This is a genomic window from Euzebya sp. (assembly GCF_964222135.1).
GTDB lineage: Bacteria > Actinomycetota > Nitriliruptoria > Euzebyales > Euzebyaceae > Euzebya.
Genome location: NZ_CAXQBR010000004.1, coordinates 1 through 56095, shown reverse-complemented (window position 1 = coordinate 56095; position 56095 = coordinate 1). Strand labels below are relative to the sequence as shown.

The following is a 56095-nucleotide window of genomic DNA, read 5'->3' as shown; positions in this document are numbered from 1 at the left end:
GACCGCGGACCTCGAAGCTGATCTCGTCGCCGGAGTACCGCTCCACGGTGTCCGGCCAGTCCTCGAGGAGGCGGCGGGTCTCCTCGTGCAGGCCGTCCGCCAGGTCGTCGGCGAGCGAATCCACGGTGTCCGCCGCCTCTCCGGCCTCGAGCATCCGCGCGGTGGTCCGGACGGCTTGCAGCTGGCCGGCGAGGTCGGCCTGGTCGAGGGTCTCGGCGTGGTAGTCGCGGACCGTCCGGGCGATCTCGGCGAGGTAGCGCTCGCGCTCGGCGGGGATCAGCGACGTGAGGCCCGAGGAGGCGCGCACGTCGACGCGGGGCAGGGCCCCGCCGCCGTCGGCCAGACCCTTCGGGACCAGCGCCTCGCGGAGGTGCTGGTAGAGGGCCGTCACACCGTCGTCGTCGAAGCGGGCGGCGGACGTGCCGAAGACGGGCATCTCCTGCCACGGCGTGCCGAACGCCTCGCGGTTGCGGACCATCTGGCGGGCGACGTCGCGCATCGCGTCCTCCGCGCCGCGCCGCTCGAACTTGTTGATGGCCACGACGTCGGCGAAGTCCAGCATGTCGATCTTCTCGAGCTGGCTGGCCGCACCGAACTCCGGCGTCATCACGTAGACGTTGACGTCTGCGTGGTCGATGATCGCCGCGTCGCCCTGGCCGATCCCGGGGGTCTCGATGATCACCAGGTCGTACCCGGCGGCCTTGACCGCGGTGACGATGCCGTCCAGGTCCTCGGGGACCTCCGCGCCCGGCTCCCGGGTGGCGAGGGACCGGAAGAACACCCGGCCCGGCTCGATCGAGTTGGCGCGGATCCGGTCGCCGAGCAGCGCGCCACCGCGGCGGCGCGTCGGGTCGATCGCCAGCACGGCGATGCGCAGCTTGTCCTCGTAGTCGCGGCGGAAGCGGCGCACGATCTCGTCGGTCAGCGACGACTTCCCCGCCCCACCGGTCCCGGTGAGCCCGAGGACCGGCACGTCCCGGCCGGGAGCGGCGAGCCAATCGGGGCGCCGGCCGGACTGGATCCGCGTGATGGTGCGGGCCAGCGCCACCTCGTCGCCGGACATCAGCGCATCGGCGTCCGGGCCGTCGCCGTCGGCGAGGGACACGTCGCACTCGCGGATGATCGTGTTGATCATTCCCGGCAGCCCGAGCGTCTGGCCGTCCTCGGGGCTGAAGATCCTGGCGCCGCGCTCGGCGAGCAGCGCGATCTCCTCGCGGACGATCACGCCGCCGCCGCCGCCGAAGACCTTGACATGCCCGACGCCGCGCTCGCGGAGGGACTCGGCGAGGTAGCTGAAGTACTCGACGTGACCGCCCTGGTAGCTCGAGATGGCGACGCCCTGGACGTCTTCCTGCACCGCTGCGGTGACCACCTCGGCGACCGACCGGTCGTGGCCGAGGTGGATGACCTCGGCCCCCTGGCTCTGCAGCAGGCGCCGCATGATGTTGATCGCGGCGTCGTGGCCGTCGAACAGGCTGGCGGCGGTGACGATCCGCACCGGGTTCGCCGGGACGTGCAGGTCCGACTTCTCGACCACGAGCAGCTCCTAGGACATCAAATAGTAGGAAGTCCTATGATCTGTGTCCCGGTGTGGTCTGTCAACCGCACCGCTGCCTACGGGCTGGTGACCTTCAACCCCACGACGCACCCGACGATGCCGGCCAGCAGGAGCAGCCGGACGGCGGAGAGCGCCTCCTGGCCCGTGGCCAGCGCGTAGACGGTCGTGAGCACCGCGCCGGTGCCGACCCACACGGTGTAGGCGGTCGCGAGCGGCAGGCCGCGCATCGCGTAGGCCAGTCCGCCCATGCTGGCCGTCAGGGCGACCAGGAAGACCACGGAGGGGGCGAGGCGGGTGAACCCCTCGGCGCGCGAGAGGGCGGCGGCCCACACGGCTTCGAGCACGCCGGAGGCGATCAGGACGATCCAGTGCACGGTGAACTCCCTGACGCCGTCTTGTCGCGGTCCGGGTACGGCGCTGCTCGTCCGGGGGTCCCAGCTCCGGACCCGCTGCCAGCCTGCCACGCCGGTGGGGTGCGTCAGGCCTGGCGGGCGATGCGGGCCATCAGGCTCCGGGCGGCCGCGACGACCGCGCTGCGGTCGTGGGTGAGGACGAACTCGAAGCGGCGGCGGCTGTCGTCACCGCGGTCGCCCAGGTCGCGGCTGATCAGGGCGGCGGAGTAGTGCGGGCCGATGCAGATGACGGTCCACTCCCGGGCGAGCGGGTCGTCGGAGCTGAGCGGCACCCCGACGGTGGCGCCGCCCGGTCGGGTCGGGACCCCGACGCCGAAGATGCCGGTCAGGGCGCAGGCGGCCGCATGGCGGGCGTACCGGGCGCGGGTGCGGATCGTGAAGTTCCGGACGTGCTGGAACGTCGACAGCAGGATGTAGCGGTGGTCGGACAGGTCGGACTGGCCCTCGATGAACTTCGACAGGCCGAGCAGCGTCGACTTGGTGGCGATCCGCACGTCCGACCGGCCCGCGGCGACCAGGTCGAACGGGGTGGAGGGCTGCTGGGCGGTCGGGGCGACGATGAGCGGGACGGTGCCGGTGGGGCGGGGCACCTCGGTCGGGAGGACGTCTGGCCGACCGAAGAGCCACCCCTGGCCGAGGGTGGCGCCCAGGGTGAGGGCGCGCTCCAGGTGCGCTTCGGTCTCGACACCCATGGCCACGATCTCGCCGCCGTTGAGCTCGACGTGCTCGGCGACGGCCGCGACGACCCGGCCGATGTCGCGGGTCGACTTCCGCTGGATCAGGCCGAGGTCGAGCTTGATCACGTCGGGCCGCACGAACGGCAGCAGCGCCAGGGCGGCGGCGTTGTCGGTGCCGACGTGATCGAGGGCGACCCCCCAGTAGCGCTCGCGGTAGCTCTCGACGGCGGCGAGCAGCCCGGCGGGGTCCTCGAGCAGGGTGCGCTCGACGAACTCCCAGACGAGCCGCAGCCGGTTCCCCGCGCGCTCGATGACCGCGTCGTCGCGCAGGCGGGTGGTGAGGGTCTTCGCCCGGATGTTCAGGAAGACGGTGTGGGTGGCGCCGAGCCCGGCCTCGCTGGCGCCGTCGATCGCCGCGGCGACAGCCGCTCGGCCGAGCTCCTCGGTCAGGCCCTCCGCCTCGGCGGCCTCCATGAGCGCGCGCGCCGACTCGAGCGGCGACCCCTCGGGTCCGCGCATGAGCGCCTCGTAGCCCACCACGGACCGGTCGTCCAGGCGCACGACGGGTTGGTACACCGCCCGGATCCTCCCCTTGGAGAGCAGCCTGGCGACGGTGACCGGCGCGGTGATCGCGTGGGGTGCCGTCTGCACCCCCTCCACATCGGCACGCCCACCTCGATCTTTACCCCCGGTCGGGCGTCACCCCCCGCCCAGGATCGCCGTCGCGGCCTCGAGCACCGCGTCGGACACCGCGGCCGTCCCGCCCGCGACGAGCACGCGGGCGACCTCGTCGGCGTGCGCGGCGCGGAACGCCGCGGCGGGTGCCTCCGGCGGCAGCGAGATCGGGTCGACGAGCAGCAGGACCCCGTCCGTGGCCGCGGCGGCGGCGCCGGCGACCAGGCCGTCGGGGAACGCCGCGCCGGTCGCGAGCCACACCGCCTCGGGCGTCGCGCCGCGGTCGAGGGCCTCCTCGGCCACCGCCCGGGCGGTCTCGAAGCGGGTCAGCCCCGCGATCCGGGTCGGCGAGACGCCGGCGGCGTCCCCGGCCGCATCGGCGACCGCCGGCGCGACGGCGACCTCGCCGCCGATGATCGTCACCGCCGCCCGGCCGGTGAGCGCCTCGGCGGTCACGTCCGGCAGGGCGTCGGCGGCGGTCAGCAGGATCGGCACGTCGGCGATTCCGCCCAGGGCGGAGGCGGCCAGGGCGTCGGGCCAGCCACGCGCCGGGTCGGCGTGGATCCCCTCGACGAGGAGCGCCTCGCCTGCGGGGTCGAACGCCTCGGCGATCGCCGCGGCGGTGTGGAACCGGGTGGGGCCGGCGACCCGCTCGACGGTGATGCCCCGCGCGGTCAGGTCGTCCGCCACCTCGCCGGACAGGGCCGCCTCGCCGCCGAGCAGGACCGCGGTGCCCGCGCCCAGCCGGTCGAGCTCGGAGGCGGTGGCCGCCGGCAGGACGTCGGGGTGGCTGAGCAGGAGCGGCGCCTCTTCGCGGACGGCGAGCGGCGCGCCGGCGAGGGCGTCGGCGTACACGTCGGCGCGGGCGATCACGACGGTGTCGGCGGACTCGTACGTCGCCTGTGACACCGCCACGGCCGTCTCGATCCGGTCGTCGCCGGCGAGGCGGGTCACCTCGGCGACACCCGTGGCGGCGATGGTCGAGGCGTTGCCGGCGTCGTCCCGGGCGACCACCGCGACGTGGGCGACGTCGGCGGGCACCGCCACGCCGGCCCCCGCATCACCTGCGGCGACGTCCGTGGCGACCACGTCGGCGGCCTGCCAGTCCGCGAAGGTGCGTATCGGCCGGTCGGCCGCGCGGACCTCGTAGGTGGCGGCCTCGCCCAACCGCCCGTCGTCGCCGGTCGGCGTCCACGTCACCGCCCCGTCCTCGAGCGACAGGTCGGTCACCCGCGCCGGCGGGGTGCAGTCGGTGCCGGCGTTGGCGGTGTGGCAGGCGTCGTGGGACTCGGTGGTCCAGTCGAGCTGCTCGGCCGGCGTGTCGGTGTCCCACATCAGCCGCCAGCCCTCGCGGGTGCCGACGGCGATCTCGACCAACCCGTCGCCGTCGGGGTCCCCGACGGCGGGGGTCCCGATGGTCCAGCCCCCGGTCAGCTTGGGGAACCCGGCGACCTCGGCACCCGAGGCGTCGTAGGCGCGCAGCAGGTACAGCCCCGAGGTGGCCAGCACCTCGGCGCCGGCCTCACCGTCGACGTCGGCGATCGCGGGGGCGCTCAGCAGCTGGTAGTCGTCGATCGCCGCGGGGAACCCGGGGCGGTAGGGGGCGGCGTCCATCGACCAGGCCTGGACCAGGTGCTCGTACGGCAGGTTCTGGCCGGTGAGGACCAGGTTGACCGCCTGGGTCGCCCCGACCCCTCCCTTGACGATGTCGTGCCCGCCGTCGCCGTCGAGGTCGCCGATCGAGGGGTACTCGACCAGGTTCAGCGTCACCGGAAGGGTCGCGCCCTCCGGGCGCGCAGGCGGTACCGCCGATGCGGGCAGCTCGTCTGAGTAGCTGCGGATCACCGAGCCGTCGCCGTCGTACAGCGACAGGTCCCCGGCGGTCACCGAGTAGGCGATCTCGTCGTCGCCGTCGCCGTCGACGTCGGCCAGTGCGGGGACGTGCTGCGGGCCGACGAGCGGGAGGATGTCTGGCAGGATCGCGTTGACGGCGACGGGCCAGCCGTCGGCGAACGTGCCGTCGTCCTCGACGACGTACAGCCGCGTGGAGCCGCCCGCCAGTCCGGCGACCAGGTTGGTCACCAGCCCGGTGACGGCCTCCTCGATCCCCCCGGGGGCGCCGGTGGTGGCGCCGTAGACCTCTGAGGACCCGGACACGATCTCGAGGTCGCCATCGCCGTCGACGTCGCCGACGGCGGGCGTGGCGATCAGCTCGCCGCCGGAGAACTCGGGCTCGTCCGGGTCCGCCAGCCGCACCGGGAAGCCGTCCCGCGGGGTGCCGTCGGCCTGCCACGCGTAGAGGTGCCCGTCGAGGGCGGCCGCGACGACCTCGCGGGCGCCGTCGCCGTCGAGGTCGGCGATGGTCGGGGCGGCGAGGAAGCCGCGCTTGCGGTGGTCCGCCTCGGTCGGGTCGGCCGACAGGTCGGGATCCACCGACACCGGGAAGCCGTCGAGCACCCGCCCGCGGGCATCGATGGCGTACAGCCGCCCATCCCAGGTCGTCGCGACGATGTCGGGTGACAGGTCACCGTCCAGGTCCGCGACAGCCGGGGTGCGCCAGCCGCTCGTCACGGCGGGCACCGCGCCGCTCGCGAAGGCCGGGACCTCGGGGTGGTGGTAGAACGCCGGTGGCAGCTGGAACGGCCGACCGCCGTTGAACCGCGCGTGCGGCTGGCCGGTGTGGCTCGTGACCGTCAGCCAGCCCGAGGAGTCGGCGTCGATGACCTCCTGGGTGCCGTCGCCGTCGAGGTCGGCGAACACGAGCGACGTCTCGCCGCCGGTGTCGGTGAACCGCGGCCACCCCTCGTGGGTCGAGGGGTCGTGGTGGGCGAAGTAGGCCTTGCGGTCCTCACCGCGGTTGCCGTCGGCATCCGTGGCGACCAGCCGCACGGTGAACAGGCGGTCGGTGGGGCTGGCCGGCGGGGTGCCGTCGGCCGACCCCGGCGTCGCGGCGGCGACGTCGGCCATGTCGATGGTGCCGAGGACCCCGTCGTGGGCGGCATCGCCGTCCAGGGTGGCGACGGTGGTGAAGTCCCCCTCCGCCGGCTCGTTGCCGGGCGCCCACTGCAGCTCGGCGGTCCAGCCGTCGGCTCGGTCCGCGGCGACGTGCCCGGCGACCTCGAGGGTCGGGGTCGCGACCGGGTCGACGAGGGTCCACCACGCCGGGTCGTCGATCCACGCCTCGGGCGGGACCTGGCCCGCCGCGACGCGGGCGACGGCGGCGGCGAGGTCGGCGCGGCCGTAGCCGAAGTGGACGTCGAACCCCTCCTGAGCCGGATCGGCGGTCCCGATGCCGAGGGTGTTCGCCGCCAGCACGTCCTCGGCCGTCATCGTGAGCAGCTGCTTGACCTCGTCGGAGGTCAGCGGCTCGCCGAAGACCTCGATCGCCCTCGAGTGCAGCAGGCCCGCCGCGCCGCCGGCCTGCCCGGTGGCCTCGGACCCGGTGACGGCCATGAAGCACACCGCCGCGTGCTCGCCGTGCTGGGTCAGGTTCGACTGGCGGAAGAACGTCGTGGGCGGGACCTGGGAGTCGATGACCCCCAGCCCGTCGACGATCGGCTGCAGACCGGGGATCTCGGTGCCCAGCCCGACGGTGTCGGGGACGCACCCGTTGATGAAGATGCTCTCGCGGTAGTTCGTCGGGTAGTTGTGGTTGGAGGTGTTGAGGTCGCTCGAGACGTGCATCAGCGCCATCCCGCGGTCCGCGGCGTAGCTGGCCGCCTCGCGGGCGGACGCGGAGTTGGTCAGCACGCCGTTGGCGACGACCTGGACGAGGGCGTCGTTGTCGGCGGCGTAGACCGTCGCCGCGGCGTAGTTGTCGCCGGGGACGACGAAGGAGTCCCACTCGCGCAGCATCATCACCCGGCACTCGGGGCAGACTCCGGCGCTGGCGATGCCGTCGTCGGTCTGCTCGGCCGCCTCCCGCGCCCGGCCGGTCCCGTGCCCGCCCGCGGCTGAGTAGGACGAGTCGTCGGAGGGGTCGTTGTCGTCGTCGAAGAAGTCCCAGCCGGCGATGTCGTCGACGTAGCCGTTGGCGTCGTCGTCGACGCCGTCGCTGAACGCGCGGATGAGGTCCTGGCCGTCGAGCAGGCCGTTGTCGTTGGCATCCGCGACCCGGCTGTCGTCCGCCCAGTCGTCGACGGTCACCACGCCGTCGCCGTCGGCGTCGTGGGTACCGCTGCCCTGGGGCCGGGGCAGCTCGGCCGCGTTGAGCCAGATCTTGGTGCGGATCCGCTCGTCGCCCCAGCGGACGCCGGTGTCGAGGATCGCGATGGTCACGAGGGGGTCCCCGGTCGTGGTCTTCCAGGCAAGGTCCGCCGACACGCCGGACACCATCGGCTGGCCGGCATCCGGGCCGGTGCGGTAGCGCGCGGTCAGCTGCGTCGAGGCCGGCGCGAAGCCGAACAGCCCGTACTGCTCGTCGTAGATCGACGGGCAGGGGTCGACGTCATCCTCGTCGTCCGGCTCGGAGCAGTCGAACTCCGGGTCGTCGGGCGTGCCAACCCGCGGGTCGGGGTCGTCCGAGGGGAACCGTCCACCCCCCTGCGCGGTGGCGGGGAGCACCCCGGCGACGAGCAGGACGAGCAGGACGAGGGAGAGCTGACTGCGGTGGCTCATGCCCCAGTATGCACAGCTCCTCCAGTCCGGTCCGCCTCGGGGCGCCGACCGGGCACGCATGCGCCGGCGGCGGGCGCGGTAGAACCGGTTGGGACACCTGCCTGTGAAGGAGTGCCACCGTCGTGACCGCCATCGAGACCACCCCGCAGTGGGCGGTAGTCGCCGCCCACCACGCCCAGCTCGCCGACATCCACCTGCGCGAGCTGTTCGGGGACCCCGACCGGGCCGAGGACCTGACCGTCACCGCCGGCGACCTGGTGCTGGACCTGTCGAAGCACCGGGCGACCGCCGAGACCCTCGACGTGCTGGTCGAGCTGGCGGACGCCGCCGGCGTGGAGGACCGGATCCGCGCGATGCTCGCCGGGGAGCCGATCAACACCACCGAAGGCCGCGCTGTGCTGCACACCGCCCTGCGGGCTCCGCGGGACGCGTCGATCACGGTCGACGGCGAGGACGTGGTCCCGGGCGTCCACGAGGTCCTCGACCGCATGGCCGCCTTCGCCGACCGGGTGCGGTCGGGCGAGTGGACCGGTCACACCGGCGAGGCGATCCGCACGATCGTCAACATCGGCATCGGCGGCTCCGACCTCGGCCCGGCGATGGCGTACCGGGCGCTGGCCGCCCACCGCCAGGACGGTCTCGAGTGCCGCTACGTCTCGAACGTGGACGGGGCGGACCTGGCCCGGACCCTCGCCGACCTGGACCCCGCGACCACGCTGTTCGTGGTCGCGTCGAAGACGTTCACCACGATCGAGACCCTCACGAACGCCCGGTCCGCCCGCGGCTGGTTGGTGGACGCGCTCGGATCGGACGACGCGGTCGCGTCGCACTTCGTCGCCCTGTCTACGAACGCCGAGGGGGTCCGCGACTTCGGGATCGACCCCGACAACATGTTCGGGTTCTGGGACTGGGTCGGCGGGCGGTACTCGGTCGGGTCGGCGATCGGCCTGTCGCTGATGATCGCGATCGGCCCCGACGCGTTCCGCGAGTTCCTCGCGGGGTTCCGGACGATCGACGAGCACCTGCGGGACACCCCGCTGCGCGAGAGCGCCCCGGTGCTGATGGCCCTGCTCGGGATCTGGTACCGCAACTTCTTCGACCTCCCCACCCACGCGGTGCTGCCGTACAGCCACGACCTGGCGCGCTTCCCGGCGTACCTGCAGCAGCTCGACATGGAGTCGAACGGCAAGCACGTCCGCCTCGACGGCACCCGGGTGGGGATCGAGACCGGCCCGATCGTGTGGGGCGAGCCGGGCACCAACGGCCAGCACGCCTTCTACCAGCTGATCCACCAGGGGACGACGACCGTGCCGTGCGACCTGATCGGCTTCCTGCGCCCCGGCTACGACCTGCCCGACGCCCAGGTCCACCACGACCAGCTGATCGCGAACCTGTTCGCCCAGGGCGAGGCGCTGGCGTTCGGCAAGACCGCCGAGGAGGTCACGGCGGAGGGCGTCGAGGCGGGCCTCGTCCCCCACCGGACCTTCGAGGGGAACGTGCCGACGACCACGATCCTCGCGCCGGAGCTCACCCCGTCGGTCCTCGGCCAGCTCATCGCGCTGTACGAGCACAAGGTGTTCGTGCAGGGCGCGATCTGGGGGGTCAACAGCTTCGACCAGTGGGGCGTCGAGCTCGGCAAGGTCCTGGCCAAGGCCATCACCCCGGAGCTGGCCGACCCCTCGGCCGACCTCGACCACGACCCCTCGACCAACGCCCTGATCCAGCGCTACCGCGACGCCCGGGGAGCGTGAGGTGGAGGGGGACGCCCGGGGGCGGCCAGGGTTCGCCCGGGCGGTGATCGACCGCCTCGAGCCGGTCTTCGCCCCGCAGGGGTTCCCGGTCCAGCGGTCTAACGCCGACGACCGCTCGGTGCTGTTCCACTGCGACGGACCGCTGGTGGGCGTGGTCCGGCGCCGCTGCCCGACGTGGTTCGGTGACGTGGCGGCGCGCAGCGGCGACGATCCCGGCCTCTGCCTCGACCTGTGGGTGCAGGTCGGCGACGACGGGTGGTACGCGGACCTCGAAGGGGTGCAGGACGGCGAGCTGGCCGCGGCCGTCGGCGTGGGCGCGGTGGCGCGGCTGCAGGCGCTGCGCACCGGCGGGCTGCACCCGTGGCTGGACCAGGTCGCGGTCGTCTACGGCGGCTTTCTCGACGCCCAGGTCGAGCACCCGGAGGTCACCGTCGACCGGCCGTGACCGCGCCCAACTGCACGGTCTCACGTTCCCCTCGCCGCCGAACCGCACATCGTCCGGCCCCCTCCCGGACGACGTGCAGATGGCTCGGCGCCGCCACCGGACGACGTGCAGATGGTCCCGCCGACGCCGGCGCCCCCGCCCCTCCAACCGGTGGAGGGGAGGGCCGCTACGTCGGCAGCGTGATCGGGGCGCCGTCCAGGCTGGTGGTGTTCTTCTGCTGCCAGTAGGCGGCGAGGCCGTCGGCGCCCTTGGCCTCCGCCCAGCGGTCGAGGTCGTCGCGGTCGCCGACGTGGTCGAAGTAGGGCACGGCCATGCCGCAGGAGGTCTGGACCAGGTCGATGGCGCAGTCGACGATCTGGCGGGTGCCCGGCCGCTCGTCGAAGTGGCCGATGAGGTCGTCCCACCCCTCGTCGTGGCGGTGCAGGACCCGCCCGGTGCCGTACGCCCGCAGGATGCGCGGGTGCCCCTCGAAGGCGCACCACATCAGCGTGATCCGGGGCGCGACGGCGAGGTGGGCGGCGGTCTCGTTGCCGCTGCCGGTGACCTGCAGCCAGGCGATCCGGTTCGGTCCGAGGACCCGGAGGGTGTCCATGCCCTTCGGGGAGGTGTTGACCCGGCCCTCCGGCGCGGCCGTGGCCACGAAGAAGATGTGCTGGTCGGCGATGAAGCGCTCGAACGCGGGGGTGATCTGGTCGTACCGCTTGCCCATCCGCGGAACGGTACCGGGGGACGGGATCAGCTCGTGAAGGTGTCGCACCGGTTCGGGTCGCCGGACTCGAAGCCGGTGCGGAACCAGCGGGTGCGCTGCTCGGCGGACCCGTGGGTCCACGTCTCGGGGTTGACGTCCGCGCCCGCGCCCGACTGGATCGTGTCGTCCCCGACCGCGGTGGCGGCGCCGAGGGCCTCCTCGAGGTCGCCCGGCTCGAGCAGGTCGGCGTCGAGGGCGGCGTACCCCCACACCCCGGCGAGGCAGTCGGCCTGCAGCTCGAGGGCCACCGACAGCTCGTTCGCGCCGTCGGGGTCGGCCTGCTGCTCGGCGCGGACCCGGTCGGAGATGCCGAGCTCGTTCTGGACGTGGTGGGCCACCTCGTGGGCGAGGACGTAGGCCTGCGCGAAGTCGCCCGGCGCGTCGAAGCGGTCGGCGAGCTGGCGGAAGAACGACTGGTCCAGGTAGATCTTCCGATCCGCGGGGCAGTAGAACGGCCCGGCCGTCGCGGACCCGTAGCCGCACCCGGCGGTGCCGGTGCCGCCCTCGTACAGCACGAGCACCGCCTCGTCGTAGCGCTGGCCGGACGCGGCGAACTGCTCGTCCCAGAACGCCTGGACGTCGTCGAGGACGAAGGACACGAACTCGTCCAGGTCGCTGGTGGCCTCGCCGCCGGTGGGGATGGACTCCCCCTGCCCCGCGGGTGCCGGCGCCTCCAGCTGGGACAGGACCCCGCCGAGGTCGACGTCACCGCCGCTCAGGAGGTTGACGAGCAGGAACGCGACCACGGCCACGATGCCGAGGCCCCCGCCACCGACCGCTGCGGCCCGGCCACGCCCCCGCCGGTCCTCGATGTTCGACGACAGGCGGCCACGACGCTGGAAGCGCATGGCTCGCACCCTCCCCCCGCGAGGCGCTCGTCGAACCGTGCCCTACAGCCCCAGGTCCTTCGCGATGATCGTCTTCATGATCTCCGTCGTCCCCCCGTAGATCGTGGTGATGCGGGCGTCGGCGTACGCCCTCGCGATGGGGTACTCGCGCATGTAGCCGTAGCCGCCGAACAGCTGCAGGCAGCGGTCGATCGTCCGCTTCTGCAGCTCGGTGCACCACCACTTGGCCCGGCTCGCGTCCGCCGCCGACAGCGACCCGGCGTTCAGCGCCAGCACGCAGGTGTCGGTGAAGACCTCGGCCATGGTGACCTCGGTGTCGCACTCGGCCAGCACGAACTTGGTGTGCTGGAAGTCCCCGATCGGCCGGCCGAACGCGGTCCGCTCCTTCACGTAGGCGAGCGCCCAGTCGACGGCCGCCCGGGCCGCCGCGACGCCGCTGATCGCGATGGCCAGCCGCTCCTGGGGCAGGTTCGCGGTGAGGATGGTGAACCCCTCCCCCTCCTCCCCCAGCCGGTTCTCGATCGGCACCCGGACGTCGGAGAAGTGCAACTCGGCGGTGTCCTGGGCGTGCATGCCGATCTTATCGAGGTTGCGGCCCCGCTCGAACCCCTCCATCCCGCGCTCGACGACCACGAGCGACATCCCTGCGTGCCGCTTCGAGGGATCGGTCTTGACCGCCGTGACGACCAGGTCGGCGTTGATCCCGTTCGAGATGAACGTCTTCGACCCGTTGACCACGTAGTGGTCGCCGTCGCGCCGTGCCGTCGTGGCGACCGACGCCAGGTCCGACCCGGTCCCCGGTTCGGTCATCGCCACCGCGGTGATCGTCTCGCCGGTGCAGATGCCGGGCAGCCACCGCGCCTGCTGGTCCTCGGACGCCTGCTCGGTGAAGTACGGCAGGACGATGTCGTTGTGCAGGGACAGCGACAACCCCGCCGGGGCCACACCGGCGTAGTGGAACTCCTCGAGCAGCACCTGGTTGAAGCGGAAGTCGGCCATCCCCCCGCCGCCGAACCGCTCGGGGGCCTGCAGGGCCAGCATCCCGAGCGCCCCGGCGCCGGTGAACAGCTCGCGGGGCACGATCCCGGCGTCGTCCCAGTCGTCGTGGGACGGGACCACCCGGTCGGCGACGAAGCCCCGCACGGTGTCGCGGAACAGGTCGTGCTCCTCGGTGAACAGGCTGCGCTGCATCGCGGTCCTCCGGTCTGGTCGGATGCGGGCACAGCATGCCAGCCGTGCGATCATCGTCGGCTGGCGCCCGCCCGGGCGTCGGGACAGAGGGGAGCGCGGTGGCTGCTGGTCGTTCGTCGTTCACCCCGCGCGACGCGGGGTTGCTGGTGCTGCTGGCGCTGCTGTGGGGCAACTCGTTCCTCTTCATCAAGACCGCGGTGGAGGAGATCCCGCCCGGCTGGGTCGTCGCGGGCCGGCTGAGCATCGGTGGCGCCCTGCTCGTGGTGATCGTCGTGCTGCGCGGGCTGCGCATCCCCGCCGGACGGCGGACCCTCGCAGCGCTGGCGCTGATCGGGGTGGCGGGCACCGCCGCCGGCTGGTTCGGGCAGGCGTGGGCGCAGCAGTCCCTCGACTCCGGGCTGGTCGCCGTGCTGAACGCCACCACGCCGGCGGCGACGCTCGTCCTCGCCGTGTTGACCGGCATCGAGCGCCTCTACGCCGCACGGGTCGTGGGCCTGCTGGTGGCCGCCGTCGGCTCGATCGTGATCATCGGCGGGGAGGTCTCGGCCGGCGGGCCGCTGCTCGCCCTGGTCATCGCCGCGGTCGCGCCGTTCGCCTACGGGCTCGGCAGCGTGATCACCCGGAAGGAGATCTCCGGTCGGGTCAAGACGCTGCCCGCGGTCGGCACCCAGCTGGTCGCGGGTGCGGTGGTGATGACGGTGCTGTCGCTGGCGCTGGAGGGGCCGCCGCCCGCGCCGCTCGACCTCTCGCTGTGGCCCGCCCTGGCCCTGTTCGCGCTCGGGCTGCTCGGGACCGGTGTCGCGTTCATCATCTACTTCACGCTGATCGGCAGCGTCGGGGCGACGAACGCGTCGATGGTCACCTACCTGGTCCCGATCGTCGGGCTCATCGCCGGCGCGCTGGTGCGCGGCGAGCGGTTCGGCCCCAACGTCTTCGCCGGCGCAGCCATCCTGGTCGTCGGGGTCTACCTGGCCCAGCGCCGACCGGCCGAGGTCGTCTCGGCGTCGGAGGAGACGGCCGTTGAGGACGAGCTGGGCGTCCCTCCCCCGGTCTAGATCCACTACGGTGCCGCCATGGACCTGACCCGCCTGCGCTACGAGCTGGCCGACGGGGTGGCGCACGTCACCTTCAACCGGCCCGACCGCCACAACGCCCTCGACCTCGACCAGGGCCGCGAGCTCGAGGCGGTCTCCGCCGAGATCGCCCACGACCCGGCCGTCCGCGCCGTGCTGATCGACGCCGAGGGGCCGACGTTCCACGTCGGCGGCGACCTGAAGTACTTCGCGGGCGCAGCAGAGGAGGGTGCCGAGGCGATGGGTCGGGCGCTGCGGACCCTGACCGCCTACGCGCACGCGGCCGCCGAGCGGCTGTCCCGCGGACCCGCCCCGGTCGTCATCGCCGTGCAGGGCATGGCCGCCGGCGGCGGCATGAGCATCATGCTCGGCGGTGACCTGGTCATCGCGGCCGAGTCCGCCGCGTTCACGATGGCCTACACCGCGGCCGGGCTGACGCCGGACATGTCGAGCTCCTGGTACCTGCCCCGCCTCGTCGGGCTGCGCCGCGCCCAGGAGCTCGTCTTCACCAACCGGCGGCTGAGCGCCACCGAGGCCCTCGAGTGGGGGCTCGTCACCGAGGTCGTGCCCGACGGGGAGCTGGCCGACCGCGCGATGGCCCTCGCCCAGCAGCTGGCGGCCGGCCCGACCCGGGCGTACGCCGGCGCGAAGGCGCTCCTGCGGACCGCCTACCACCAGCCGCTCGAGGCGCAGATGGCCGACGAGTCGGAGTCGATCGCGTCGCTGACCGCGACCGAGGACACCCGCGCGGGCGTGGCGGCGTTCGTCGCGAAGGAGCGCCCGACCTACGTGGGCCGGTAGTGACCACGCGAACCGCACCGCGCGTCGCCGTCATCGGCGCCGGGATCGTCGGCGCGTCCTGCGCCTACCACCTGGCATCCCGCGGTGCGGAGGTCACCGTCATCGAGCGGGAGGAGGGCGTGGCGATGGGCTCGACGGGCCGCAGCGCCGCCGGGTTCCGCACCCAGTTCGCCACGCCGCACAACGTCCGCCTGTCGCTCCTGGCCCTCGACTGGTACCGCGCCAACGACTCGGGCTACACCCCCCACGGCTACCTGTTCCTGGTCCCGCCGGAGCAGTGGGACGAGCGGCTCGACCAGGTGGCGATGCAGCGCGAGCAGGGCGCCTCGGTCGACGTGCTCGACGTCGAGGAGGCCCGGCGGATCGTCGACTTCGACCCCGAGGGCATCGCCGGGGCCACCTTCGGCCCCGAGGACGGGTTCGTCGACCCCGACCGGTCGACGCAGCTGCTGATGCAGCACGCGCGGGAGGAGGGGACGGTCTTCCACCGCCTCGAGACCGTGGTCGGCGCCGAGCCGCGGGGGGAGGGGTGGCGCCTCACCACGACGGAGGGGACCGTCGACGTCGACGTGGTCGTCAACGCCGCCGGGGCGTGGGCTCAGCAGGTCGCGGGCTACGCCGGCCTGGAGGTGCCCGTCGAGCCGTTCCGCAACGACGTGTTCGTCACCGCCCCCCGGTCGCGGGCGCGTCCCCTCCCCCTGACGATCGACGTGCCGTCCGGCGTGTACTTCCGCTCCGAGGGCGACCGCCTGCTGATCGGCCACCACGACCACGACGCCCCCACCGGGTTCCTCGAGGGCGTCAACTGGGACCACCTCGACCCCATCGTCGAGGCGCTGTCGGACCGCTACCCGTGGTTCGCCGACGAGGAGCTCGACGCGAAGGCCTCCTGGTGGGGCTACTACGAGGTGACGCCCGACTACAGCCCGGTGCTGGGCCGCGACCCCGCGGCGCCGACGTGGGTCAACGCCTGCGGGTTCAGCGGCCACGGGGTGATGCACGCACCCGGGTGCGGGCGGCTGATCGCCGAGGAGGTCCTCGACGGCCGGGCCCACACCCTCGACATCGCGCCGTTCCGCATCGAGCGCTTCCGGGGCCGGGACCTGACCGTCGAGACCGCCGTCATCTGACGGCGCGCCGTCATCTGACGGCCCGGTCGGCCTCCTCGGCCTCCTCCTCGGCGTGCGGGTGGGTGGCGTCGGTGCCGAGGCTCGGGTACTCGCCCTCGAGCAGCGTCTCGTGCCGCGAGGCGTACCGGCGGGCGTCGTAGTGCCCCTCGAGCAGGTCGAGCTCCTCGTCGAAGGCGCGCCGCATGCTCCACAGCATGAACAGCAGCACCAGGGCGAAGGGCAGGCCGGTCGAGATGGCCGCGGTCTGCAGGGCCTCGAGCCCACCGCCGATCAGCAGCACCGCCGCGATGACCCCCTCCATGACCGCCCAGAAGACGCGCTGGGGGCGGGGCGAATCGAGCTTCCCGCCGCTCGTCAGGTGGTCGACGACCAGCGACCCGGAGTCCGACGAGGTGACGAAGAACGACGTCACGAGCAGGATCGCGATGATCGACGCCACCTCGGTCAGCGGGAAGGCCTGGAGCATCTCGAACATCGCCGTGGCCGCGTCCTCGTCGACGGCGCCGGCCAGGTCGCGGATGCCGTTCAGCTGCACGTCGAGGGCCGCACCGCCGAACACCGCCATCCAGATGAACGACAGGATCGCCGGGACGACGACGACGGAGCTGATGAAGTCCCGGACCGACCGGCCCTTCGACACGCGGGCGATGAACATGCCGACGAAGGGTGACCAGGAGATCCACCAGCCCCAGTAGAAGACCGTCCAGGTGCCCTGCCAGTCGGAGTCGGCGAACGCCTGGGCGTAGAAGGCCTGCTCGGGCAGCACCTGGATGTAGAAGCCGAGGGACTGGGTCAGGGCGCTCAGCAGGAAGAGGGTCGGTCCGACCAGCACGATGAAGGCGAGGAACCCGCCGGCGAGGATCAGGTTCAGCTGGGACAGCCGCTTCACGCCCTGGTCCAGTCCGGCCACGACCGACAGGGTCGCGAGGGCGGTGATCCCGCCGATCATCAGCACCTGGGTGGAGGTGCCGCTCTCCCAGCCGAACAGGAACTCGAGGCCGGCGGCGGCCTGCCCGACGCCGAGGCCGAGGGACGTCGCCAGCCCGAAGAGGGTCGCGAGGACCGTGAGGATGTCGATCGCGTTGCCCCACCCGCCGTAGATCCGACGGCCGAGCACCGGGTAGAAGACCGAGCGGAAGGTGAGCGGCAGCCCGCGGTTGTAGGCGAAGAACGCGAGGGCCAGACCGACGATCGCGTAGATCGCCCACGGGTGCAGGCCCCAGTGGAAGAAGGTGGTGGACAACGCCGCCTCGCCCGCGGCCTCCGTCCCGGGCTGGACGTCGAAGGCAGGTGAGGGCTCCCCCAGGTGGCTGATCGGCTCGGCGACCGACCAGAACATCAGGCCGATCCCCATGCCGGCGCTGAGGAGCATCGCGTACCAGGCGGGCCGGGTGAACTCCGGTTGGGCGTCGGGGCCACCGATGCGGATCTTGCCGTAGCGGCTGAGCGCGAAGTAGATCGCGGCGACGACCAGGATGTTGGCGGTGACGATGAGGAACCAGCCGAAGCGCTCGGTCGTGAAGCTCAGGGTGGCCTCGTACGCCGAGGACGTCTGCTCGGGGAAGGCGAGCGTCAGCCCGACGAAGACGGCCAGCAGCCCCGCGGAGACGAACGTGACCCACGGGTGCAGGTCGAAGCCCTTGGCGACGATGTTCGTGTCGCCCGGCTCGCGGTCGCGGACCTCCGGGTAGAAGTCGACCTCGGGATCGACCTGGAGGCCGTGGAAGCGGGGTCGGTCGTGGATCGCGTGGAACCGGGACTCCCGGTCGGCGTCCACCTGCTCGCGGTAGGTCTGTGCCTGGTCGGTCCGGTCGGTCTGCCTCGCCATGTGCTGTCGCCTCCGCCGCTGGTCGTGGACAGCTGCGGCGCGCGGGATCAGCAGCCCGGCCCGTCAGCCGTCCCCGTCCGTACCCGACCTGCCGGCCGCCCATGCCTCGACGTTGTCGGCCAGCACCCCGAGCGGGACGCTGCCCTGGCCGAGGACGACGTCGTGGAAGGCCCGCAGGTCGAACGCCGGGCCGAGCCGCCGTTCGGCGTCGGCGCGCAGCCGCTGGATCTCGAGGCGCCCGAGCGCGTAGGCGCAGGCCTGTCCGGGGTAGACGACGTAGCGGTCGATCTCGGCGCGGACCGAGCCGGCCGGCAGGGGGGAGTTGGCCCGCATGTAGTCGATGGCCTGCTGGCGGGACCAGCCGAGGTGGTGCAGTCCGGTGTCGACGACCAGCCGGCAGGCGCGCATCGAGTCGGTCGCGAGCATGCCGAGCAGGGCGACGTCGCCGGAGTACATGCCCATCTCGGCGGCCAGCCGCTCGGTGTACAGGCCCCACCCCTCGGCGTAGCCGCTGAGGAGGGTTCCGAAGCGCCGGAACGTCGGCAGGTCCAGCTCGCGTTGCAGCCCGAGCTGGGTGTGGTGCCCTGGGGACGCCTCGTGGAAGGCGGTCGCCTCCGCCTTCCAGCGGGCGAGGACCGGGTCGGTGGTGTTGACCCAGTACGTCCCGTGCGGGCGGGTGTCCGCCGGCACCTGGTAGAACGCGGCCGCCGCGCCGCGAGCCTCCACCTCGGGGATCGCCCGCACCACGCAGGGGGTCGAGGGCAGGCGGCCGACGACCTCCCCCACGCGGTCGGCGGCCATGTCCACGAGCTGCTGGGCGTGCGCGACGATCTCGTCGGGGTGGGCGTAGTCGAGGTCGGGGTCGGTGTGCAGCCGGTGGGTGATGGCGGCGAGGTCGTCCAGCCCGAGGGCGCGGCTGCCGATCTCGGCGTACTCCGCGGCGAGGGCGGCGACGAGGCGCAGGCCGGTGGCGTGGATCTCGTCAGGGTCGGGGTCTCCCAGGGTGGTGTAGCGCCGCAGCGCGGCGGCGTACAGCTCGTCGCCGCCCGGCAGCCAGCACAGCCCCGCCCGGTCGTCGGGTCGGGCGTGCGGCTCGACGTCGGCGGCCAACCCGTCGGCGTAGCGGGTGAACGCCGGGGCGACCACGTGGGTCCACAGCCGCTCGGCCCGGGCGCGTCGGGTCGGGTCGAGGCCCTCCCATGCGCGCAGCGGCGCCAGGAGGTGCGCGTCGCCGGCGGGCTGCGCGGCGGTCGCGCGGCACTGCGCGATGGCGGCGCTCACGCCCCGGTGGACCGGGGACCTGCCGCCGTCCAGGCCGTCGCGGTGGCGGGTGAGCGCCGCGTCGAGGTGGGTGCCGACCTGGGCGAGGCGGGTGAGGAGGTCGTCGGCCGCGGCGGCGTCATCGACGTCGACGCGGGAGAGGACGAACAGCAGCTCGACCTGCGGCCCGTGGTCGAAGGCGTCGACGCTGAACTCCACCCACCCCTGGTCCAGCTCCGCGATCTCCCAGCCGAGGAGCTCGAGGAGCATCGACCGGGTCGTGCGCTCGGTGGCGTCGAGGCCATGGGCGGGGACGTGCGCGACGGCGGTGCGGAGCGCCTCCGCCCGACGGCGGATGCCCGCCTGCCCCTCGGCGGTCACGTCGGGGAGGGCGTCGCGGTGCGCGACCAGCCCGTGGTAGGTCGCGGCCAGCGGGTCGGCGGCCATCTGGTGTGTGTGGTACGCCTCGGCGAGCTCCGCCAGCGTCGCGCTGGCCGGCTGGTCGGCCGTCGGGGAGGGGGGCAGGGCCATCGGATCCGAACGATATCCCCGCCGGCGGTTCGCACGGTTCTGCCGGGACGCCGGGCGCGTTGCCACCGTTGTCACTGCCTCGGCGACCGGGGACGTGGTTACAGTCGCGCCGAGCCCGCTGTGACGACGACCGCACGCGCGTGCGGAGGGAGCAGGACACCACATGCCAACCAACCCTGATGCGCTGGTCAGCACCGACTGGGTCGCCGAGCACCTGGACGACCCGCAGGTCCGCGTCGTGGACGTCGACGAGGACATCGAGGCGTACAGCCGCAGCCACATCCCCGGTGCGGTCGGGCTGGACTGGAAGGCGGACCTGCAGGACCCGCTGCGCCGGACCTTCCTCGACGCCGAGGGGTTCGCACGGCTGATGGACGAGCGCGGCATCACCCGCGACACCCACGTCGTGCTCTACGGCGGCAACAACAACTGGTTCGCCGCCTACGCCTACTGGTACTTCAAGGTCTACGGGCACGACGCGGTCGCCCTGATGGACGGCGGCCGGAAGAAGTGGGAGCTCGAGGGCCGCGAGCTGACCTCGGACCCCACCGAGGTGACGCCGACGTCGGGCTACACCCCGTCCGAGGCGGACCCCGCGATCCGGGCGCGGCGCGAGCAGGTCCTCGCCCAGTTCGTCGGCGCGCCCGAGGGGACCGCCCTGATCGACGTCCGCTCTCCCGCGGAGTTCAGCGGCGAGACGACCGCGCCGCCGCACCTGCCGGGCGAGGCCGCCATGGTCCCCGGCCACATCCCGGGCGCCGCGAACGTGCCGTGGGGCACCGCGGTCAACCCCGACACCGGGGAGTTCCTGCCCGCCGACCAGCTGCGGGAGATCTACGAGGGCAAGGGCCTCACCGGCGACGATGAGATCGTCGCGTACTGCCGCATCGGCGAGCGGTCGGCGCACACCTGGTTCGTGCTGCACGAGATCCTCGGCTACGACCGGGTGCGGAACTACGACGGGTCCTGGACCGAGTACGGCTCCCTGGTCGACGTCCCCGTCGAGCGGTAGCGCAGCCCGCCACGCCTCAGCTCCCGCGGCGGCGTCGGTAGCGGTCCTGGCGGACCGCGTGGCTGCAGCCGGGGTGGCAGAACCGCCGCCGGCCGTGCTGGGCGACGAACACCATCGGGCACGGCGGGTTGGCGCAGCGGCGCAGCCGCAGGCGGTCCTCGCCGGTGAGGAGCGCGATCGCGTCCCCGGCCAGCGCGCAGCGCAGCACCGCCGGGCCCGCGCCGGTGACCGCCGCCGTCGCCCGGGGTGTGCCGCCGGAGGGCCAGTCCAGGGCGACCACCCGCGTGGCGGCCGCCGCGTCGTCGTTGAGGGTCCTGACCGCCGCGGCGTGCGCGGCCGGATCGGGCGGCCGTCCGTGGACGACGGCGAGGAGGAGGACGCGGACGGCGTCGCGCAGGCCGCGGAGCGCTGCCACGTCGGGGGGTGAGTGGGGCGCGGGTGGGTCCCACCCCTCCCCCGCCGCCACCGCCTCGACCCACGCCTGCGCGATCGCGGGGTCGGCCAGGGCATCCGCGACCTCCTCACCCTCGTACAGGGAGTTGGCGAGCTCGACCGCGGGCCGCTCGCCCAGCAGGGGGAGGTCGTGGGCCTCGACGTCGACCGGCATCAGGTGGGGTCCAGATCCGGGGTCGGCGAGGGCATCCCCTTGGGCGAGGGGGCGGCCACCGGCGGGTGCGGCTCGTGGGGCACGCCCGCGGGTCGATCGCGGTCCAGCCGCGCGGCACGGCCGAGGACCCACGGCGCACCGATCAGGGCGATGCTCGCCGAGGCCATCAGCACCCCCTGCACCCCGAGGGCGGCAGCCAGCGCGGGGGCGACGACGAGCGGCATGATCGCGAGACCGGAGGCCACCATGCCGATCGCCCCCATGACCCGCCCGGTGTAGGCCGGATCGGCGTGCTGCTGGGCGAGGGTCCGCACCAGGGGCAGGGCGGCCCCGAGCGGGACCGACCACACGACCGCGCCGATCAGCACCGTGACCAGCGACGGGGTGGCCACGTAGAGGACCCCGCCGATGCCGGAGAGGCCGACCAGCCCGGTCAGCGTCCGGAAGCCGGACCAGCGGCCCGCCAGCCGCTCGAGGCCGAGCGACCCCGCCAGCAGGCCGGCGCCGAAGACCGCGTTGACGTAGCCGATCGCCTCCACCCCCACCCCCACCACGTCGCGGAAGAACAGCGGCTCGAGCGCGACGAACATGCCGAAGGCCACCTCGATCAGCGCGCCGAGGTACAGCGCCAACCGGATGGGCGGTGATCCGACGGCGTAGGCCAGCCCGTCCAGGGTCTGGCGCAGCGACGAGGCGTGCTCGCGCCCGCCGGCCGTCGGCGACTCCTCCCGCTCGGGCAGGTGGATCCTGGCGATCAGCGCCAGCGCGACCACCGACGTCAGCGCGTCGAACAGGAAGACGCTGTCGACCCCGAAGGCGGTCACGAGCGGCGCGGCGACGGCAGGACCGATGATCAGGGCGGTCCAGTTCGCCGACTCGAGCCGCGCGTTGGCCTGCTCCAGTCGCTCCGGCGTCGTCAGCACCGGTGGGAGGGACACGATCGCGGTCTCGAGCACCGCGCCGGCCAGCCACGACACGATGCCGAAGGCGAGGAGCGTCGGCATGTCGCGCGCGACGATCAGCAGCAGCGTGGCGGGGACGAAGACCCCCTCGGCCGCGAGCACGACGCGACGGGCGTCGAAGCGGTCGACGGCGACGCCGCCGATGACGCTGCCGGCCATCGCGCCGAGCGCCACGAGCGCGCTCATCAGCGCGAGCTCACCCGGCGTGCCGTCGAAGGCGTAGGCGGCCTTGCCCCACAGACCGAGGAAGAACGCCCCCTCGGCCCCGGTGGAGGAGATGAGCCGCGCCAGCACCACGTCCCGGACCTCGGGACCGAGGGCCGGGCGGCGGCCGTCGCGGGTCGATCGCATCGGGTGACGGTAAATCAGTCTGTTTACCGTCGTCAAGGCGCGAGGTTGCGAGGGGCGGAGAAGATGGGATCGATGACGCCGGAGCAGTACGCGAAGTTCGCCCTGGACCGGGGGCGCCTCGGGGTGCTCGGCCTCCTCGCGGTCGCCGACCGCACCACCGGGGAGCTGGTGGAGGAGACCGGCGCGGCCCGTCGCGACGTGCTCGAGTGGATCGGCCTGCTGGCCGTCGACGGGCTGGTGGAGAAGGTGTCCGGGGCCCGGTGGCACCTGCGCGACGAGGGGCTGGTCGCCGTCGCGGACCAGCTGCCGTCCCCGCCGGCCCCCGCCGCCCGGGTGTTCTTCGGCCTGACCGCGGACGAGCGGGACGTCATCGCCCGGTACGCGAGCGGCAACCGGCTGACCGAGATCCCCGCCAAGCGGTCCCACCGGCTGGTCGTGCTGGAGCGGCTCGCGCTCGAGTTCGAGCCGGGCCGCCGCTACCCCGAGGCCGAGGTGAACGGGGTGCTGTCGCTGTGGCACCCCGACTACGCGGCGCTGCGGCGCGCGCTCGTCGACGAGGGCTTCATGGACCGCGCGGGCGGCGAGTACTGGCGGGCGGGCGGACGAGTCGACGTCTGACCCGGCCCGCTGACCTAGTCTGCGGGGTCGATGGAGCACACCGAGGACCAGTTCCTGACCGCCGGCGGCATCGCCATCTTCACCCAGACGTGGCGGCCGCCCGACCCCCGCGCGGTGGTGGTCGTGTCCCACGGCTTCGCCGAGCACTCCGGGCGGTACGCCCACGTCGCCGAGGCCCTGTGCGACGCCGGCTTCGCGGTCGCGGCGTTCGACCACCGCGGGCACGGCCGGTCGGGCGGGTCCCGCGCGCTGGTGACCGACATGGGGCTCCTCGGGACCGACCTGGCCCTGTTCCGCGAGCAGGTCGCCCGGGCGCTGCCGGACCTCCCCCAGGTGCTGCTCGGGCACTCCATGGGGTGCGCGGCGGTCATCGACCACCTGAGCGGGCACCACCGCGAGGTCGCCGCGGTCGTGCTGAGCGGGCCCTTCCTCCGCAACGCGAGCGACGTGCCCGCGCCCCTGCGGGCCCTGGCCCCGTGGCTCGGCCGCCTGCTGCCGGGCGTCCCGACCCAGAAGCTGCCGGCATCGGACGTCAGCCGTGACCCGGCCGTGGTCAGGGCCTACGAGGAGGACCCCCTGGTCTTCCACGGCGGCATCCCCGCGGGGACCGGGGCGACGCTGCTGGCCCTGGAGCGCACCCACCTCCCCCGCGCGGAGCGCATCTCCGAGCCGACCCTGATCGTGCACGGCACCGCCGACCGGCTCGCCGCCGTCAGCGGCGCCGAGGACCTGGCCGCCGGTCTCGGGTCCCAGGTGGTGGACCTCCGGACCTACGACGGCCTGTACCACGAGGTGTTCAACGAGCCCGAGCGCGACCGGGTCATCGCCGACGTGATCGCCTGGTTGGACGAGCGGGTGGCGGACCGCTCCACGGCCTCGTGAGCGACGCCGCCCTCGCGCCCGCAGAGGCCGCCGCGGCGGCGGAGGCCCTGTGGGACCGGGTGGCCGCGGTGGTGGACGGCGCGCTCGCGACCGGGGACCCCGTGACCTGGCACCGTCCCACCCCGTGCCCGGCGTGGGACGTCCACGACCTCGTCGCGCACGTGACCGGGGCGACGTCCCGCTTCGCGGGTCTCGACCAGCCCGCGATCCCGGAGGGGTGGGCGCCGCCGGCCGGCATGTCCGCGCTCGACGCCCAGATGGAGCGGGACGTCGCCGCCCGCCGGGACTGGTCGCCGGGACGGCTCCGCGAGGAGCTCGACCGCGCGGCACGGGCCCAGGTGGAGGGGCTGGCCGCGCTCGACGACCTCACCGGCGACGCGGTCGGGCCGCTCGGCCCGACTGACCAGCGGGACCTGTTCGCCGTCCGGATGTTCGACCTCTGGCACCACCTGTGGGACCTCTCGACGGCACTCGGGGTGCCCGCCGACCTCGCCGACGGAAGCCGCGCGGCCGTCGAGTGCCACACCTACGTCGCGGCGCGGATCCCGTGGCTCCACAGCCGCCAGGCCGCCGCGCCGGAGGGCGCGGCGGTGCGGGTGGTGCTCGGCGACCCGCTCCGCTGGGACCGCACCGCGGTGGTCGTCGACGGGCGGGGGCGCTGGGGCGACGTGCCCGCCGAGGACGTGCTCGAGGCGCCGGCAGCGGTGTTCAGCCTGCTGATGACCGGGCGGCTGGACGAGGGCGCCGCCGCCGCGGCGGGCCTGGTGACCACGGGTGGGGAGGCGTCCCGGCTCGCGACGGCCCGGATGTTCTCGTGAGCGAGCGGCCGGTGGGGCGGATCCGCTACCTCCCGATCTCCCTCGGCCTGGGCCTGTTCGTCGGGGACCTCGCCACGCTCGCCGTCACCGGGCAGGTGACCGTCCTGCGCCTCGCCGCGTCCGCGCTGGTCGCCGTGGTCACCTACCTGGTCGCGAGCTGGCTCGTGGCGCGGCGTTGAGGGCGGTGGCGCGCACGTGACGGTCGGCACCGCGGGGATCTCCGGCGTCGTGCTGGCCGGGGGGGCGTCACGGCGGATGGGGCGGGACAAGGCCCTCATCCCCGTCGACGGCGCGCGCCTCGTCGATCGCGCGGTCCGCTGCCTGCGCCAGGTCGCCGACGACGTCGTCGTCGCCTCGGGACCGCGGCGGATCCCCGACGTCGCGGTGCCGCAGGTCCCCGACCGTCCGGCTGACGTCGGCCCCCTCGGCGGCCTGGTCGCAGGCCTGGTCGCGGTCGAGCACGACCTCGCCGCCGTCCTGGCCGTGGACCTGGCCGACCCGGACCCGGGGCTGCTGGGTGCCCTGGCCGACCGCTGGGCCGGCGAGCCGGCGCTCATCCCCTCCGCCGACGGCCGACCCCAACCCCTGCACGCCGTCTGGGCCGCGACGGCGGCGATGGGTCTGGCCGTGCTGGTCGCCGACGGCGTGCGGTCGGTGGCGCGGGCCGCCGAGGCCCTCGGCGCGACCGTCCTCGACGAGGCCACCTCGTCCGCCCTGTCCGGACACGCCCGGTGGGCGCGGAACCTCAACAGACCCGAGGACCTGCGCGGCTGAGCCGAGCGGTGGGCGGTGGGTCAGACCGTCAGACCGTCAGACCGGCGGCCCGGAGGGTGGCGCGGGCGCGGTCGGCGGGGACGCCGGTCTCGGTCGGGGGGAAGTCGCACGCGGCCAGGCCGTCGCGGAGGGCGGTCGCCACCGCCAGCGGGTCGAGGGGCGGGTCGCCGCCCAGGACGGCGAGGGTGAGGCGGTGGTGGGCGCCGGCGCCGTCGGCCAGCCAGAACCGGCGGCCGGAGGCGTCCCAGGTGATCACCGGGTCGGTGCCGGAATCCCACCAGATGTCGGCGGTCTCGCGGAGCTGGGGTGCGGCGAGCCGGCGCTCGTCGTGACCGGTCACGTCGGGGGCATCAGCGGGAGGAGCCGGCGGCTGGTCATCCGGCCCTCGAGGTACCGGACCAGCTCGGCGTAGACCGCCGGGGTGGTCATCTCGGTCAGCTCACGCCGCATCGACCGGTACACGGGTTCGGTGCCGCCGTACGCACGGTCGTCGTCGGTGGTGCACCACCACGCGAAGTCCGACCCACCGGGCCCCCAGGCCCCGCGGTCGTAGCTGGTGACGACGGTGGTGACGCGCTCCTCGCCGTCGTCGGCCACGTCGGTCTCGATCTCGCGGCGGAGCGGCACCAGCCAGCAGACCTCGGGCTTGTAGTCGACCGGGTGCTCGCCGCGGTCGACGGCGTACTGGTGCAGAGCGCAGCCGGGGCCCCGCGTCCAGCCGGTGCGGTTGAGGAAGATGCAGGCCCCCTCCACCATGCGGGTGCGCTCGCTGCCGTCGGACTCGGTGGCGATGATCCCCCGGCGCGACGCGAGCGCGTGGCGCTGCATGTACTCGGGCCCGAGCACGTCGACCATCTCGATCGTCCGGTCGCGGTCCTCGTCGTCGACGAAGTGCGCGCCGAAGCGGCAGCAGCCGCGGTCGTCGCCCTCGATGCCAGCGGTCCCGGGGCAGCCCTGGCCGTAGATGCAGGAGTACGACGAGGTCAGGAACGAGACGTCGAAGAGGTACCGGTCGTGCGGCTCCTCGGGGTCCGTCAGGCTGACCCACTCGCGGTCCAACATGGCGGCGGAGGGTAGACGTCAGAGGACCCCCGTGCGACCGGGACACGTCCTGCTTCCTCGAATGCCGTGTCGATCCGTGGATACTAGGGATCCATGGACTTCGACTACGAGGGAGCCGAGGACTTCGGAGGACGCATCCTCTGGGGTCGCATCGCCGTGTTCGCGGCCGCGCTGATCCTCGCCTTCATCCTCGGCAGCTGCACCGGCGGGGGCGGCGGCGTCGACCAGGCGGAGCTCGACGCGGTCGAGAGCGAGCTGACGACCACCCGGTCCGAGCTCGAGAGCCGGACGACCACCATCGCCCAGCTGCAGCAGCAGCTGCAGGAGGCGCGGAACTCCGCGGCCCCCACCGGCGGTGGGACCGAGGGGACGGGCGGGCAGACGACGGACGGCGGGACGGAGGGACCGGGGACCACGCCGGCGGACACCCAGACCGACGACAGCGGCAACCGGATCTACACCGTCCAGTCGGGCGACACGCTGTCCACGATCGCCGAGGCGGTCTACGGGGACCCCACCGCCTTCGGCGTGATCGCCAGCGCCAACAACCTGGGCGGCAGCTCGCCCCTCCAGGTCGGCCAGGAGCTGATCATCCCGGAGAACCCCGACAGCGGCCAGTAGCCGCCACCACCTCGCGCGCGGACGACCCCGGTGGCCGGGTCGAGTATCCTCACGGCCACATCCCGACTACGTAGGTGTCCATCACGACCCTCGCGCCGGCGGACGTGGCCACGTGCCGAAGGGCCTCACGACAGCCCGACGTCCTCCCGCACCGCGAGATCACATGGTCCCGGCTGCGAGCCACGGTGCTCGCGAAAGGCAGGAGGTTCCCATGACGGCATCGCCGTCCGACCAGCCCCGACCCACCGACCCCACCAGCACCGACCCCGCTCCCGAGGCGGTCGAGGCGCAGGCACCGGCACCCGCCGAGCCCGAACCCGCGGTGGACGAGGCACCTGCTGAGCCCGAGGCAGCCACCGAGCCGGAGGCGCCTGCCGAGCCGGAGGCGCCTGCCGAGCCGGAGGCCGCAGAGCAGGGGAGCCCCGGGCCCTCCACCGACGCGCCCTCCACCGACGCGCCCCCCGCCGACGCGGCCGAAGCCGGTGAGCCGAAGAAGGACAAGAAGAAGAAGCCGAAGGAGAAGAAGAAGCCGTCCGGTCCCGACCCCTCCGAGGTCGTCCGGCGGATCGGGACGACCAGCGCGGCGGCCCTCGCCTACGTCCAGGACCCCGACCCGAAGCTGTCGCGGATGGCGCGCAAGCACCGCGAGGCGATCATCACCGAGGTGCCACCGGTGACCGCCGGCGCGCTGCTCGGGGCCGAGGCGCTGTGCCGCCACTTCATCGCGAGCGCCGCCACCGGCCGGTACCAGGACCTGTTCTTCCTGTGGGACCTGTTCAAGGCGTTCCCCGAGGAGTGCAAGCCGGTGCTGCAGGCCCGCCAGCGCGCCCAGGAGCGCGCGAAGGCCAAGCTGCGCACCGCGACCCACCTCGGGCTGCTGGGCGACGCCGACCGCGTCGCCGCCGACATCGACCGGGCCACCGGCCTGCCCTGGAAGTGGCTGACCGAGATCCTCGAGCCGATGGGGCCGGCCATCCGCCAGCGCCCCGCCGTGATGGCGGCGCTCGCGCGCAAGTCGTCAGGCGTGGTGGTCGAGGTCCCCGACGACCCGTCCGACCGCTGGCTGGCCGAAGCGGCCGCGCTGAAGGACGCGGGGGTCGAGATCCCCGAGGCCGTCGACGCCGCCCTCGGCGCCCACGCGGACCGGCTCCCGGCCACCGTGGCCACGCTCCAGATGGCGACCGACCAGTACCCCGAGCAGGTCTCCGCCCTGATCGACCGGGTCGACCTGGACGCCCCCGACATCGGCGCGATCATGGCCTGGGCGCACGACCACGGCCACGGCCAGCAGCTCACCTCCCGGGTCGGCGAACGCGTCCGCGCGGCGGCAGCCGCTGACCGCGCGACGGGGCTCAGCGAGTGGACCCGCTGGCAGCGGCTCGGCGTCGAGGTGCCGATGCCGGAGTCCCTCACCGTGCCGACCCTCGAGGGCCTGGACCTCGGACGCCCCGAGTCGGCCGACCTGATCAAGCGCATGGTCGACGACGGCGCGGACCTCGATCCCCAGCAGATCCTCGACGACGTCGCCGCGAGCAACCGGATGCTCGGCGAGAAGGCGTACGAGGCCTTCGTCTGCGCGGGGTTCGACGCGATCCACCTCCCCCTCGTGCTCGAGGGCAACCCGATGGTCCGGCCCGAGACGCGCTGCCAGGCCTGCCAGGCGTGGACGTGGGTCCGGCCCGGTCACGAGCAGCGCTGCCCCCGCCAGGGCGAGCCGGCCGCCAGCGGCGACTTCGCCACCGACGAGGACCCCGGCGCGGCGATCGACGCCGCCGTCGCGGCGCTGGCCGGCCCGGCGCAGGACCCCCCGCCGACTGCGGCCAGCGGCGCCCCCGACAGCCGGCCGGCCACCGCACCGGCGGACCGGCCCTCGGCCACGCCGCCGCCGGCGACCGACGGGGAACCCGCTGCTTCGGCGCCCGAGCCCGCGGAGCCCTCCGCGGCCCCCGAGGTGCCACAACCCGAGTCGGGCAGCGAGCCCGACGCGGCCGGGGCTGCGGCCACCGCGTCCGCGGACGCGCCGGACCACGAGCCGGGCACCACGGGATCCTGAGCCGGGAGGGGCGGGCGATGTCGGACGACGTGCGTGCCGTCGAGGCCGCGAGTGCGTGCGCCCACCCGGAGTTCCCCCGGCTGCACGCCCGCACGCAGGGCTTCAGCCTGGGGGTCCCCCGCCACCTCACCGTCGCCGCAGACCGGGTCCTGTTCCTCCGCGGCACGGGGGACGCGCCGGCGCAGTCCCTCTGGGTGCTCGACGGCGAGGGCGAGCGGGTCCTGCTGGACCCCGCCACCGTCGGTGCCGACGACGCCGACATCCCGCCGGAGGAGCGCGCCCGGCGCGAGCGCGCCCGCGAGCGCGGCAGCGGCGTGGTCACCTACGCCTGCGACGCCGACGCGCGCCACGTCGCGGTCCCCCTCGGCGGGAAGCTGCTGGTCTGCGACGCCGCGAGCGGGGAGGTCGAGCAGCTGGCCGTCGACGGCCCGGTCGTCGACCCCCGTCCGGACCCGACCGGCACGCACGTCGCCTACGTCGAGGACGGCGCGCTCTGGGTGGTCAGGCGCGACGGCACCTCGGCCCCGCGGCGGCTGGTCGGTGACCGCGACCCCCACGTGACGTGGGGCCTGGCCGAGTTCGTCGCCGGTGAGGAGATGGACCGCACGCGGGGCTACTGGTGGGCCCCGGACGGCCGCAGCCTGCTCGTGGCCCGGGTCGACGTGTCAGGCGTCCGCGAGTGGTGGATCGCCTCGCCGGTCGATCCGGCCGCCCGGCCGACCGCCATCCGCTACCCGGCCGCCGGCACCGACAACGCGCGGGTCCAGCTGGCGCTGGTCCAGCTCGACGGGTCCTCGACACCGGTCTCGTGGGACGCCGACGGCCACGAGTACCTCGCCGACGTCGTGTGGGGGCAGGCCGGTCCCCCGACGCTGGTCGTGCAGAGCCGCGACCAGCAGACCGTCGGCATCCGGACCGTCGACACCACCACCGGCGAGACCACCGAGGTCGCCGTCGAGCACGACGTCCCGTGGATCGAGCTCGTGGCGGGCAGCCCCACCTGGCTCCCCGACGGTCGCCTGGTCCGGGTCGTCCAGGCCGCGCAGGCGCACGATGACACGCGCCGACTCGAGGTCGACGGCCAGCCCTGCGGCGACACCGCCCTCATGATCGCCTCGATCGTGGACGCCCAGCCGGACGGGATCGTCGTCACCGCCCACGTCCGCGCACGGCCGTGGTGCACCGTCGTGGCCCGCATCGACCCGGGGTCCGGCGCCACGACCGTCATCAGCGAGCTGAACGGCGTCGCGGCCGCCACCACCGGCGGGGGACGGATCGCGATCACCCAGCGCACCCCCGGCACCACCGCCGTCACCACGACCGTGGACGGCACGGTCACGATCCCCTCCGCCGCCGTCGAGGCGCCGCCGTTGCCGGTGGTGGTCCACGGCCCGGTGGGCGGCCAGGACGAACCGGTGTCGATCCTCCTCGTCCCGTCGACGTGGACGCCCGACGACGGTCCGCTGCCGGTCCTCGTCGACCCCTACGGCGGTCCCGGTGCGCGGCGGGTGGTCGCCGCCGGCGCGGCGAACCTGACGTCGGCCTGGTTCGCCGCCAACGGCTTCGCGGTCCTGGTGACCGACGGCCCCGGCAGCCCCGGCCACTCGCTGTCCTGGGGCGCCCGCATCGCCGGCGACATGGCCGGACCGCCGCTCGAGGGGCAGATCGCGGCGCTGCGACGTGCCGACGAGCAGCACCCCGGCGTCCTCGACCTCGAGCGGGTGGCGATCCGCGGGTGGTCGTTCGGCGGCTACCTGGCGGCCCTGGCCGTGCTGCGCCGCCCGGACGTGTTCCACGCCGCCGTCAGCGGCGCGCCCGTCACCGACTGGCGCCTGTACGACACCCACTACACCGAGCGGTACCTGGGCCACCCCGACGTCGCCGCCGGCGCCTACGACGCCTCGTCCCTGATCGGCGACGCGCCCGCCCTGACCCGCCCGCTCCTGCTGATCCACGGCCTGGCGGACGACAACGTCGTCAGCGCCCACACGCTCCGGCTCAGCCGTGCGCTGCTCGAGGCGGGGCGGCCCCACGAGGTGCTGCCCCTGTCGGGGGTGACCCACTTCACCCCGGACGAGGAGGTCAACGCGAACCTCCTCCTCCACCAGCTCGACTTCCTCCGACGATCCCTCAGCTGACCAGCCGCCGTCGCAGCGCCACCCCGGCGACCGCCAGCAGGAGCACCGCCGCGACGCCGAGCACCGCCAGGTGGCCGGCGACGTCGGCCAGGCCCGCTCCCCTCCCCTGCAGGTCGTTCAGGACGTCGACGGCCCACGCGTGCGGGGTGACGTGGCCCACCGCACGCATCCAGCCCGGCACGACCTCGAGCGGCCACATGCAGCCGCCGAGCATGCCGAGGCCGATCCCGAGCGGCGCGATCAGCGAATCCGCCTGCTCGTCGTTGGACATGACCGCCCCGAGCAGCATCGCGACGCCGGCGCCGACGAGGGCGAAGATCGCGAGGAGGAGCAGGGTCACCGGCAGGTTCCGCCACTCGACCCCGAACAGCACGACCGTGCCGACGATGACGACCAGCCCCTGGCCCATCGCGATCACGAACCGGCTGATCGACTCGCCGACGAGGAGGGTGCCGCTGCGGACGGGAGCGGCGAGGCTTCGGCGGGTCACGCCCAGGCGTCGGCTCTCGATCAGCTGCACCCCGCCGGCGAGCGCGGTGATGAAGACGAACAGGATCAGGTTCTGGCCGGCCGTGGCGTCGTACCCGCGCGGCAGGCCGGCGGCGTCCTCGGCCAGCAGGCGGCGGTCGACGGTCAGCGACCGGTCGACGCCGTCGAGCCGGGAGAGCCCGGCGGCGAGGTCGTCGACCCCGGCCGCGCGGAGCGCGACGACGCGGGCGTCGGCCTGGGCGACCGCACCGGCGACGGCCTGGCCGACCACCGCGCCGACGCCCTCGGCGTCGTCGGTGATCAGCTCGACGGTGACCTGGCCCCCGGCGGCGAGCGCCGCGTCGTAGCCGTCGGCGACGACGACCCCGCCCTGGGCGTCGCCGCGCTCGACCGCGACGCGGACCGCCTCGGCACCGTCGGCGACGACTACCTCGAGGGCGTCGTCGGCGCGGAGCTGGTCGAGCAGGTCGGCGGCCAACGGCGTGTCGGGGGCGGTCGCGGCGATGCGGATCACCTGGTCCCCCGACCCGAAGGCGAGCCCGACGACGAAGACGATCAGGAGCGGCAGCAGGACCAGGAAGAACAGCGCCGCACGGTCCCTCGCCAGGCGGAGGAGGTTCGCGCGGACGACGGCGTGGACGGTCATCGCGGTGGAGGGGAGGGTCACGGCGTCACGACCTTCGCGGTGCGGGGCAGCGCGAGCGCGGTGAAGGCGACCGCGATGCCGAGGAGGACGGCCACGTTGGGGAGGATCGAGGTCACCGACGCGCCGGCGATCAGCTCGCTGAAGCCGTCCATCGCCCAGCCGTTCGGCGTCAGCCGCGAGAGGGTCCGCATCACGGCGGGCATCTCGCTGAGGTGGAAGAAGTTGCCACCCAGGAGGGCGAAGGTGAACGCCACGATCGACACGAGTCCCTCGACCTGCTTCTCGGTGGTCGCGACGGTCATGACGGACGCGGCGATCGCGGCCGCGGCCAGCACGAAGGCCGCCGAGATGCCGAGCACCCCGAGGGGGTGGCCCCAGTCGGCCCCGAGCATCGCGGTCGTCGCCAGCCACAGGACCACCAGCGCCGCGAACGCGCTGACGACCACGCCGATCGCCTTGCCGAGCAGCACCGACCGGGGGCTGACCGGCGCGCTGAGGACCCGGACGAGCGTGCCCTGGCGCCGCTCGCGCAGCAGGGAGCGGGGGCCCATGGCGATCAGGAAGTAGACGAAGAACGTCGCCATCGCCGGTCCGAAGTAGGACGCGGCGACGTCGGTGGCCTCCTCGGCGGTGGCCTGCTCCATGGTGATCGCCGGGGCGGTCGCGCCGACGTCCTCGGGGTCCGCGCCGAGCCGTAGGGCCAGCCCCCGGGCCTGCACGTCGGCGGCGAAGCCGGTTGCGATGGACTCGGCGACATCGGCGGTGACCGTCTCGGCCGGTGTGGTGACGATCTCCACCGCCGCGGTGCCGCCGGCCTGCACCTGCGCGGACAGCCCGGCCGGCACGACCCAGGCGGCGCGGACGTCCCCGTCGGCCAGCGCCTGCTCGGCGTCCGCGGTGGAGTCGTAGCGCGTCACCTCGGCGAACGCGGTGACCTCGGGGCCGGTGACGGCGGCGGTGAACGCCTCGCCCACCGCGCCGTCGTCCTCCACGACCAGCCCGTAGCTGGTGGTGAAGTCGCCGGACCCGGACAGGGCGAGGGTCAGGATGAGCGCGAGGGCGTAGGGGGCGGCCAGCGCGGAGATGAGGACCGAGCGGTCCCGCAGCCGCGACCGCAGGTCGCGGGCGGCGATGACGAGGGCGGTGCGCACGACGTCCCTCCCCTCTAGTCCCGCAGCCCGCGGCCGGTGAGGGACAGGAACACGCTCTCGAGGTCCGGCTCGACGATCTCCACCCCGATCACACGGCCCTCGGCCGCGGCGACGATCGTGGCGAGGTGGCGGCGCGCGTCGGCGGTCAGGACCCGGACGGTCCAGGCGCCGTCGTCGTGCTCGGCGGTCGCCTCGATCACGGTGTCGAGCCCGCCGATGCGCTTCGCGATCAGCTCGGCGTCGCCGTCGACGGCCAGCTCGACGCGGTCGGTGGACCCGACGCGGGACACCAGCTCGCGCTGGGTGCCCTCGGCGATCAGGCGACCGCCGTCGACGATGCCGACGCGGTCGCAGAGCCGCTCGACCTCCTCCATGTAGTGGGAGGTGTAGAGGATCGACATGCCGGTCCGGCTCAGCTCGGCGACGCCCTCGAGGATCGCGTTGCGCGACTGCGGGTCCACGCCGACGGTCGGCTCGTCCAGGATGAGGAGGGAGGGGTGGTGGAGCAGCCCGGCCGCGATGTTGATGCGGCGCTGCATCCCGCCGGAGTAGGTGTCGATCCGCTCGTCGGCCCGGTCGGCGAGGCCGACGAGGTCGAGGGCCTCGCCGATCCGGGCCCTCCGGGTGCTGGCGTCGAGGCCGTGGAGCCGGGCGACGAAGTCGAGGTTCTCCCGGGCGGTGAGGTCCGGGTAGAGGGCGATCTCCTGGGGGACGTAGCCGACCTGGCGCTTGGCCCGCATCGGCTCGGTGGCCATGTCGACGCCGGCGACCTCGACGGTGCCCGCGTCGGGTTCCAGCAGACCCATCGCCATCGAGATGGTCGTGGTCTTGCCGGCACCGTTGGGTCCGAGGAGCCCGTAGGCCTCCCCCGGGGCGATGTGGAAGGTGACGCCGTCGACCGCGGTCAGGTCTCCGAACCGGCGGACCAGGTCGTCGACGGCGAGCGTGGGGCGTTCGTCCATGCCGGCATCCTGCAGCCGCCGGCGCGGGCGGCACGACCGCTGCGGGGACGATCTCGCGTCGTGCTGCAGGACCCTGTCGGCGGGCGGCCCGTCATCCTGTGGGACGACGGTCGAGCGCGCCCGCCATCATCTTGGCGTTGACCGCGATCGACAGGCTGCGCGGCACGACCCGGGCGGCCGTCCGCGGCAGCCGTCCGGGGATGTGCCGCGCACGCCCGCGGGCCAGTGCGTCCATGGCCTCGGCCACCGCGACGTCGACGGGGAGGGTCCGCATCGGCATGGCGGTCCGGTCCAGGCCGATCGCGTTGATGATCGGCGTGTCGACGTTGCCGGGCAGGAGGACGGTCACGTCGACGCCGGCGGGCCGGAGCTCGTGGTGGAGCGCCTCCCCCAGGTTCGCGACGTAGGCCTTCGCGGCGCTGTCGTTGGCCATCAGCGGCAGGCCGTGGAGGGCACCCAAGGCCGAGACCAGGACCAGCCCGCCGCGGCCGCGTTCTCGGAGGCGCCGCCCGAAGTGGTGGGCGATGTCGAGGTGGGCGGTCGCGTTGAGCGCGACGTCGGCGTGGAGGTCGGCGGCGTCGCGGTCGAGGAACGGCCCGAGGTGCGGGGCCCCGGCGTTCGAGACGACCAGGCCGACGTCGAGGTCCGCGGTGGCGTCAGCCAGGGCCTGGACGGCGTCGGCTGCGGACAGGTCGACGGGCACCACGCGGTGGGCGGTGCCGTGGGCGGCGGTGAGCTCCGCGCCGAGGGCGGTCAGTCGCTCGGCGGAGCGGGAGGCGAGGACGATGTCGAGGCCCTCTCGGGCCAGGTGCCGGGCGAAGCCGGCGCCGATCCCGGAGGCGGCGCCGGTGATGAGGGCCCAGGGGCCGTACGCATCACGTGTTTGGATCATGATCTAGACTGTAATCTAGATCATCGTGCAGATCAACGTCCAATATGCTGGCGATGTGAAGACGCCCCCGCCGGACCTGGCCGACCGCCTGCTCGCCGTCAGCGACGACGTGCTCGCCGTGGACGCCGACCTGCGCCTCGAGGACGTGGCGCGCATGGTCGGGGCCTCCCGCGCGACGCTGTACTACTACTTCGCCGGACGGGACGACCTGCTGGCGTTCCTGCTGTCCGCCCACGTGCGCGAGGGCGCTGCCGCGATGGCCGCGGCGGACGACGGGCAGGGACCCCCCGCGGACCGGCTGCGCGCCGTGGTCGTCGCGATGGCGGGGTACCTCGGCGGCCGGCCGGGGACCTGCGCCGCGCTGCTCGCGGCGGCTGGCGCGCGCGGGGCCCTCGCCCCGGTGCTCGAGCTCAACGACGCGCGCATCGCCGGTCCCCTGCGCGAGCTGCTGACCGAGGGGCGGGCCACGGGCGCGTTCGACGTCGCGGCGCCGGCGGACGCGGCGAACGCGATCCTGGGCGCGGTGCTGATGGCCGTGCTCGGCCGCGCGGCCGCCGGACGCGACCCCGCCGACCCGGACTTCACCACGGCGCTGGCCGACCAGATCCTCAGGGGCGTGTCCGCGGGCGGGTGAGGTACGGCCCGGCCGGCTCACCACGCCGGCCGCCATCGACCCACGGGCGCATGACGGGACGTCATGACGGTCACCGGTCACCGCCATCGACCCACGGGCGCATCGCGGGACGTCACGTCGGTCCTCCGGCACCGCCATCGACCCACGGGCGCCTCGCGGGCAGCAGGACTGCGGACGCAGCGCGGCGGCGGCCTATCCTCGGACCCGATGTACCGGGACGACGTCTGCGCGGTCTGCGGGGAGTCCCTCCCCCCGGACCACCTCTACTGCCGCGAGCACGCGGCGGTGGTCGACGAGCTGCTCCACGACATCGGGGAGCGCCTGCCCCGCCTGGCCGACGACCTCCGCGCGGTGGCCGACCTGGTGGCCAAGATCCACCCGGAGACCTGGGACTACCTGTCCGAGGACCACCCCGACGAGCCGCTGTGGCCGCCCCGGCCGGAGCTGGTCACCACGACCGACGGGGCCGACCTGGACGTCGACGTGGACTCCGAGCCCGGCCGGGTGACCGTGTCGGTCCGCAACGACCTCGCGGCCCTGCTCGGCGACCTGGCGGCGGCGCTGGCGCGCACGACGGTGGCGGACATGGCGGCGGCGGCCCGCGACGTCGAGGGCGCCGGTGCCACCCACTGACGGGGCCGGCCGCCGGGCGGTCGTCACCGGCGGCGCCGGGTTCCTCGGCCGCGCGTTCACCCAGCGGCTCGTCGCCGCCGGCTGGGACGTCCCCGGGGTGGACGTCCGCCCCGGCCCCCGGGTGATCACCGGCGACGTGACCCGACCCGGCCCCTGGGCCGACGTGCTGGGCGACGCGGACCTGGTGGTGCACACCGCGGCCCTGCTCGGCGACATCGGCGACGCGCGCAGCCACTGGGACGTCAACGTCGGCGGCACGCGGACGGTGGCCGAGCTCGCCGCCGCGGCGGGTGTCGGCCGGCTGCTGCACCTCTCCTCCATCGTCGTCCTGGGCGACGACTTCCCCGACGGGGCCGACGAGACCCACCCCGTCCGCATGACCCACAACCCGTACACCGACACGAAGGTGGCCGCGGAGCACGTGGCGCTCAGCATCGCCGCGAAGGGCCTGCCCCTCACGATCGTGCGGCCCGGCGACGTCTACGGCCCCCACTCCGCCCAGTGGACCGTCCGAGCGGTCACGCTGATCCGCAAGGGCCTGTTCGTCCTGGTCGACGGCGGCACCGGGATCATGAGCCCGGTGTTCGTCGACGACCTGGTCGACGGCGCCCTGGCCGCCGGCACCGCGGAGGCGGGCCGTGGCGAGATCTTCCACGTCACCGGAGGGGTCGGGGTGCCCGCCGCGGACTTCTTCGGCCGGTACGCGGAGATGCTGGGCCGGTCCCTCCGGTCGGTCCCCCGCTACGCCGCCCGGTCGCTCACCGCCGGGGCGGAGCGGGTCATGCGTCCCCTCGGCGTCGCCCCGCCGTTCACCGCGAGGGCGCTCGAGTACGTCACCCACCCCGGCACGTACTCCATCGCGAAGGCGCGGGACGTGCTCGGGTGGGAGCCGTCGGTGTCCCTGGATGAGGGGATGGCGCGGACCCGCGCGTGGCTCCAGGACGTGGGCTTGCTGGACTGACGGGCCTGCTGGACTGACGGGCTTGCTGGACCGACGGGTCAGCGGGCGCGGACCCACGCCTCCACCGCGCGGAGGGCCACGGCAACGCCGTCGCCGACCACGTCGGGGACCACGTGGTGGCTGGCGGCGCGCACGACCTCGCCGGCATCGCCCATCGCGATGGCGGTGCCGACCACCCGCAGCATGGGCAGGTCGTTGGCGCCGTCGCCGATCGCCACGACTGCGTCGACGTCCACCCCCACCAGGGCCGCGGCGGCCGCGACGGCCTTGCCCTTGTCCGCGTCCGGGTGGGTGATGTTGACGTAGGTGAACCCGGGGGTGACCGGCGAGGTGGCCGCGCCCGCGTTCATGCCCAGCTCGCCCACCCGGTCGACGACGGCGGCGGTCTGCTCCTCGCCGTGGGTGACGATGGTCGCCTTGATCGTGGTCCGCACGAGGTCGGGGTGCTCGGCGACGGTGCCGAGCGGCTGGCCGATCACCTCGGTCCAGTGCGGCTCGTACCGCTCGTCCATCGCGGTCACGAGCACGTGGTCGTCGGTGTACAGCTCGGCGTACAGGTCCCGCTCGTCGCACAGCGCCAGCACCGCGTCGCGCTGGTCGTCGGTCAGCGGCCAGGTCCGCACCGACCGCCCGTCGCGGCGGATCTGGGCGCCGTTCAGCACCACGTGGGGACCGGCGATCCGCAGCTGGTCGTAGGCCGTGGCCACCCCGGCGACGTTGCGGCCGGTGGCGAACCCGACGGGCACGCCGGCGTCGACGATCGCGTGGACGGCCTGCACGACCGGGTCGGTGACGACCCGGTCCGGGCCCATGAGCGTCCCGTCGACGTCGAGCAGCACCAGCCCCGGTCGGGTGGCGGGTCGCCAGGCGTCCCGTCGTCCGCCGGGCTCGAGCGCCAGCAGGTCGGGTGGGAGGGTCGCGTCCATCGCGGCCGCAGGGTAGCCGCCAGCTGCTGCAGCCCGCCGGCGACGGCGTACGCTCCGCAGCGATGAGCCTCGCAGACCAGATCCAGCGCGACCTGACGGACTCGATGAAGGCCCGGGACAAGGTGCGGACCGCGACGCTGCGCAGCGTCCTGGCCGGCATCAAGAACCTCCGGGCCGAACCCGGCCACGGCCAGGACGTCGCCGACGAGGAGGTCGAGGCGATCATCGCCAAGGAGGCGAAGAAGCGCCGCGAGTCGGTCGAGACCTACACCACAGCCGGCCGGGACGAGCTGGCCGAGGCCGAGCAGGCCGAGCTCGCCGTCCTCGAGGGCTACCTCCCCGAGCAGCTCGACGAGGCGGCGCTGGAGCAGATCGTGCGCGACACGATCGCCGAGGTCGGGGCCGAAGGACCCGGCGACATCGGCAAGGTGATGGGCGCGCTGATGCCGAAGGTGAAGGGCCAGGCCGACGGCAAGGTGCTCAACCGGATGGTCAGCGGGATCCTCAAGCCGGGGTAGCCCCGCCACACACGGGGGCTACTCGCCGCGGTCGCGCAGGTAGCGCTCGAACTCCGCGGCGAGCTGCTCGCCGGTCACCGGCGGGCTCGGCAGCTGGTCGGTGTCCAGGGGGTCGTGGTCGGCGTCGGCGCGGGACTCGAGCTCGGTGACGTACTCGGCCAGCTCGTCGTCCTCGGCGACCAGCTCGGCGATGTCGGAGAGCTGCGCGTCGGCCTCGTCGGCCAGCTCGTCGAGGTCGAGGTCGGTGTCGAGCAGCCCGGCCACCCGGCGCGCGATGGCGAGCGACGCGGACTGGTAGGCGGTGCCCGCCAGGTAGTGCGGCACGCCGACCCACAGGCTGACGGCCTCGAACCCCGCCTCCTCCGCCGCCTGGTGCAGCACGCCGACGATGCCGGTCGGCCCCTCGTAGCTCGAGCGCCGCAGCCCGTGCGCGGCGGCCACCTCGGTGTCCGACGACGTGCCGGTCACCGGCACCGGTCGGGTGTGGGGGACGTCGACCTGCAGCGCGCCGAGGGTCACCACCCGCGTGACGCCGAGCTGGCGGGCCAGGTCGAGGATGTCGTCGGTGAACGTCCGCCAGCGGGTGTTCGGCTCGCGACCCCGCAGCAGGACGGCGTCGCGCGCCCCGCCGGTCCGGGCGTGGCTGAAGGTGTTCGACGGCCACTCGAGGACCCGCCGGTCGTCCTGCCAGCGCACGACGGGGCGGGTCACCTGGAAGTCGAAGAAGTCCTCGGGGTCGATGTCGGCGAAGTCCTCGGCGTCGAGCACCTCGCACAGCGCGTCGACGGCGCCGGTCGCCGCCTCCCCCGCGTCGTTCCACCCCTCGAAGGCGGCGAAGAGCGTCGGTCGGGTGAGGGTCGGCAGGTGGTCGGTCAGGCGGCGGATGGCGGTCATCTGCCCTCGGAGTCTCGCACGCCGGGTCAGACCGCGCGGCCGAGGAAGTCGACCAGCACCGGGGTCACGACCTCGGCGCGGGTGAGCTGCACGTCGTGGCCGCCGTCGGGGACGACGAACTCCTCGGCGTGGGGCCAGATCTCGCGCAGCTCGGCGTAGTGGGTGGGGTCGACGGTCACGTCGGTGTCCCCGCGGACCAGCAGGGTCGGCACCTCGAGGCCGGCGAGCGCGTCGAGGTCGACGTCGACCGCCAGGCCGCTCGAGTCGCGGGTGCACACCCCCCGCCACGCGTCCGGTCCGCCGAGGGGCTCGTGCAGCCGGGCGAGCTGCTTCACCCACAGCGGGTAGATCTCCTGCAGGGTGTCCGGCTCGAACTTCGACCGCCAGCCGTGGAGGCCCTCGTGGTCGCGGACGCTGACGCCGACCAGGACGAGGCCGGCGAACAGGTCGTGGTCGTGCTGGGCCAGGGCCAGCGCGGTGTGCCCACCCATCGAGAACCCGCCGACGACCGCAGGCTCCTCGAGGGACTCGAGGTGGGCGCGGACCGCGTCGACCAGCACGTCCCGGCCGTACTCGCGGTCCCCGACCGGCGTCCGGCCGTGGCCGGGCAGGTCGGGCAGGTGGACCCGCCAGCCGGCCTCGGCCAGGGCGGTGAGCGGCTTGGACCAGTGGTACCGGCCGGTGCCGATCCCCCCGTGCAGCAGCACCAGCGGTCGGCCGTCGGCGGGACCCTCGTAGTCGACGTGCATGCGGGCCAGCGTAGGGGCGGTCGCCACCCGCCCCGCCGACGGCGGGTCAGGCGTCGGCGAGGGGGCGGGCGGTGACGTCGCGGAGGACCGGCCAGGACAGCGCGGCCCCGAGCACCGCGGCGGCGACGGCGCCGACCACGATCGCGGGTGGGCCGAGGACGCTGCCCAGCTCGGCGGTGATGCCCGTCGGGCCGGAGGACACGACGACGATGGCGGCGGCCCCGGCCCCGAGGGCAGTGCTGATGCCCGCGATGACGCCGACCGGGAGTCCGGCGTGGACCACCCGGACCGCGAGCATCCGCCGCGGCTCCATCCCGGCGAGCCGCAGCGCCGCGAGGGTCTGGCCGCGCTCCAGGACGCTCGCGGCCGCGCCGACCCCGGTCGCGGCGGCCGCCTGCACCAGGGCGCGGCCGACCACCCCCCAGCCGCCCCGGCCGATGTCCTCGAGGACGGTCACCTCGGCGCTGGCGGCATCGGCGGCGGTCCGGGGCACCTCGGGGTGCACGAGCGGGTCGAGGGCGGTGCGGGCCACCTCCACCTGCGCGGGGTAGCGCACGTCGACGCGCACCTCCACGTCGACCTGCGAGGGGTCGAAGACCTGCACGCCGCCCTCCCCCGCCAGGGCGACGTCGCGCGCGCGCGCGTCGTCGGCTGCCACGTCGGCGGTGACGCCGGCCTCGTCGAGGACCTGGCGGACGTCGGCGACCGCAGGTCCGGGCGGCACGACGAGGGTGGCCTCGGAGCTGTCCGCGGCCGTGAACAGGCTGGTGGTGCCGGTCACGACCAGCAGGAACCCGCCGACGAAGGCGGTGAAGACGAGCGGCGTGGCCGGTCGGAACGCGCCGATCGGGTCGCTCGTCATGCCGCGGGCCGCCAGCAGCGTCGTCGGCCGGCGGGACGTCCGGGCCGTCGCCCAGCCGACCAGCCAGGTGAACCAGGGGCCGACGACGCTGATGCTGCCGATGACCAGGGCGAGGGCGACCATCAGGAGGACGGCCTCCCCTCCCCTGCCGACGACGACGCCGGCGGCGCCGAACAACGTCAGGACGACGCCGAGGGCGACGACCCGCCACAGGCTCGGGCGGCGGTCGCCGGACGGCCGGACGACCCCGAGGGGGCTGACCCGCACGGCCCGCAGGCCGGCGAGGGAGGCGATGACCGCGACGACGAGCGCGACGACGGCGACCAGCCCGATCTGGGACCACGGGACGGCCAGCTCGCCGTACCCGAACGGCCCGCCGGCGAGGGGGATGCCAGCGACCACCAGCCGACCCGCCCAGGCCAGCGCGATGCCGAGGACGACGCCGGCGACTGCCCCCGCCAGGGACTCGAGCGCCGCGATCCGGGTGATCTGGGACGGCGACGCGCCGGCCAGGCGGAGCCCCGCCAACCGGACGGCGCGCCGCGCGGCGGTGAACCGGGCGGCGGCGCCCAGCAGCAGGATCGAGGGGGCGACCAGCAGGACGCCGGCGAAGCCGAACAGCTGGGTGTAGAGGTCCGCCTGGTCGCCGCCGCCCGCGCCCTGCCAGCCGCCCACCTCGACGACCGGGGAGGGGGCGAACGGCCCGGCGACCCGGTGGTCGTAGGGCGGGATCTCCGACGCGGGGGTGGGGGTCAGCGACGTGTCGCCGACGACGGCGAACGCCTCGTCGGCGTGCGCCACCCCGTCGGCGGCGACCGCCCCGACGACCCGGTCGCCGAGGCGGGGCAGCAGCAGGTCGCCGCCGGGCCCGTCGAGCAGCGCCTGCAGGCTCGGCGAGGCGAGGACCTCGCCGTCGGCGGGCAGCCGGTCGACACCCGGCGGCAGCGGCGCGCCGTCCCCGAGGGGGGCGAGGCGCACGACGGTGATCGTGGTCTCGCCGAGGCGCTCGTAGGTCAGCTGCTGCAGGGCGACCGGGTCGCGCACGCTCCCGGGTTCGCTGACCAGGGGCGAGCGCCAGTCGGTGCGGGTGTTGCGGGCGTCCAGGCCGTGGAGGCCGCCGAGGACCAGCAGCGTGATGGCGACGGACACCGCGACGCCGGCGGCGGACAGGCCGAGGTCGAGGGCGCTGCGGCGACCGCCGCCCGCCAGCAGGCGGCCGGCGATGGTGACGGCGCTCATCGTCCGATCCCCGCCCACGCACCCGCGGGCGCCCCCTCAGGCATCCCCGGGGCCCCGACCAGGCGACCGTCGCGCAGGTCGAGCTGGCGGTCGCAGCGGTCCGCGACGTCGGGGTCGTGGGTCACGACGACGACGGCCGCGCCGACCTCGGTCGCGGCGCGCAGCAGCAGGTCGACGGTCTGGGCGCCGGCGGCGGTGTCGAGGGCCGCGGTGGGCTCGTCGGCGAACAGCACCTCGGGCTGGCCGACCAGGGCGCGAGCGATCGCGACGCGCTGGGCCTGCCCGCCGGACAGCTCGCCGGGGCGGCGGCGCTCGAGGCCCTGCAGGCCCAGCGGGGCGAACCACCGGCGGGCCGCGTCGACGGCATCCCGACGCGGCGTGCCGGCCAGCATGAGCGGGAGCGCGACGTTCTCCGCTGCGCTGAGCTCGGGCAACAGGAAGCCCTGCTGGAAGACGAAGCCGAACCGCCGGGTCCTGATGGCCGAGCGCTGCCGCTCCCCCAGGCGGTCGATGCGCTCCCCCGACAGCCACACCCCGCCGTCGTCGGGCGCCAGGATGCCGGCCAGCAGGTGCAGGAGCGTCGACTTGCCCGAGCCGCTCGGACCGGTGAGGGCGACCGAGGACCCCGCCCAGGCGTCGATGTCGACGCCGGCGACGGCGGCCACGTCCCCGAAGCGCTTGACCAGCCCCCGGCCGGCGAGCACCGGCAGGGTCCCCGCCGGCGGTGCGGGAGGGGGCGGCGGCGGAGGGGTGGACGCCATCACGCCTCGCCTCCGGTGAGGACGAGGCCGATCAGCAGCACGAGCAGGCCGAGCCCGCCCAGCGTGGCGCCGATGGCGTGGATCAGGTCGAGGGAGGTGTCCATGGGCCACACGCTCCTCCGGTCCCGGACCCGCCACCTCCACCGGCCGGCCGGTCACGCCTCAGCCGTTCGGCTGATCCCGCCCGCCGGCGCTGCGCCTACGCTCGACGCCGATGGAACGGATCACGCCGTGGCTGCAGCGCGTCGGCGCCGCGGCGTTCACCGCGGTCGTCGCCGTGGGCGCCGTGGCCGGGCTCGTGCTCGACGTCGTCGTCGCCGACGGCTGGACCGTCGCGCCGCTGGCGAGCCTGGTGGCCGCGGCCACCCTGCTCATGCCCCGACGGCGCGACATCGGGCTGGCGGTGGCGGTGACCGCGGGCATCACCGCGTCGCTCGCGACGATCGCGCTGGGGTTCGACGGGCTGCCCGGCTTCACCGAGATGGGCGCCCTGCTGGTCCTGGTCGGCGGCACCGTCCGCCACGCGACGCCGGCGGTGGCCGTGGCCGGCGTGACCGCCGCGCTGCTCGACACCGGCGTGATGGCGCTGCGGGCCAGCGGGCCGCTCGGGTCGCCGGGCAGCATCGCGGTGTCGCTGTGGCTGCTGGTGGTCATCGCCGTCGCGGTCGGCTTCTACTACCGCTACCTCGACGAGATGGCGGCCCGCGAATCAGCCAGCGCCCGCCGCGAGGAGCGCCTGGCCCTGGCCCGCGAGCTGCACGACACCGTCGCCCACCACGTCACCGGCATCGTCGTGCAGGCCCAGGCGGCCCAGGTCGTCACCCGGTCGCGGCGACCGGTGGACCCCGCCGGCGCGGCGGTGGAGGACGTCGACCCGGTCCTCGACGCCCTGGCCGCCATCGAGCGCAGCGGCGCCGAGACGATGGCGGCGATGCGCCGCTTCGTCGGCTCGCTCCGCGCCGACCCCGACGCCCCGCTGGCCCCGACCGCGGGCCTCGACGACCTGCGCCGCCTGGTCGCCGACGTGTCCGCCACCGGCCCGCAGGTGGCGCTGTCGCTCGATGCGGCAGCCGTGCCGTCCGACATCGCCCCGACCGTCTTCCGGGTGGTGCAGGAGAGCCTGACCAACGTGCGGCGCCACGCGCCCCTCGCCCGCCGCGTCACCGTCGACGTCGCCGGACGGGACCACGGGGTCCAGGTGAGCGTCCGCGACGACGGCCCGCCCGCCGCGCCTCCCGCCCGTCGCAACGCCTTCGGCCTCGACGGGCTGGCCGAGCGCGTGGCCGCCCTCGGCGGGCGCTTCAGCGCCGGCCCGGCCACCGGCGGCGGCTGGCTGGTGTCGGCCTGGATCCCGGTCCCGGGAGCGGGCGGGTGAGCGGGCCGAGCCGCGGCCGGGTGCTGATCGCCGACGACCAGGAGATGGTGCGGTCGGGCTTCCGGATGATCCTCGAGGCCGCCGGGTTCGACGTCGTGGCGGCGGTCGGCGACGGCCGCACCGCGATCTCCCGGGCCCGCCAGCTGCGGCCGGACGTCTGCCTGGTCGACATCCGCATGCCCGGCGTCGACGGCCTCGAGGTCACCCGCCAGCTGGCCGGCCCCGACGTCGTCGACCCGATCCCGGTCGTGGTCGTGACCACCTTCGACCTCGACGAGTACGTCCACGCGGCCCTCACCGGCGGGGCGAGCGGCTTCCTGTTGAAGGACGCCGGGCCGGCGCTGCTGGTGGAGGCCGCGGACGCGGCCATCCGCGGCGACGCGCTGGTGTCGCCGTCGATCACGGTCCGCATGCTCGACCACTTCGCCGGCGGCGGCACGCCCCGCCAGCCCGCCGAGGCGTTGACCGAGCGGGAGGAGGAGGTGCTCCGCGCCGTCGCCCGCGGGCTGACGAACGCCGAGGTGGGCGAGGCGCTGTACGTGTCGCTCGCCACGGTGAAGACGCACCTCGCGAACCTCATGCGGAAGGTCGGCGCCCGCAACCGCGTCGAGCTGGCGGCCTGGGCGTGGGAGACGGGGCGGATGGCGCGCTGACGCCGCCCCTGACGGCGCCGGGCCGTGGACGTCGTCGGGGCCACCGGGCACCCTGGCGGGCCTATGGCACTCCAGGTCGGCATCGTCGGGCTGCCCAACGTGGGCAAGTCCACCCTCTTCAACGCCGTCAGCGCGGCCGGCGCCGAGGCGGCGAACTACCCGTTCGCCACGATCGAGCCGAACGTCGGCATGGTCCCGCTGCCCGACGAGCGCCTCGACGTGCTGGAGCGGCTCGCGAAGGCCGCGAAGAAGGTGCCGACCACCGTCGAGTTCGTCGACATCGCCGGGCTGGTCCGCGGCGCCTCGAAGGGCGAGGGGCTCGGCAACCAGTTCCTCAGCCACATCCAGGCGGTCGACGCGATCTGCCACGTGGTCCGCTGCTTCGCCGACGACGACATCGTCCACGTCGACGGGTCGGTCGACCCGGCTCGCGACATCGAGGTCATCTCGACCGAGCTGCTGCTCAAGGACCTCGAGATCGTCACCCGGCGCGTCGAGCGGGCGCAGAAGACGTCGAAGTCCGGCGACAAGGACGCGATCCGGGCGGCGGAGCTCTTCGGGCGGCTCCTCGCCCACGTCGAGGCGGGCGAGCCGGTCCGCACCTTCGACGTGCCGCCCGAGCACGAGAAGGAGGTCGCCGAGCTCGGGCTCTTGACCGCCAAGCCGGTGCTGTACGCGGCGAACGTGGGTGAGGGGGACCTGCCCGACGGCACCGCGCTGGTCGACGTCGTCCGGGAGATCGCCGAGGCGGAGGGCGCGGAGGTCGTGGTGATCTCCGCGGAGGCCGAGGCGCAGATCGCCGAGCTCGACCCCGCCGAGCGGGCGGAGTTCCTGGCCGACCTGGGCCTCGAGCGCTCCGGGCTCGACAAGCTCGTCACCGCCGCCTACGACCTGCTCGGGCTGCTGACGTTCTTCACCGCCGGTGAGAAGGAGGCGCGGGCCTGGACGGTCCGGCGGGGCGCGACCGCCCCGGTCGCGGCGGGCAAGATCCACTCCGACATCCAGCGGGGGTTCATCCGCGCGAACGTGGTCAGCTACGACGACTACGTCGAGCTGGGTGGCGAGTCCGGCGCCCGCGACGCCGGCCGGCTGCGCCAGGAGGGCAAGGAGTACGTCGTCGCCGACGGGGACGTGATCCACTTCCTGCACTCGAGCTGATCCTCGTGCCCGGGCCCCTCTCGTACGCCTCGCGGATCAGCGCGCTCAGCGTCCTCGATCCCGAGGGGGTGACGATCGGCAAGGTCGCCGACGTGGTGATCGGCCCGGCACGCCCTGGACGCCCGCCGCCGGTCGTCGGGCTCGTCGTGACCGTCCCGGGGCGGCGGATCTTCGTCGCGATCACCCGGGTCCGCCGCATCGACGCCGAGGGGGTGCACCTGGCCAGCGCGAGCATCAACCTGCGCCACTTCTCCCCCCGCCCGGCCGAGGTGCTGGTGCTCGACGGGCTCCTCGACCAGCGCCTGCCCGACGGGTCGGTGGTGAACGACGTGGCGATCGCCCAGACCGGACCCCCGGCGCGGCCCTGGGAGCTGGCCCGCGCGGACCTCGTCGTCGGCAAGCGCCTCGGCCGGCGAGGCCGTCGGCGCAGCGAGTCCTGGGAGGTCCTCGAACCGCTGCTCGGCGACACCCGCGACCGCTGGGCGCACCTGCGGGACCTGCACCCCGTCGACGTCGCCGAGCGCATCGCGGACCTGAGCGAGGCCGACCGCACCGAGGTCGTCACCACGCTCGACGACGAGCAGCTGGCCGACCTGCTCGAGGAGCTGCCCGAGGCCGACCAGGCGGGCCTGATCGGCGAGATCACCGTCGAGCGGGCCGCCGACGTCCTCGAGGAGATGGCCCCCGACGACGCCGCCGACCTGCTGGCCGAGCTGCCTGCCGCGCAGCGGCGCGAGCTGCTCGCGGCCATGGAGCCCGAGGAGGCCGCGGACCTCCAGCGGCTGCTGCGCCACGCACCGAACTCCGCGGGCGGCCTGATGACGCCCGAGCCGGTGATCCTCGGCCCGGACGCCTCGGTCGCCGAGGCCCTCGCCCTGCTGCGCGAGCCGGAGATCCCGAGCGTCCTGGCCGGGCAGGTGTTCGTCACCGAACCGCCCCACGAGTCCCCGACCGGTCCCCTGCTCGGCGTCGTCAGCCTGCAGCAGCTGCTGCGGGAGGTCCCCTCCACCGCGCTCGGCGACTGCGTCGACGCCGAGGAGGTCCGCCAGGTGCCGCCCGACGCCTCGGACGAGGCGGTGACGCGGATGCTGGCCGCCTACGACATGCTCGCGGTGCCGGTCTGCGACGCCGCCGGCCGCCTGCTCGGGGCGGTGACGGTCGACGACGCGCTGGACCACATCCTGCCCGAGGGGTGGCGGGAGATCTCCGCGGACGACCGGGCGCCGCGGACCGCGCGGCGGGGCGGGGGTCGGCGATGAGCCGCGACCTGTCCGCCCCCCGCGGCACGCGCCGGCGCGTCGGGGTGTTCTACGACCAGGAGCGCTTCGGCCGGTTCTCCGAGGCGATCGCCAACTTCCTCGGCACCGCCACCTACCTGGTGGCCCAGACGGTCGTGGTGATCGTCTGGGTGGTGATCAACATCGTCGCCGTGCGGTTCCGCTGGGACCCCTACCCCTTCATCCTCCTCAACCTGTTCTTCTCGACCCAGGCCAGCTACGCCGCGCCGCTGATCCTGCTGGCCCAGAACCGCCAGGCCGACCGGGACCGGGCCCAGGCCGAGCGGGACCGCCGGGTGGGCAACCGGACGCTGTCCGACACCGAGTACCTGGCCCGCGAGCTGGCAGCGGTGCGCGTCGCCGTCACCGACGTGGCGGAGCAGCGCAACGTCGGGCGCGATCTGCGGGCGCTGACCGACGCCGTCGAGCAGCTGACCGCCCGGGTGGAGGCGGTGGAGCGGCGGGTCGGAGGTTCCTGAGACGCGGTCCCGTCTCAGCCGACCAGCCAGGCGTGATGCCCCCGACGAAGGGGTACATGCTGCTCAGCCCTTCCCCCCGCTGGGCGACATCGACCGACTGGACCCCTCCCGGTGAACGTCACGCTCGAGATCGAACTCCCGCGGCAGACCCGCGCCATCACGGTGCTCCGCCACGCCGTCGGCACCCTGTGCACGGAGATCGGCGTCTACCCCGACGACGTCCACGACCTGACCCTCGCGCTGTCGGAGGCGTGCAACAACGTCGTCACCCACGCGAAGGACGACGACACCTTCACCGTCCGCTTCCAGCTCCGCGACCTCACCGCCAGCGTCCACGTGGTCAACGAGCGCACGCCGTACCTGAGCGACGCGTTCGCGGGCACCGAGCCGGTGGACCCGTTGAGCGAGTCCGGCCGGGGCGTCGCGATCATGCGGGCGCTGGTGGACGAGGCGCGCTTCACCCCCTCCCCCGACGGCGGCACGCTCGTCGAGCTGACCCGGGCGGTGGCTGCTACCGAGAACTCGCTGTTGGCCGACTCGGTGTCCTGACCCGGCCGTCAGTCGACGGTCAGGAGGTCGCCGGCGAGGGCGACGTCAGCAGCCAGGGTCCGGTAGCCGGCCTCGTCGAAGAGCACCATGAGCCGCCGGCCCTCGACGCCCTCGACGGTGCCGGCGCCGAAGGAGGCGTGGGTCACACGGGTGCCGGGGACGAGGTCGTGGTCGGCACCCGCCTCGCCCTCGGCGGTGTCGGCGGTGCCCGCCCGGCAGTTGTCGCAGGCGCCGCAGGCCTCGACGTCGGGTTCGCCGAAGTAGGCTCCGATCGTGCGCCAGCGGCAGGCGGCCGTGTCGACGTACTCCCGCATCATCGCGACCTGGCTGCGGGCCAGCGCCTGGTCGCGTCGGTGGTGCTCGACCGCGTCCTCGACCGCCTCGTCGGGATCGGTGTCGCCGGTCCAGGTGAGGGTGCCGGCGTCCTCCGCGCGGATCGCGCCGGTGCGGGTGAAGTGCTCGACCACCATGGTCAGCCGCGTCGCGGTCATGTCGAGCTCGTCGGCGACGTCGGCCACGTCGACGGGGTCCCCGATGGCGGCCAGCCCACGCGCCACCCGGTCGAAGGTGGCCGGCTCGATCTGGGTCACCCCGCCCTCCATCCGTCGGCTGGTGGCGTGCTCGAGGGTGCGGACCAGCACGGCCCGCGCGGGGTCGCCGTCGCGGCCGGCGCGGCCGAACTCCTGGTAGTAGTCGTCGAGCGAGGCGGGGGCCTCGCGGTGGATGACGAAGCGGACGTGCGGGACATCGACGCCCATCCCGAAGGCGGTGGTGGCGATGACCACGACCGGGTCGGGCTCGGCGAAGCGCGCCTCCACCTCGGTGCGCGTCGAGGTCGGCAGACCGGCGTGGTAGGCCAGCGCGGGTCGGTCGTCGGTCGCGAGGGTCGCGGCCAGCTCGTCAGCAGCCGCTCGGGTGGCGACGTAGACCAGCCCGGTGCCGGCGGTCTCGGCGACCAGGTCGACGACGGTCCGGGTGGCTGCGTCGAGGTCCTTGGTCGTGACGACGTCCAGGGTGATCGAGGGGCGGACGATGCCCGAGCTGACGACGACCGGGTCGTCCATCCGCAGCTCCTCGATGATCTCGCGGCGGATCGGGGCGGAGGCGGTGGCGGTCAGGGCCAGGACCTGCGGGTCGCCGAGGCCGGCGCGGCTCTCGCCGAGCTGGAGGTACGCAGGACGGAAGTCGTGACCCCAGCTGGCGATGCAGTGGGCCTCGTCGACGACGAGCATCCGCACGCCGATCTCCGCCAGCTGCGCGCGCGTGTCGTCGTTGCGGAGCTGCTCGGGGGCGAGGAAGACGAACGTCCGCTCGCCGCTGGCCAGCTGGTCCATCACCTCGTCGCGCTCGCTGCGGCTGAGGGTCGAGTTCAGCGCCACCGCACCCCCGAGACGTCCCCCGAGCGCCACGATCTGGTCGCGCTGGAGGGCGAGGAGGGGGGAGATGACCACGACGGTCCCGCCCGCCAGGGCTCCGGCCATCTGGTAGATCGCCGACTTGCCGGACCCGGTGGGCATGACCACCAATACGTCGCGGCCGCTGAGCGCCGCCCTGGTGGCCTCGAGCTGCCCCTCGTGGAGCTCCTCGTAGCCCAGGGCGGCGTGGGCGACGGTCTCGATCAGGTCGGCGCGCTCCTGCGCCGTGGCGTCCGGTGTCACCAGCCGGTCCTGCCCCGTCACGGCCGACCGGAACCCGACACCAGGTGGCAAATACCGCGGCAATACGGTTGACTTGCATGCAATACGGTCGTATTGTCACGTCGTGCGCGCGACCCCCGATGCCGTCGGTGACCTGACCACGCGGGCCCGGATCCGCGACGCGGCGATGGAGGCCTTCGCCGAGCACGGCTACCAGGGCGCCACGATGCGGGGCATCGCCGCGGCGGCGGGGGTGTCCCTCGGGCTGGTCCAGCACCACTTCGGCACCAAGGACGGGCTGCGGTCCGCCTGCGACGAGCGCGTGCTCGAGCTGATCCGGTTCAAGACGACGGCGATCGACGCCGGACGCCTCAGCGACCCGCAGGTGCTGTCCATCCTGATCTCGATGGCGCCGGTGGTCCAGCGCTACGTCGGCCGCGCGATGGTGGACGGGTCCACGGCGATCGACGACCTCGTCGACCAGGTGATGTCGGCGAGCGAGGCGTACCTGTCGAGCACCTGGCCCGACCGGTTCGAACCGGGGTCGCCGCGGACCCGCGACGCCGCGGCCGTCCTCACCGCGCTCAACACCTCCACGATGGTCCTGCAGGCCCACATCGCCCGCCGGATGGGGATCGAGCCGTTCACCGAGTCCACCGTGCGGCGCATCGGCCAGGCGACGTTCGACGCCTACGAGGCCATCGCCGACCTGACCGCCTCGGAGTGGTGGCGCGAGGTCCGCGCCGCCACCTCCCCCGACCCCACCGGAGCGTGAACGGATGCCCGATCTGATCGAGGCCGTCGGCCTGACCAAGACCTACGGGCGGACCACCGCCCTCGACGGGTTGGACCTCGCGGTCGCCGAGGGCGAGGTCCACGGCTTCCTCGGCCCCAACGGCGCCGGGAAGACCACCACGTTGCGGATCCTGCTCGGCCTGCTGCGCCGCGACGCCGGCGAGGTCCGGGTCATGGGCGGCGACCCCTGGGCCGACGCGCTCGAGCTGCACGGCCGCCTCGCCTACGTGCCCGGGGACGTGGAGCTGTGGCCCAACCTGACGGGCGGGGAGGCCATCGACCTGCTCGGCACGCTGCGTGGCCACCTGGACCGGACGCGCCGCGACGATCTGGTCGAGCGGTTCGACCTCGATCCGACCAAGAAGGGCCGCACCTACTCGAAGGGGAACCGGCACAAGGTGGCGATCGTCGCGGCGCTCGCCTCGGACGCCGAGCTGCTCCTCCTCGACGAGCCGACCGCCGGGCTGGACCCGCTGATGGAGGTCGTGTTCCAGGAGGTGGTCAGGGACCTGACGGCGGAGGGGCGGACGATCCTGCTGTCGTCCCACATCCTCGCCCAGGTCGAGGCGCTGGCCGACCGGATCAGCATCATCCGCCAGGGGCGGGTCGTCCAGACCGGGACCCTGGCCGACATGCGGCACCTGGCGCGGACGACGATCGAGGCGCTGACCGTCGCGGCGCCCGACGGGTTCGAGGGGCTGAGCGGCATCCACGACCTGGAGGTGGACGGCCAGCGGGTCCGGTTCTCCGTGGACGGCGAGCACCTGGAGGCTGCCGTCGCGCACGTGACCTCCCTCGGCCTGCGCGGTCTGACCAGCCACCCCCCGACCCTCGAGGAGCTCATGCTCCGCCACTACGACAGCGAGCTCCACCGCGGTCCGGGGACGACGCGGTCGGGGGCGTCGAGGTGACGCCCCGCAGCCTGACCGGCACGGTCCACCTGGTGGCGGTGATCGCGCGACGCGACCGGGTCCGGTTGGCGATCTGGCTGCTGTGCCTGACCGCGTTCACCCTCGCGTCGGTGGCGGCGCTGCCCGGCCTCTACCCCGAGGCGGTCGACCGCCAGGCCCGCGCGGTCCTGGTCCAGAACCCGGGGACCCGGGCGATCAGCGGACCCGGGTACGGGCTGGACGACTACACCTTCGGCGCGATGGTCGGCCACGAGTACCTCAGCTGGGTCGCGGTCTTCGTCGCGCTGATGAGCATCTTCACCGTGGTCCGCCACACACGGCTCGAGGAGGAGGCCGGGCGTGCCGAGCTGATCCGCGCCAGCCGCGTCGGCCGCCACGCGATGACCACGGCCGCGCTGGCGGTGGCCGTCGGGGCGAACGCGGTGCTGGCCGTCCTGCTCGCCGTCGGCATCGGCAGCCTTGGGATCGCGGACGTGGGGTGGGAGGGGTCGGTCCTCTTCAGCGCCGCGGTGGCCTCCACCGGTGTGGTCTTCGCGGCCGTCGCCGCCGTCGCGGTGCAGGTCAACGCCAGCGCCCGGGGCGCCAACGGGCTGGCCGGTGCGGTGCTGGTCCTGGCCTACACGCTGCGGGCCGCCGGGGACATGGCGGCCCTCGGCGGCAACGCCCTGTCGTGGCTGTCGCCGATCGGGTGGGCCCAGCAGACCCGCGTGTACGTCGACGACCGCTGGTGGCCGCTGGGCCTCTCCGCGGTGGCGGTCGTCGCCCTCGTCGCCGCGGCGTACGCGCTGAGCACCCGCCGGGACGTGGGCGCCAGCCTGGTGCCGCCACGACCCGGTCGTGCGCACGCGCGCGACGGCCTGACCACCCCGCTCGGGCTGGCCTGGCGGCTGCACCGGTCGAGCGTCGCCTGGTGGAGCCTCGCGGTCGGGCTGTTCGCCGTCGGCTACGGGACGCTCGCGACCGAGGTCGAGCGGTTCGTCTCGGAGATGTCGGTCATCGAGGACGCCGTCGCCGACCTGGGCGGGACGATCATCGACGCCTGGCTGGCCATCATCACCCTCGTCTTCGCGGTCCTCGCGACCGTGTTCGCGGTGGTGGCCACGGTCCGGGCGCGCAGCGAGGAGGTCAGCGGGCGCGCCGAGGCCCTGCTGGCCACGACGTCGCGGCGCCGCTGGCTGGCCAGCCACCTGGTGGTGGCCCTGGCGGGCAGCGCGCTGCTCATGGTGCTGACCGGCGTCGGCCTGGGCGTGAGCGTCGCCTCGAGCCTGGGCGACGGCGCGTACGTCACCCGGGTGCTGGGCGCCGCCCTCGCCCACGTCCCCGCGATCTGGCTGGTCATCGGGATCACGGTGGCCCTGTACGGCGTGGCTCCGCGGATCACCCCGCTGGCGTGGGCGGTCGTCGCCTACGCCGGCATCGTCGGCTGGCTGGGCCAGCTGCTGCAGTTCCCGCAGTGGGCGCTGGACCTCTCCCCGCTGGGTCACACCCCGCTCCTGCCGGCGGAGGGGATGCGCTGGGCGCCGCTCGTCGTGCTGGCGGTGGCGGCGGTCGCCCTGGTCGTCGTCGGACAGGTCACCTTCGCCCGCCGCGACATCCACTCGACGGCCTGAGCCGCGTCGGGGGGCATGGGGCGCCGGGAGGCATGGGGCGCCGGGGCGCGGCCGGCGCGCCGATGTGCACTTGGGCCACGTGACTGGCCGAGCTGCACATCATGGCCCTCCCCTCCCCCACCTCGGGTTGCCGACCCGGGTCGCCTCAGCCAGCAGGCGGTCCAGATCGACCGGCCAGTCTCACTCCGGGGGTCCCGGTGCCGTGTGGGCCAGGATCGCGGTGGCGAGCGCGTCGTGGTCCGCCGGGACGACGCCGTGGCCCATGCCGTCGAGCAGGAGCAGGCGTGCACCGGGGATCGCGCCGGCCAGCGCCTCCCCGTGCCCTGGCGGGAACATGGGGTCCGCCGTGCCGTGCACGACGAGGGTGGGCACGGCGATCGTCGTGAGGGGCGGGTGTCCGCTCCGCCCGCCGTCGAGCAGGTCGTGGTTCTGCAGGGCGGCCGGGTCGCGGGCCCGCGCGACGTCGCGTTCGACGAGCTCGCGGTGGTACGCCTCGTCGAAGGGTCGGTCCTGTCCGGCCAGCACGCGGGTGAACTCGAGCTGGTACGCGACGACCGACGCGGGATCCGCCCAGTCCACCGACGCGGTGGCGGCGAGGGTGCGGAACGCCGGGGTGGGCGCTGGCAGATCGCGGTCGCCCGGCGTCGCCGGTGAGGAGCTGATGAGCCCGAGTGAGCGGACGCGGTCGGGGTGGTCCAGCGCGAGGAGCTGCGCCACTCCGCCGCCGGCGGAGACACCCACGACGTGGGCAGCCAGGATGTCGTGGGCGTCGAGCACGGCGATCGCGTCGTCCGCGAGGTGGCCCCCGAAGTAGCCCGGCCGGCCGGGCGGGTACGCCGTGGACAGTCCGGTGTCCCGGTGGTCGTAGCGGATCACGAACCGCCCTGCGTCGGCCAGGGACCGGCACAGCGCCTCGTCCCACCACAGCATCGATGCGCCGAGCCCCATGACGAGGAGGACCGCCGGGTCGGCGGGATCGCCGAACGCCTCGGCGCACAGCTGCACGTCACCGACCTCGATCATGCGCTCCGCCACGGCTCCTCCGGTCCCCTCGACTGGGCTGTCGTCAGGTGGACGGGGCGGGGCCTCAGACCTCATCGCCATCGGCGGCAGGAGGTGCGATGGTGGGTGCGTGGGCGAGGATCCCGACCGGCCGGTACGTGTCGCCGAGGCGTTCGCGGACGCGTACGCGGATCAGCCTCCGTGGGAGATCGGCCGCGCACAACCGGCGCTCGTGGGCGCCGCGGACCGGGGCCTCATGGCAGGGCACGTGCTCGATGTCGGGTGCGGGACCGGCGAGCACGCCCTGCTGGCCGCCAGCCGCGGCCTGGCGGCGACGGGGGTGGACGTGGTCCCCGAGGCGATCCGCCAGGCGCGGCAGAAGGCGGCGGCGCGCCGGCTGGACGTCCGCTTCGAGGTCGGGGACGCCCGCGACCTCCGGGCGCTGCGCGAGGTGTACGACACCGTCGTCGACTGCGGGCTCCTCCACGTGCTCGGCCCTCCGGACGAGGCGCGCTACGTCGCCGAGCTGCGGGAGGTCCTGCGCCCCGGCGGTGTCGTCCTGGTGCTCTGCGTCAGCGACCGCACGCCGGGTGACGCCGGCCCCCGCCGGATGTCGCGGGCGGACATCGACCACGCGTTCGCCGACGGCTGGACGGTCGAGTCGGTGGAGGCCACGTCCATCGAGGTCGCCCACGGCTGGGACGACACGGTCCACGCCTGGCTGGCGGTCATCAGGCGCGACTGACCTGCGGTCCCCGTCGGCCCCCCTCGGCCCGACGACCGTCTCGGGGATGGAGGGGACGTCGCACGGGGGTCCATCCGCGATGGCGATCCCCCGGTCGCAGGCGGCGTCGGGTTCGCTCTCCTCGCGGCCGATGTCGGTCTTGG

General features: G+C 74.3%; 52 protein-coding genes and 1 riboswitch (1 of these 53 cut by a window edge). Of the genes, 28 read left to right on the top strand and 24 right to left on the bottom strand.

The window, feature by feature from the left end:
• From icmF to ACEQ2X_RS02225, 4 genes are all read right to left on the bottom strand, one after another.
• Nucleotides 1-1537, bottom strand: partial view of a fused isobutyryl-CoA mutase/GTPase IcmF gene (icmF, locus tag ACEQ2X_RS02240; protein WP_370324124.1) — the 5' portion only. Its footprint begins 1682 nt before the window's first position; 1537 of the gene's 3219 nt are visible here — the first part of the coding sequence; its start codon is at nt 1535-1537; its stop codon lies beyond the left edge, outside the window.
• Nucleotides 1538-1614: 77 nt separating this feature from the next.
• Nucleotides 1615-1932, bottom strand: coding sequence for a multidrug efflux SMR transporter (locus ACEQ2X_RS02235; RefSeq protein ID WP_370324122.1), 318 nt, complete (start codon nt 1930-1932; stop codon nt 1615-1617).
• Between the two features lie 10 nt (nt 1933-1942).
• Nucleotides 1943-2009: riboswitch (guanidine-III (ykkC-III) riboswitch) on the bottom strand.
• Nucleotides 2010-2036: 27 nt separating this feature from the next.
• The gene (locus ACEQ2X_RS02230) at nt 2037-3299 is read right to left on the bottom strand and encodes an EAL domain-containing protein (RefSeq protein WP_370324121.1); all 1263 of its coding nucleotides are present in this window, start codon (nt 3297-3299) and stop codon (nt 2037-2039) included.
• Between the two features lie 48 nt (nt 3300-3347).
• Entirely contained in the window at nt 3348-7940 is a 4593-nt protein-coding gene (locus ACEQ2X_RS02225) for a cell wall-binding repeat-containing protein (RefSeq protein WP_370324120.1), read from the bottom strand.
• Between the two features lie 122 nt (nt 7941-8062).
• On the opposite strand from ACEQ2X_RS02225, the gene pgi reads away from it, so the two are divergent.
• The gene (pgi, locus tag ACEQ2X_RS02220) at nt 8063-9691 is read left to right on the top strand and encodes a glucose-6-phosphate isomerase (RefSeq protein WP_370324119.1); all 1629 of its coding nucleotides are present in this window, start codon (nt 8063-8065) and stop codon (nt 9689-9691) included.
• Between the two features lies 1 nt (nt 9692).
• Nucleotides 9693-10136 (top strand): hypothetical protein, encoded by a 444-nt coding sequence (locus ACEQ2X_RS02215; protein WP_370324118.1) that lies wholly within the window; start codon nt 9693-9695, stop codon nt 10134-10136.
• Nucleotides 10137-10302: 166 nt separating this feature from the next.
• On the opposite strand, the gene ACEQ2X_RS02210 is transcribed toward ACEQ2X_RS02215, so the two are convergent.
• From ACEQ2X_RS02210 to ACEQ2X_RS02200, 3 genes are read right to left on the bottom strand one after another with little or no spacing between them, the layout of a single operon-like run.
• Nucleotides 10303-10845 (bottom strand): pyridoxamine 5'-phosphate oxidase family protein, encoded by a 543-nt coding sequence (locus tag ACEQ2X_RS02210; RefSeq protein ID WP_370324117.1) that lies wholly within the window; start codon nt 10843-10845, stop codon nt 10303-10305.
• Between the two features lie 26 nt (nt 10846-10871).
• Nucleotides 10872-11732 (bottom strand): neutral zinc metallopeptidase, encoded by an 861-nt coding sequence (locus ACEQ2X_RS02205; RefSeq protein ID WP_370324116.1) that lies wholly within the window; start codon nt 11730-11732, stop codon nt 10872-10874.
• A gap of 42 nt (nt 11733-11774) precedes the next feature.
• A complete protein-coding gene (locus ACEQ2X_RS02200; protein ID WP_370324115.1) occupies nt 11775-12923 on the bottom strand; it encodes an acyl-CoA dehydrogenase family protein in 1149 nt (382 codons plus the stop codon).
• 98 nt (nt 12924-13021) lie between these two features.
• On the opposite strand from ACEQ2X_RS02200, the gene ACEQ2X_RS02195 reads away from it, so the two are divergent.
• From ACEQ2X_RS02195 to ACEQ2X_RS02185, 3 genes are read left to right on the top strand one after another with little or no spacing between them, the layout of a single operon-like run.
• A complete protein-coding gene (locus ACEQ2X_RS02195; RefSeq protein WP_370324114.1) occupies nt 13022-13978 on the top strand; it encodes a DMT family transporter in 957 nt (318 codons plus the stop codon).
• Nucleotides 13979-13996: 18 nt separating this feature from the next.
• Nucleotides 13997-14797, top strand: coding sequence for an enoyl-CoA hydratase/isomerase family protein (locus tag ACEQ2X_RS02190; protein WP_370324113.1), 801 nt, complete (start codon nt 13997-13999; stop codon nt 14795-14797).
• On the top strand, nt 14797-15927 hold the full coding sequence (locus tag ACEQ2X_RS02185) for an NAD(P)/FAD-dependent oxidoreductase (protein WP_370324112.1): 1131 nt from the start codon (nt 14797-14799) through the stop codon (nt 15925-15927). The genes ACEQ2X_RS02190 and ACEQ2X_RS02185 overlap by 1 nt, the downstream gene beginning before the upstream one ends.
• 10 nt (nt 15928-15937) lie before the next feature.
• Here ACEQ2X_RS02185 and ACEQ2X_RS02180 read toward each other — a convergent pair whose 3' ends face one another.
• Nucleotides 15938-17755 carry a BCCT family transporter gene (locus tag ACEQ2X_RS02180; RefSeq protein ID WP_370324111.1) on the bottom strand — a complete coding sequence of 606 codons (1818 nt, stop codon included), beginning with the start codon at nt 17753-17755 and terminating at the stop codon, nt 15938-15940.
• A 63-nt stretch (nt 17756-17818) separates the two neighbouring features.
• Nucleotides 17819-19546: a DUF885 family protein gene (locus ACEQ2X_RS02175; RefSeq protein WP_370324109.1), complete on the bottom strand. Its 1728-nt coding sequence runs from the start codon at nt 19544-19546 to the stop codon at nt 17819-17821.
• Between the two features lie 163 nt (nt 19547-19709).
• On the opposite strand from ACEQ2X_RS02175, the gene ACEQ2X_RS02170 reads away from it, so the two are divergent.
• Nucleotides 19710-20558, top strand: coding sequence for a sulfurtransferase (locus ACEQ2X_RS02170; RefSeq protein WP_370324108.1), 849 nt, complete (start codon nt 19710-19712; stop codon nt 20556-20558).
• A 16-nt stretch (nt 20559-20574) separates the two neighbouring features.
• Here ACEQ2X_RS02170 and ACEQ2X_RS02165 read toward each other — a convergent pair whose 3' ends face one another.
• Nucleotides 20575-21165 carry an ABATE domain-containing protein gene (locus ACEQ2X_RS02165; protein ID WP_370324107.1) on the bottom strand — a complete coding sequence of 197 codons (591 nt, stop codon included), beginning with the start codon at nt 21163-21165 and terminating at the stop codon, nt 20575-20577.
• Complete coding sequence (locus ACEQ2X_RS02160) at nt 21165-22478, bottom strand: MFS transporter (RefSeq protein WP_370324106.1); 1314 nt, start codon at nt 22476-22478, stop codon at nt 21165-21167. Before ACEQ2X_RS02160 ends, ACEQ2X_RS02165 begins: the two co-directional genes overlap by 1 nt.
• Nucleotides 22479-22541: 63 nt before the next feature.
• Between ACEQ2X_RS02160 and ACEQ2X_RS02155 the strand changes: the two genes are divergently transcribed.
• The 5 genes from ACEQ2X_RS02155 to ACEQ2X_RS02135 are packed head-to-tail and all read left to right on the top strand — an operon-like array spanning nt 22542 to nt 25570.
• Nucleotides 22542-23096: a DUF2087 domain-containing protein gene (locus ACEQ2X_RS02155; RefSeq protein WP_370324105.1), complete on the top strand. Its 555-nt coding sequence runs from the start codon at nt 22542-22544 to the stop codon at nt 23094-23096.
• A gap of 30 nt (nt 23097-23126) precedes the next feature.
• Nucleotides 23127-23978, top strand: coding sequence for a lysophospholipase (locus ACEQ2X_RS02150; protein ID WP_370324104.1), 852 nt, complete (start codon nt 23127-23129; stop codon nt 23976-23978).
• A complete protein-coding gene (locus ACEQ2X_RS02145; RefSeq protein ID WP_370324103.1) occupies nt 23975-24796 on the top strand; it encodes a maleylpyruvate isomerase family mycothiol-dependent enzyme in 822 nt (273 codons plus the stop codon). Before ACEQ2X_RS02150 ends, ACEQ2X_RS02145 begins: the two co-directional genes overlap by 4 nt.
• Nucleotides 24793-24975, top strand: coding sequence for a hypothetical protein (locus tag ACEQ2X_RS02140; RefSeq protein ID WP_370324101.1), 183 nt, complete (start codon nt 24793-24795; stop codon nt 24973-24975). Before ACEQ2X_RS02145 ends, ACEQ2X_RS02140 begins: the two co-directional genes overlap by 4 nt.
• Before the next feature lie 16 nt (nt 24976-24991).
• Nucleotides 24992-25570 (top strand): molybdenum cofactor guanylyltransferase, encoded by a 579-nt coding sequence (locus tag ACEQ2X_RS02135; RefSeq protein WP_370324100.1) that lies wholly within the window; start codon nt 24992-24994, stop codon nt 25568-25570.
• A gap of 28 nt (nt 25571-25598) precedes the next feature.
• On the opposite strand, the gene ACEQ2X_RS02130 is transcribed toward ACEQ2X_RS02135, so the two are convergent.
• Nucleotides 25599-25910: a hypothetical protein gene (locus ACEQ2X_RS02130; RefSeq protein WP_370324099.1), complete on the bottom strand. Its 312-nt coding sequence runs from the start codon at nt 25908-25910 to the stop codon at nt 25599-25601.
• Nucleotides 25907-26632, bottom strand: a complete 726-nt coding sequence (locus tag ACEQ2X_RS02125; protein WP_370324098.1) for a hypothetical protein — start codon at nt 26630-26632, stop codon at nt 25907-25909. The genes ACEQ2X_RS02130 and ACEQ2X_RS02125 overlap by 4 nt, the downstream gene beginning before the upstream one ends.
• 93 nt (nt 26633-26725) lie before the next feature.
• Between ACEQ2X_RS02125 and ACEQ2X_RS02120 the strand changes: the two genes are divergently transcribed.
• From ACEQ2X_RS02120 to ACEQ2X_RS02110, 3 genes are all read left to right on the top strand, one after another.
• Nucleotides 26726-27253 (top strand): LysM peptidoglycan-binding domain-containing protein, encoded by a 528-nt coding sequence (locus ACEQ2X_RS02120; protein WP_370324097.1) that lies wholly within the window; start codon nt 26726-26728, stop codon nt 27251-27253.
• A gap of 211 nt (nt 27254-27464) precedes the next feature.
• A complete protein-coding gene (locus tag ACEQ2X_RS02115) occupies nt 27465-29306 on the top strand; it encodes a hypothetical protein (RefSeq protein ID WP_370324096.1) in 1842 nt (613 codons plus the stop codon).
• 17 nt (nt 29307-29323) lie between these two features.
• A complete protein-coding gene (locus ACEQ2X_RS02110) occupies nt 29324-31444 on the top strand; it encodes a prolyl oligopeptidase family serine peptidase (protein ID WP_370324095.1) in 2121 nt (706 codons plus the stop codon).
• On the opposite strand, the gene ACEQ2X_RS02105 is transcribed toward ACEQ2X_RS02110, so the two are convergent.
• The 4 genes from ACEQ2X_RS02105 to ACEQ2X_RS02090 form a co-directional block, all read right to left on the bottom strand.
• On the bottom strand, nt 31437-32600 hold the full coding sequence (locus tag ACEQ2X_RS02105) for an ABC transporter permease (RefSeq protein WP_370324094.1): 1164 nt from the start codon (nt 32598-32600) through the stop codon (nt 31437-31439). The two genes, ACEQ2X_RS02110 and ACEQ2X_RS02105, sit on opposite strands and share 8 nt — an antisense overlap.
• The gene (locus ACEQ2X_RS02100; RefSeq protein ID WP_370324093.1) at nt 32597-33730 is read right to left on the bottom strand and encodes an ABC transporter permease; all 1134 of its coding nucleotides are present in this window, start codon (nt 33728-33730) and stop codon (nt 32597-32599) included. The genes ACEQ2X_RS02105 and ACEQ2X_RS02100 overlap by 4 nt, the downstream gene beginning before the upstream one ends.
• Nucleotides 33731-33744: 14 nt before the next feature.
• Nucleotides 33745-34692 carry an ABC transporter ATP-binding protein gene (locus tag ACEQ2X_RS02095; RefSeq protein WP_370324092.1) on the bottom strand — a complete coding sequence of 316 codons (948 nt, stop codon included), beginning with the start codon at nt 34690-34692 and terminating at the stop codon, nt 33745-33747.
• Nucleotides 34693-34783: 91 nt separating this feature from the next.
• Nucleotides 34784-35584: an SDR family NAD(P)-dependent oxidoreductase gene (locus ACEQ2X_RS02090; RefSeq protein ID WP_370324091.1), complete on the bottom strand. Its 801-nt coding sequence runs from the start codon at nt 35582-35584 to the stop codon at nt 34784-34786.
• Between the two features lie 55 nt (nt 35585-35639).
• Here ACEQ2X_RS02090 and ACEQ2X_RS02085 point away from each other — a divergent pair, with 55 nt between their 5' ends.
• From ACEQ2X_RS02085 to ACEQ2X_RS02075, 3 genes are all read left to right on the top strand, one after another.
• Nucleotides 35640-36218 carry a TetR/AcrR family transcriptional regulator gene (locus ACEQ2X_RS02085; RefSeq protein ID WP_370324090.1) on the top strand — a complete coding sequence of 193 codons (579 nt, stop codon included), beginning with the start codon at nt 35640-35642 and terminating at the stop codon, nt 36216-36218.
• A gap of 207 nt (nt 36219-36425) precedes the next feature.
• The gene (locus tag ACEQ2X_RS02080) at nt 36426-36851 is read left to right on the top strand and encodes a hypothetical protein (RefSeq protein WP_370324089.1); all 426 of its coding nucleotides are present in this window, start codon (nt 36426-36428) and stop codon (nt 36849-36851) included.
• Complete coding sequence (locus ACEQ2X_RS02075; RefSeq protein ID WP_370324088.1) at nt 36838-37812, top strand: NAD-dependent epimerase/dehydratase family protein; 975 nt, start codon at nt 36838-36840, stop codon at nt 37810-37812. The genes ACEQ2X_RS02080 and ACEQ2X_RS02075 overlap by 14 nt, the downstream gene beginning before the upstream one ends.
• A gap of 38 nt (nt 37813-37850) precedes the next feature.
• Here the strand turns inward: ACEQ2X_RS02075 and ACEQ2X_RS02070 are convergent, their stop codons facing one another.
• Nucleotides 37851-38738, bottom strand: coding sequence for an HAD family hydrolase (locus ACEQ2X_RS02070; protein ID WP_370324087.1), 888 nt, complete (start codon nt 38736-38738; stop codon nt 37851-37853).
• Nucleotides 38739-38800: 62 nt separating this feature from the next.
• Between ACEQ2X_RS02070 and ACEQ2X_RS02065 the strand changes: the two genes are divergently transcribed.
• Entirely contained in the window at nt 38801-39256 is a 456-nt protein-coding gene (locus ACEQ2X_RS02065; protein WP_370324086.1) for a GatB/YqeY domain-containing protein, read from the top strand.
• Between the two features lie 18 nt (nt 39257-39274).
• On the opposite strand, the gene ACEQ2X_RS02060 is transcribed toward ACEQ2X_RS02065, so the two are convergent.
• The 4 genes from ACEQ2X_RS02060 to ACEQ2X_RS02045 are packed head-to-tail and all read right to left on the bottom strand — an operon-like array spanning nt 39275 to nt 43761.
• Nucleotides 39275-40150, bottom strand: coding sequence for a PAC2 family protein (locus ACEQ2X_RS02060; RefSeq protein ID WP_370324085.1), 876 nt, complete (start codon nt 40148-40150; stop codon nt 39275-39277).
• Nucleotides 40151-40176: 26 nt separating this feature from the next.
• A complete protein-coding gene (locus ACEQ2X_RS02055; RefSeq protein ID WP_370324084.1) occupies nt 40177-40899 on the bottom strand; it encodes an alpha/beta fold hydrolase in 723 nt (240 codons plus the stop codon).
• A 46-nt stretch (nt 40900-40945) separates the two neighbouring features.
• A complete protein-coding gene (locus ACEQ2X_RS02050; protein ID WP_370324082.1) occupies nt 40946-43000 on the bottom strand; it encodes an FtsX-like permease family protein in 2055 nt (684 codons plus the stop codon).
• Nucleotides 42997-43761, bottom strand: a complete 765-nt coding sequence (locus ACEQ2X_RS02045; protein ID WP_370324081.1) for an ABC transporter ATP-binding protein — start codon at nt 43759-43761, stop codon at nt 42997-42999. Before ACEQ2X_RS02045 ends, ACEQ2X_RS02050 begins: the two co-directional genes overlap by 4 nt.
• 214 nt (nt 43762-43975) lie before the next feature.
• On the opposite strand from ACEQ2X_RS02045, the gene ACEQ2X_RS02040 reads away from it, so the two are divergent.
• The 6 genes from ACEQ2X_RS02040 to ACEQ2X_RS02015 all read left to right on the top strand — a co-directional run bounded on the left by ACEQ2X_RS02040 (nt 43976) and on the right by ACEQ2X_RS02015 (nt 49252).
• On the top strand, nt 43976-45136 hold the full coding sequence (locus tag ACEQ2X_RS02040; protein ID WP_370324080.1) for a sensor histidine kinase: 1161 nt from the start codon (nt 43976-43978) through the stop codon (nt 45134-45136).
• The gene (locus ACEQ2X_RS02035; protein ID WP_370324079.1) at nt 45133-45789 is read left to right on the top strand and encodes a response regulator; all 657 of its coding nucleotides are present in this window, start codon (nt 45133-45135) and stop codon (nt 45787-45789) included. The genes ACEQ2X_RS02040 and ACEQ2X_RS02035 overlap by 4 nt, the downstream gene beginning before the upstream one ends.
• Before the next feature lie 63 nt (nt 45790-45852).
• Nucleotides 45853-46947, top strand: coding sequence for a redox-regulated ATPase YchF (gene ychF / locus ACEQ2X_RS02030; protein WP_370324078.1), 1095 nt, complete (start codon nt 45853-45855; stop codon nt 46945-46947).
• Nucleotides 46948-46952: 5 nt separating this feature from the next.
• The gene (locus ACEQ2X_RS02025; protein ID WP_370324077.1) at nt 46953-48206 is read left to right on the top strand and encodes a magnesium transporter MgtE N-terminal domain-containing protein; all 1254 of its coding nucleotides are present in this window, start codon (nt 46953-46955) and stop codon (nt 48204-48206) included.
• On the top strand, nt 48203-48703 hold the full coding sequence (locus ACEQ2X_RS02020; protein WP_370324076.1) for a DUF1003 domain-containing protein: 501 nt from the start codon (nt 48203-48205) through the stop codon (nt 48701-48703). The genes ACEQ2X_RS02025 and ACEQ2X_RS02020 overlap by 4 nt, the downstream gene beginning before the upstream one ends.
• Nucleotides 48704-48814: 111 nt before the next feature.
• Nucleotides 48815-49252, top strand: a complete 438-nt coding sequence (locus tag ACEQ2X_RS02015; protein WP_370324075.1) for an ATP-binding protein — start codon at nt 48815-48817, stop codon at nt 49250-49252.
• An 8-nt stretch (nt 49253-49260) separates the two neighbouring features.
• On the opposite strand, the gene ACEQ2X_RS02010 is transcribed toward ACEQ2X_RS02015, so the two are convergent.
• Entirely contained in the window at nt 49261-50910 is a 1650-nt protein-coding gene (locus ACEQ2X_RS02010; protein WP_370324074.1) for an ATP-dependent DNA helicase RecQ, read from the bottom strand.
• Nucleotides 50911-51013: 103 nt separating this feature from the next.
• Here ACEQ2X_RS02010 and ACEQ2X_RS02005 point away from each other — a divergent pair, with 103 nt between their 5' ends.
• The 3 genes from ACEQ2X_RS02005 to ACEQ2X_RS01995 are packed head-to-tail and all read left to right on the top strand — an operon-like array spanning nt 51014 to nt 54205.
• Nucleotides 51014-51664: a TetR/AcrR family transcriptional regulator gene (locus ACEQ2X_RS02005; RefSeq protein WP_370324073.1), complete on the top strand. Its 651-nt coding sequence runs from the start codon at nt 51014-51016 to the stop codon at nt 51662-51664.
• Nucleotides 51665-51668: 4 nt separating this feature from the next.
• Nucleotides 51669-52595, top strand: a complete 927-nt coding sequence (locus tag ACEQ2X_RS02000; RefSeq protein WP_370324072.1) for an ABC transporter ATP-binding protein — start codon at nt 51669-51671, stop codon at nt 52593-52595.
• On the top strand, nt 52592-54205 hold the full coding sequence (locus ACEQ2X_RS01995) for an ABC transporter permease (protein ID WP_370324071.1): 1614 nt from the start codon (nt 52592-52594) through the stop codon (nt 54203-54205). Before ACEQ2X_RS02000 ends, ACEQ2X_RS01995 begins: the two co-directional genes overlap by 4 nt.
• A gap of 180 nt (nt 54206-54385) precedes the next feature.
• On the opposite strand, the gene ACEQ2X_RS01990 is transcribed toward ACEQ2X_RS01995, so the two are convergent.
• Nucleotides 54386-55240 carry an alpha/beta fold hydrolase gene (locus tag ACEQ2X_RS01990; RefSeq protein WP_370324070.1) on the bottom strand — a complete coding sequence of 285 codons (855 nt, stop codon included), beginning with the start codon at nt 55238-55240 and terminating at the stop codon, nt 54386-54388.
• Between ACEQ2X_RS01990 and ACEQ2X_RS01985 the strand changes: the two genes are divergently transcribed.
• Nucleotides 55152-55952, top strand: a complete 801-nt coding sequence (locus ACEQ2X_RS01985; RefSeq protein ID WP_370324069.1) for a class I SAM-dependent methyltransferase — start codon at nt 55152-55154, stop codon at nt 55950-55952. The genes ACEQ2X_RS01990 and ACEQ2X_RS01985 overlap by 89 nt on opposite strands.
• Nucleotides 55953-56095: the final 143 nt, after the last annotated feature.

Bases quoted from the DNA above. Each gene is read 5' to 3' on its own strand.
- ACEQ2X_RS02225 (WP_370324120.1), bottom strand. From the start codon at position 7,940: ATGAGCCACCGCAGTCAGCTCTCCCTCGTCCTGCTCGTCCTGCTCGTC.
- ACEQ2X_RS02210 (WP_370324117.1), bottom strand. From the start codon at position 10,845: ATGGGCAAGCGGTACGACCAGATCACCCCCGCGTTCGAGCGCTTCATC.
- ACEQ2X_RS02205 (WP_370324116.1), bottom strand. From the start codon at position 11,732: ATGCGCTTCCAGCGTCGTGGCCGCCTGTCGTCGAACATCGAGGACCGG.
- ACEQ2X_RS02200 (WP_370324115.1), bottom strand. From the start codon at position 12,923: ATGCAGCGCAGCCTGTTCACCGAGGAGCACGACCTGTTCCGCGACACC.
- ACEQ2X_RS02190 (WP_370324113.1), top strand. From the start codon at position 13,997: ATGGACCTGACCCGCCTGCGCTACGAGCTGGCCGACGGGGTGGCGCAC.
- ACEQ2X_RS02180 (WP_370324111.1), bottom strand. From the start codon at position 17,755: ATGGCGAGGCAGACCGACCGGACCGACCAGGCACAGACCTACCGCGAG.
- ACEQ2X_RS02175 (WP_370324109.1), bottom strand. From the start codon at position 19,546: ATGGCCCTGCCCCCCTCCCCGACGGCCGACCAGCCGGCCAGCGCGACG.
- ACEQ2X_RS02170 (WP_370324108.1), top strand. From the start codon at position 19,710: ATGCCAACCAACCCTGATGCGCTGGTCAGCACCGACTGGGTCGCCGAG.
- ACEQ2X_RS02165 (WP_370324107.1), bottom strand. From the start codon at position 21,165: ATGCCGGTCGACGTCGAGGCCCACGACCTCCCCCTGCTGGGCGAGCGG.
- ACEQ2X_RS02160 (WP_370324106.1), bottom strand. From the start codon at position 22,478: ATGCGATCGACCCGCGACGGCCGCCGCCCGGCCCTCGGTCCCGAGGTC.
- ACEQ2X_RS02155 (WP_370324105.1), top strand. From the start codon at position 22,542: ATGGGATCGATGACGCCGGAGCAGTACGCGAAGTTCGCCCTGGACCGG.
- ACEQ2X_RS02150 (WP_370324104.1), top strand. From the start codon at position 23,127: ATGGAGCACACCGAGGACCAGTTCCTGACCGCCGGCGGCATCGCCATC.
- ACEQ2X_RS02125 (WP_370324098.1), bottom strand. From the start codon at position 26,632: ATGTTGGACCGCGAGTGGGTCAGCCTGACGGACCCCGAGGAGCCGCAC.
- ACEQ2X_RS02120 (WP_370324097.1), top strand. From the start codon at position 26,726: ATGGACTTCGACTACGAGGGAGCCGAGGACTTCGGAGGACGCATCCTC.
- ACEQ2X_RS02115 (WP_370324096.1), top strand. From the start codon at position 27,465: ATGACGGCATCGCCGTCCGACCAGCCCCGACCCACCGACCCCACCAGC.
- ACEQ2X_RS02110 (WP_370324095.1), top strand. From the start codon at position 29,324: ATGTCGGACGACGTGCGTGCCGTCGAGGCCGCGAGTGCGTGCGCCCAC.
- ACEQ2X_RS02095 (WP_370324092.1), bottom strand. From the start codon at position 34,692: ATGGACGAACGCCCCACGCTCGCCGTCGACGACCTGGTCCGCCGGTTC.
- ACEQ2X_RS02090 (WP_370324091.1), bottom strand. From the start codon at position 35,584: ATGATCCAAACACGTGATGCGTACGGCCCCTGGGCCCTCATCACCGGC.
- ACEQ2X_RS02080 (WP_370324089.1), top strand. From the start codon at position 36,426: ATGTACCGGGACGACGTCTGCGCGGTCTGCGGGGAGTCCCTCCCCCCG.
- ACEQ2X_RS02070 (WP_370324087.1), bottom strand. From the start codon at position 38,738: ATGGACGCGACCCTCCCACCCGACCTGCTGGCGCTCGAGCCCGGCGGA.
- ACEQ2X_RS02065 (WP_370324086.1), top strand. From the start codon at position 38,801: ATGAGCCTCGCAGACCAGATCCAGCGCGACCTGACGGACTCGATGAAG.
- ACEQ2X_RS02060 (WP_370324085.1), bottom strand. From the start codon at position 40,150: ATGACCGCCATCCGCCGCCTGACCGACCACCTGCCGACCCTCACCCGA.
- ACEQ2X_RS02055 (WP_370324084.1), bottom strand. From the start codon at position 40,899: ATGCACGTCGACTACGAGGGTCCCGCCGACGGCCGACCGCTGGTGCTG.
- ACEQ2X_RS02050 (WP_370324082.1), bottom strand. From the start codon at position 43,000: ATGAGCGCCGTCACCATCGCCGGCCGCCTGCTGGCGGGCGGCGGTCGC.
- ACEQ2X_RS02045 (WP_370324081.1), bottom strand. From the start codon at position 43,761: ATGGCGTCCACCCCTCCGCCGCCGCCCCCTCCCGCACCGCCGGCGGGG.
- ACEQ2X_RS02040 (WP_370324080.1), top strand. From the start codon at position 43,976: ATGGAACGGATCACGCCGTGGCTGCAGCGCGTCGGCGCCGCGGCGTTC.
- ychF (WP_370324078.1), top strand. From the start codon at position 45,853: ATGGCACTCCAGGTCGGCATCGTCGGGCTGCCCAACGTGGGCAAGTCC.
- ACEQ2X_RS02020 (WP_370324076.1), top strand. From the start codon at position 48,203: ATGAGCCGCGACCTGTCCGCCCCCCGCGGCACGCGCCGGCGCGTCGGG.
- ACEQ2X_RS02000 (WP_370324072.1), top strand. From the start codon at position 51,669: ATGCCCGATCTGATCGAGGCCGTCGGCCTGACCAAGACCTACGGGCGG.
- ACEQ2X_RS01985 (WP_370324069.1), top strand. From the start codon at position 55,152: ATGACGAGGAGGACCGCCGGGTCGGCGGGATCGCCGAACGCCTCGGCG.